The sequence below is a fragment of the Undibacterium sp. Xuan67W genome, assembly GCF_049340165.1.
GTDB lineage: Bacteria > Pseudomonadota > Gammaproteobacteria > Burkholderiales > Burkholderiaceae_D > Undibacterium.
In genome coordinates this window covers 1-57,671 of the sequence record NZ_JBMPPN010000022.1, presented here as the reverse complement: position 1 = coordinate 57,671, position 57,671 = coordinate 1, and the positions used below count along the sequence as shown (strand labels likewise).

Sequence of the window (57,671 nt, the reverse complement as noted above, 5' to 3'; positions counted from 1 at the left end):
AATCTTCAGGTCGAATTGACGGGCAATTTGGTAAGAAAAATCCGTAGCGCCGATTTTCGGAATGGATAATCCCCCCGTCGCAATCACGAGTTGCGCGGCAGAAAATATTCCCTGCTCAGTAAGGACCTGATATCCAGCGTCTGTACGCTGAACTTCTTTAACCTGGCAAGGCATGCGCCACTGGACTTTACCCAGATCGCATTCCGACTTCAGCATACGAATGATGTCCTCGGCACTGTCGTCACAAAATAGCTGACCTTTATGCTTTTCGTGATACGCGATCCGGTATTTTTTGACCAGATTTAAAAAATCCTGAGCGGTATAACGCGATAAAGCACTTTTACAAAAATGCGGATTTTCAGACAAGTAATTTGCCGGACCAGCTTGTAAATTAGTGAAATTACAGCGGCCGCCGCCAGAGATACGGATTTTTTCCGCTAATTTAGCAGCATGATCAATAAGCAGAACGCTTTTGCCGCGCTGACCTGCAACGCTGGCGCACATCATGCCGGCAGCACCCGCGCCAATGACGATTGCATCGTAGTGTTGACTCATTTCCTGACTTTCGTATTTTTTCGCCTCTGAGACCCCATCGGATTGTCTCCAGAGAGGATTGAGGCGTGATTGTAGCCGATGTAATCTATGCCATTTAAGGACTGTCAACAATTAAACGGGTAAAAAAATATTCCTCGATTTAATGATGAGTCACCGAAACAAGTTACAAAAAAATACGCCACTAGTTGGATTGTGGCAGGACGAAGCCTACGCACCCATTGGTGCGGCCACTGATGGCAAACTATTTAATTGATATTGTGCATCAGCACAGCGCACTACATCGCCTATCACAATGACGCTTGGACTCCCTAGCGACGATGCAGACAAATCTCTGGCGAGATGCTGCAAAGTCGTGATCAGTTGATTCTGATGATTCCGGGTCGCCGATTGAATGACGGCAACTGGCGTGGTGACAGACAAACCACCGGCGATCAATTCACCCTGAATCTGCTGGCAATGCGCGACGCCCATATAAATCACCAGAGTTAGTCCGGTTTTAGCTAAGGCAGCCCAGTCAGGGCGATGAGCCGGTGTTTTGCCGTGCCCAGTAACAAAAATTGCTCCCTGCGCCCAGTCTCTGTGCGTCAATGGTATGCCCAGACTGGCTGGTGCCGCCAGCCCGCTACTGATGCCATTGATCACTTCGACGGCGATTCCATGCTGCATCAGATGCTGACGCTCTTCGCCGCCGCGGCCGAAGATAAAAGGATCTCCACCTTTCAAACGGACAACACATTGACCTGCCCGCGCCTCGGCCAGCATCAGTTTTTCAATAAAAGCCTGAGGTGTTGACTGACAACCGCCGCGCTTGCCGACTTGCACAATCCGTGCGGAGGGCGAGGCATGCTGCAATACATCAGGATTGACGAGATCATCAATCATGACGACATCCGCTTGCGCAATCGCTTTAACCGCTTTAATCGTCAGCAAGTCAGGATCACCAGGGCCGGCGCCGACCAAGAATACTTTGCCATTGTTACGCATAAATTATGTCCAGAAGATCGTTCAGATACACCTGCTATGCAAGTCACGTTCCATGAAAGCCATCCCATGGTTCGCGGGATTGAACATAAACCGCACTATGTTAGTGCAATCAAGTAGGTAAATGCCCTCCCATTTGGCAGCGATCTCTCAACTTGTATTCCCCAAAATCATTTATAAAATTTCTGAATATCAATAGTCTGTTTTAATTTTGCAACGAAAAGATGTCACATTTCTCAAATTTGCATGTCATATAAACTAATTCTTGACTTGGTTGTTGCAAGAAGAGATAACAGAGCTATTGAAAGCGCAAACGATTGCGCAATCATTGAGCACCGAAGCTTTGAGCTTTGTCGTCGTGCATCAAACGCTGCACGCACTGTTTTTGGTCAGGTCAGCGGGGATACGAGGCCGTTCCAAGAAATACCCGCTCTACTGACTATATGTCGTTTCAATTAACCGAGAGGATGAATCAGATGCAACAACCAACTACCAAGCTCAGCTTGCTGGCACTTGCGGTAGCAACTGCCTTCCCTATGCATGCTGCCTTCGCCCAGACGAAGTCTGGCGATACCAAAGATTCCACCCAATTAGAGACCGTGATCGTCACGGCCAACCGCCGCTCAGAAAACATCAAGGAAGTCCCGATGTCGATCTCTGCAATCAAGGGTGAGGCTCTGGACACGTATAACGCCAGCGGTCAGGATATCCGCGCACTTGCTTCACGCGTACCTAGTCTGAACATTGAATCCGATTTTGGCCGCGTCTTTCCGCGCTTCTATATCCGCGGTCTGGGCAATACCGATTTTGATCTGAATGCGTCTCAGCCAGTCGGTCTGATCTACGATGACGTCGTGCAGGAAAACCCGATTCTGAAAGGTTTCCCGATTTTTGACGTAGATCAGGTGGAAGTTCTGCGGGGTCCTCAAGGCACATTATTTGGCCGTAACTCGCCTGCAGGTGTCATCAAATTTGAATCAACTAAACCAACCAACGTCTTTGAAGGTTATGCAAACCTTGGTTTGGGCAATGACAAAGCAGTCAATTTTGAAGGCGCAGTCAACGTACCGTTAAATAGCGATTGGGCAATGCGTTTATCCGGTCAATCGCAATCACGTGATGACCGCGTCACCAACCCGCGCAGCACTGGGACCAAGGAACTCGAAGGCTACCACGACAAAGCAGCGCGTATCCAACTGGCTTATAAGAACGGCGGCTTCAGCGCATTGTTCAATGCCCATGGTCGCGATTTGTCGGGCAACGCTACTCTGTTCCGTGCCAATATCATTCAAAAAGGTACCAACGAACTGGTACCTGGCTTCAACTACAGCAGCTATCCGACTGACGGTATCAATACTCAAACGCTGAGTTCATCGGGTGTCAGCGCGCGTCTGCGCTGGGATTTTGATGGCATGACACTGTATTCCATCACTGCTTACGATAAAGCAAAGCTGTACAGCCGCGCTGACGTCGATGGTGGTTATGGTGCATCTTTTGCGCAACCTATGGGCCCTGGTTTTATTCCATTCCCATCAGAGACTGCTGACGGCGTACCAGATCTGAAACAGGTGACACAAGAAATTCGTCTGCAATCGAATACAAAAGATGCTCTGCAATGGATCGCCGGTATTTATTACTTCAAAGAAGATCTGCAAGTCGATAGTTTCGACTTCAACTCATTGGGCGGCAACGTACAAGATGGCTACGCAGTACAGCACCAGCATGCGAAATCATGGGCAACATTCGGCTCTCTGAATTATGCCGTGAGCGACCAACTAAAATTGCGTGGTGGTATCCGCTATACCAGTGATAAGAAAGACTTTGATGCAAGCCGTCCATGGACACCGGGCTCCGCACCTAGTGCTAAACCGACGGTCTATACTGCAAGCCCAAGCTCTACGAACATTAGCTGGGATTTAGGTGCCAACTATGCCGCGGATTCAACAACCAATTTCTTCGGTCGTATAGCAACTGGTTACCGCGCACCAAGTGTGCAGGGTCGTGTTTTATTTGGTGACAGCATCTCTGTTGCAAACTCTGAAAAAGCGCTGTCTTTTGAAGCCGGTATCAAAAAGGACATCCTAGACAATACTGCACGCGTCACTGCAACCGTATTCCAGTACACCGTCAAAGATCTGCAATTGACTGCAGGTAGTGGCGCAGTCAATCAAAACAAACTGGTCAACGCAGACAAAGCAACTGGTCAGGGTTTTGAAGTTGATCTGCAAGCAAATCTGAACCGCAACTGGAAATCAACGGTCGGCGTCAGCTATAACGACACCGAAATCAAAGATTCCAAATTGTTTGTCTCTCCTTGCGGCAACGGCTGTACTGTCACGAATCCGGCAGGACCAGTTGCAGGTACAGTATTAATCGGTGGAAATCCATTGCCACGCGCACCGAAGTGGGTAGGCAACTTCACGCTCAAATATAGCACCCCGATTGCTGACGGCGATCTGTATGTATTCACTGACTGGGCATACAAAGACACCTACAACATGTTCTTGTATGAAGCCAAAGAATACAAAGCCAAATCCCTTCTGGAAGGCGGCTTGCGTGTTGGCTACAAATGGGCGGATGGCAAGTATGAACTGGCTGCTTATGGTCGCAACATCACCAACAAGCAACAAGTCATCGCAGCGATCGATTTCAACAATCTGACAGGCATTCTGAACGAGCCACGTAGCTATGGTGTCCAGTTCAAAGCGAATTTCTGATTGAAGCAAACTCATTGATTAGTCACTGTAATTCATGACAAAAAAAGCGCCGGTTCATCCGGCGCTTTTTTCATATATTTTTCGTCAAATCTGACTTCAATATCCCTCTACTGCACTGCATCAATGGACATCCAACCTTAAGCCCTCACAGGTCGCTCTTTGAGTAATTTAGCGGCCAACACACAATGTTCGACCTGATCTGCAATATTTGCAGGCACTACCACATCGCCCGCCAGCACAGACTCAATCCAGCGAGCCGTAGTCGCCGCATCACAAGTCTCAGGTACATCCGGCAAATCGCCGGACAGACTCTGATGCGTCTGTACCAGGGTCGTACATTGTCCCTCATGAAACCAGTCAATCTGTTGCGCACGTCCGGTACTCGCCACCGTCTCCCCCTCCGTACCTCGCATCAGAAAAGCATCGCCACGTTCATGCGGTGCAATCTCAGAAAAATACTGATGCAACATAATCTGATATTCAGGATGCGTATAGGAAGTCAGCCTCAAAGCCGGACTGGTAAACGGCTGCAGGATTTTCACCAGCGTATGGGTCGAATTGCGAACCCCCAGGATTCTGCGCATCGCCAGAATACGTGTCATTGCAGGAGACAGGACATCTATCGACATGAAAGCTGGTTCATGCTGCGTCATCTGTGCTTCCGCCTGCGCGGCAGAACCCGCAAATGGTTTACCAAGCGCCTCAAAAATTTCTGCTGTTGTCACCCGCCCGGCATCTTTCAGCACACCATGTACCAGCACTGGCACACCTCTGCGCGCTAACAGCAAAGCAAGCAAAGGGGTCAGGTTCGCCTTCTTACGGGCGCCGTTATAGCTAGGGATCACCAATGGAGCATATGGTCCATCTGATGGCGCATGTAAGGCCAGAATCTGCGTCTGTGCCGCTGCCATAAAGCCCGCAATTTCCTGTACCGATTCGCCCTTAATGCGCATCGCCAGCAGGATCCCGCCCATCTCCAGATCAGAGACCCGCGCCTCCAGCATGGCACCATACAATATCTGAGCATCCTCTTGCGACATGCTACGGGCACCTTCTTTTCCACGTCCGATTTCTTTGATAAAGCGGGCTGCGGGAAATGACTCAACTAAAGCGTTTTTGTCTGTCGTCATCATTCTGAAGTAGTAAAAAATGCGCTGATAAACTAATCATCAACAAATTATGTGGGAAGATACTTACAAGGTCGTCAGCCGGTTTGCGGCCAAGTAATCTGCGCGACACACGCGCTCCAGTTCGCCGTTTTGAAGCAAGGTATCCGCCTCTAACATGACACGCTGAAAGAAGTCATCCTCCCGCGTATGCTCAGTGCCATATATTCCATCCCAGGCATTACGACCGTCGACCTTAGCCCGATACAAACTCTGATCGGCAAGCTCAAGCACCTGCAACCAGGTAAGCAAGTGCGGATTGTGCGGCAAAAAGGGGTAGCAGGCAAAACCAACCGAACAAGTCTGCACCAGCGTGACATTATCTGAAATGACAAATGAGGTACGGGCGACTGCAGTACATAAACGCTCAGCCAAGCCTTCAGCCTCTGACCGGTTAACAGCTCTGGCAACAATCAAAAACTCCTCGCCTCCCCATCGCACCAGATAATCCGAGTCCCGGAATACTTCTTCCAGTCTTGCACGCATTTCAATCAATACAAGATCACCAGCGGCATGACCGTGCGTATCGTTCACGACCTTAAAGTGGTCAAGATCCACCAGAAACAAAATCAGATCCGCCTGGGCAGGTGCTGGCAATTCAGGTTTTTTCAGATACTCGTCATACTGCCGTAACACCCACGCGACGTCGGCATCCATGTGCTGTAACAAATACCGTCTATTACCCAAGCCTGTCAGAGGATCGGTCAAACTAATTTCTTTGAGCTCTCTGTAGGTGCGTTCCAGTTCAATATTTTTCCGCACTACCTCAGACTGCGTTTCGCTCAAGGTATGTAAAATCAGTTTCAGTTGTTTGTAGGCTTCTGCATTATCCAGCGCGATTGCGACATAGGAGCAGATAGTGCGGAAAATCATACACTCCCGGTTGCCATAAGCATGCTCGCGTTCAGACTGAATTGTCATCACACCCAATACTCGCTCATCAATCATCAGGGGCGCAAACAATGCAGACCTCATTTGCCGGGTACCAGGAATATGCGTCTGGTCCACCGAATCGAGGCTCAGATTCATCAATACTTCAGTTTTTTCCCGCACGGCTCTCGCCGCATTCGAGGTCGGTGATGCCAGATCAATCGACCAGTCAGGTAGTGCAAGACCATCCTCCCGACCAAATTCCCGATCTAGGCGGTCACCACTAAAATTGATACGGTAGATCGACAAATTCCTATCGCCAAAAATCCCGCCGATATGATGATGTACCGTTTTAAATACCGCAGAGCTATACAGGCTGCCAGTAATTTCACGGCCGATATCGCTGAGTTGCCTCAAGACGTCTGCGGATAAAGCAAGTTCCACATTAGCTTCGCTCAAGCCCTTATTGGCGAGTTCTAATGCGGTTTGCTTCTCTCTTAGCTCCAGCGTTCTTTGCCTGACTTCGTTCTCCAGTTCCGACTGACGTATTCGAAGATAAGCGGTTCTTCTGCGAACAATCGCCACTACCACCGCGAGACAAGCTAAGGCAAGCAAAGTACGGAACCAATAAGTCTGATACCAAGCAGGTAAAACACGTATTGGTAACTCCAGCGCATTTTCGGTCCAGACGCCGTTGCGATTTGATCCTCTCAACAATAAGCGGTAATTCCCAGGAGGTAAATTTGTGTACGAGGCGAGTCGCCTTGAATAATCGGTAGTGATCCAGTCTTTATCAAATCCCTCGAGCCGATACTGATAACGATTATTTTCGGGTGCAGAATAATCGAGTGCAGAAAATTCAACTGCCAGTGAATTGGTATCCGAAGGCACGAGAACCCGGACATCTGATGCATCGCTATCGCCGTCACCGGAATGCAGCATATCCAGAGCAACCACTTTCCCGCCAATACGAACCTCAGTAACAACCACCGGCGGACGATACGTCCACTCCTCCATTTTGTCTGGACGAACGACCGTTAAGCCTCCGACACCGCCAAACAATAACTCACCTTCGGCTGTTACCGCGCCTGAGTGCGACCAATAGCCTGCAATACCGACGCCGTCGGCGCGATGCAGAGTACGGATACGAAAATCGGCGGGATCAATGACCGCCAGTCCCTCTGATGTACTTGCCCAAATTTTTCCCTCACGATCCAGCAGCAAATGGGCAATCGTATCGCTAGGCAAACCCTGTTCTTTCCCGAGGCGACGAAATACCGGCTGTCCCTCACTGGTGTATCGTTCGACGACATTAATGCCGCCGCCGATCGTGCTGACCCACACCCGTCCCTGTCGATCCGTCAGCATCGACAAGATAACAGCGGCGGACAACGCATTAGATGTCGCTGGCGCAGCGGCAATTCGAATCACTGATCTGAGATCCGCATTGAAAAAATTAAGCCCGTTTAAGGTCCCGATCCATGCTGTGCCATTTTTTCCGCGCTCAATTACATTGACGCGCTGGTCTGTGAGTTGCTGGTAGCCTTCAGGGCGAAAACTTTGATTTTTTTGCTGCAGCTCGCTTAGCCATAAACCATCTTCGCGACTGCCTATCCACAAGCGTCTTTCATCGAACATCAACGCATCAACTGACGCTGCAGGATCTCTGGGGGCAAGCAGCAGACGCTCGACCTGTCTGCCACCGAGGTCTGCTTTATACGCGCCACGAGCCGTTCCGATATACACATCACCTGCTGGCGAGTTGCTCATTGTGTAGACACGGTCATTCGGCAGGGCTTTTTCAGGATTTTTTGGATCTGGCCGTAAGGAACCGACCCGCATACCAGACGGATCAAGAATATCAATACCGTTATCGCGCAAGCCAACCCAGACTCGCCCATCTTTGGCGGGCAAAACTGCCAGGACATCTGTGTCAGAAATGCTATCCCGCCGATTGGCGGCACCAAAAATTGTGACGATAGAGCTCTGTGTAGGATTAAATAAATTGATACCGCGTGTCGTCCCTGCCCAAACCAGACCTGAGCGATCCTTTAACAACGCCCAGACAGCGTTGTCACTCAAACTGGTGACCAATGTGGCGTCATGACGTAAGCGTCGGGTCTGCATCGAGCGCGTATCGATTCTCACGATTCCTTGTCCGTACGTACCAAGCCAGATAATCCCCGGATTCACTTCGAGGATGGCGTGCACCCCCTCACTTAGCAAGGCAGAGTCCGACGGTGCGCTCTCCGTGACAGTCAGGGCTGTACCGGTATGCGGGTCGATAACAAAGGCGCCATTCTTGCGCGTACCAACCCATATTCGTCCGTCACTTGCTTCAAATAATTGCCAGACTGCCGGTAAAACTCCGTTCGAAGTCGTCAGTGGTACCGGTGCAAATGCTCCGCGAGCCCCCATGCGCACCAATCCCTTGCTACTACCGATCCAGAGTTCACCCTTGCTATCACGCAATACCGCTGCAATTTTATCGTCAGGCAGACTCTGGGCGTTCTGCTCATCATGAGTCACTACGGTAACGGCATCAGAATCACCGTCAACATGATTCAATCCTCCTGCCGTCCCGACCCAGACACCACCCGCTCCATCATCGGTGATCGACTGTACCAAGACATGGCTCAATCCCTGGGGTCCTACTGGGAAGTGCACAAAACGGTCTTGATCTTTATCATAACGTGCCAGTCCGCCCGCATTCATTCCTACCCACAAGCGTCCCCTGCTGTCTTTATGCAGCGTCTGGATAAAACCGTCAAGCAAGGCTCCCGCCCGTTTTGGATCTGGTAGATACGAGCGAAAACGATATCCATCCCAACGCGCCAAACCACTTTGCGTACCAACCCAAAGAAAACCATCACCATCTTCCGCTAGAGCAGTCGCAATCGAATAGGGCAATCCCTGCTCTTTGCCCAAGCGTTGAAAAATCGTATCTGCTAGTTGCGACCATCGCTCTGGTGGCTGCGTTGCGCTTACTGGCACAGCGCTTGTTTGCGGTTTGCTGACTATCTGGCCGGCACGCGACACCGAGGACTGACCAGACGTTATTGACGAAGCCAGCGTTGTGAGTGGCAATTGCAAAAAAGCCATTACCAGCATTATCCGATATTGGTTCTTGCTTACGTGCCGTAACAAGCGTTTTAGCAGCAAAAATACGAGGGATATCTGCAGCGAGCAGGAACGAAAAATTGCGGGCAGCTCTAGATAGACGCTGTCCGCATTTGTTTTATTGGCTACATATTGATGCGAATTCATATCCCAGAGGGTCTTTAGCTGACACCCACTATGTTGTCTGGGATATAGGATGCCACAATTTTTAGTGCATCCTATATCCCATAACAAGGTTTTAATCCTTGAAGCAACACAATTCCTAAATTAGATTGGTCATCTCGAAAAACACCCAGCACATCGTCACGATCTTTATACCGCGACCGGCTCACTCCGGATCACAATCATCTTCTTCAGCTCTGGCACACAAGAACCACAATTCGTGCCACATTTAAGACGCGCTTGCAGTCCTGCAAGCAGCTCATCCGGGCTGCCAGTCATTCCGCTCAGCGCGCTATTGATTTCAGCATCAGCGACGTTCAGGCAACTGCATACGACCTTGCCTCTTGCCGTAAACCCTTGTGGCGCACTGGTGCTCGGCATCAGTAACAAGCGACCGAGCTTGGCGACCGGTTCTTCATCGACCAGATAGGCTTTCAGCCAGCTTTCTGCCGACACGTCACCGGCTAAGGAGACCGCCGCCAGCGTGCCATCCTTGACCATGATGTGTCTTGCATTACCACGCTTACTATCGTCGTAGCGCAACACCTCAACACCTGTGATACCGAATAACTGCTCGATCTGTTGCGTCAACTCCGGCGCTGCGGCGTAGTCGTCTGCAGCACGAAACAAGATGCCTGTTTTGTCACGGCCAAACGGGGTACAACTGGCATAAGCAAACTCACGCATGTAAGGACGTAATGCTTTTTGCAAGACCAAGGCTTGCTCCTTATCGATCCAGGCAAATACCAAGAAACGCCACGGCAATTCTGCCTTAAGAATTTTGACCGCTGCAGCCTTCAGCTCGGGCTGCTTCGAGCTAGGATCGATTGCCGGTGATGTCAGCGCATTCACGCCGTAACCAGCGTTCTCGCCCTGACCACGGCCGGATACATATTCCTCACCCCAGTGCATGGCGACAAATACCTGCCCGGCACGCATCTCGTCGCTCTCTTGCACAGCAAAAATCTGCGACCCGCGCCGGCTCGTCACGTGCACCAGATCGCCCTGCTGCAGAAAGCGTCTTTCCATATCTTGCTTAGACATCGCAATCCCAGGCTCAGCTGCGTGTGAAAACAATTGTGCAACCGTGCCGGTGCGGCTCATACCGTGCCATTGATCACGCAAACGTCCAGTATTGAGCTGGAACGGATGGCGTGCGTCGATCGTGTCCTTGACCGGCTGATACACAGTGTTGACGAAACGGGCACGTCCGGTCGCAGTCGGGAAAATACCGTCCTCATACAAGCGTTGCTGCCCTTTGCTCGCCCCTTCCGGATAAGGCCATTGCTGCGCGCCGGCCTGCTCCAGAATCGCATAGGACAAACCTGTAATATCAAGGTCGCGCCCACGGGTACTTTCACGATGCTCGTTCCAGACCTGCTCCGGTGTTTCGTACGGAAAAATCGAATGGGCTTTACCTAATAAGTTTTCCAGCTTGCGCGCAAACGCGGTGGCGATTTCCCAATCGTGCCTGGTCTCACCCGGCTTATCCAGCGCCGGGTTGACGCGGGTGATGCGGCGTTCAGAATTGGTCACCGTGCCGGACTTCTCCGACCAAGTCGTCGCTGGAAGCAAGATATCGGCATAGGGCACGGTCGCTGTGGTGCTATAAGCTTCTTGCACGATCACCAGCTCCGCGGTATTGAGTGCTGCCCGTATCAGATTTTGCTCTGGCATGGACTGGGCAGGATTCGTGCAGACGATCCAGATAATTTTGATCTCACCGGCACGCACGGCATCAAACATTTCGACTGCCGTTTTGCCTGGCGCCGCAGGTACATCGTCCACGCCCCACAGCGCGGCGATTTCGGCACGGTGCACTGGATTAGCTAAATCGCGGTGCGCCGACATCAGATTCGCCATGCCACCGACTTCACGACCGCCCATCGCATTGGGCTGTCCGGTCAATGAAAACGGGCCGGCACCAGGTTTGCCAATCTGATGCGTGGCGAGATGCAGATTAATCAATGCGGCATTTTTTGCCGTACCGGATGACGATTGATTCAAGCCCTGGCAATACAGGGACAGCGTGGCTTTGGATTGTCCAAACCAGCTGGCGGCCTGGGCTAAATCGGCCTCTGTAATACCGCAGGTCTGAGCGACGAATTTGGGGGTGTAATCGCGCACAGTTTGCTTGAGTTCAGCGAAGCCTTCCGTGTGTGCCGCGATGTACTCATTGTCGATCAGGTCTTCCCACAAACACAGATACAGCATGCCATTGAATAAGGCGACGTCGGTACCAGGCAAGATCGGTAAAAACAAATCAGCTTCACGGGCCGTATCTGTACGGCGCGGATCGGCAACGATAATTTTGAGTGCAGGATTTTTTTTGCGCGCCTCTTCGATACGACGATACAAAATCGGATGGGCGTATGCCGTATTCGAACCTACGATAAAAATGACTTCTGCCAGATCCAGATCTTCATAGCACGCGGGTGGCGCATCTGCGCCCAACGTCTGTTTGTAGCCAGCGACCGCGCTCGACATACAAAGCCGGGAATTGCTGTCAATGTTATTGGTACCGATCAGACCTTTGGCGAGCTTGTTAAAAACATAGTAATCCTCAGTAAGCAACTGACCAGAAATATACAATGCCACGCTGTCGGGACCATGCGCTGCAATCGTGTTGGCGAACTGTTGCGCCATCTTATCTAAGGCGACATCCCAATTCACCCTGCTGCGCGGCTGCTCACGCGTCGCACGCATCTCCGGATATAAGGCACGCGTTTGCATCTTGATCGCGGGTTGTGCCGACAGATGCAGCGTGCTGCCTTTGCTGCATAAACGGCCAAAGTTCGCGGGGTGATCAGGATCGCCGCGAACCCCAGTTACTTGCTGGCCTTCGGTCTGAATAATGACACCGCAACCTACCCCGCAGTAACAACAGGTGGCTAGTGTTTCGGTCATGTGCTTACCTTTTTGAGAATGCAGAAATACTATACTCCATACCAGTATTATTTAAAGTACCAATAAAAACGTGCAGAAATGGCATAGTTTTAATATAAATAAAGGGGAGTATATTAATTTTCGTACTAACGACAGTATCTTGGCGAATTCAGATTGGTGAGATACCTGTGTAGGCAGGCATCGTTTCTCAATCACGCACTCACGGGATCAAGAGCGAGATTTTTCAGTTCATCGGCATCCAGAAAAACCTGGCCATTGTCGATTTTCAGTGCAAATTTTTGCGTACAACCTTCGTCTGGCGATACCGCGCACCCCGTCGGCAATTCAATGTTCCAGTTATGCAGCGGACATGCCACTTTTTCACCAAAGACGATTCCCTGAGACAGCGGACCGCCCTTGTGCGGACATTTATCGAGCAGGGCAAAAACTTTATTTTCGCTGTTACGAAAAATCGCGACATCGGGTTTGGCGCTGCGGGTCACTACACGCGCACCGAGTACCGGAATATCATCAACGCTACAAATAGATTTCCATTGTTCGGACATGGTGTTTCCTTTTTTATCTCTCACACATGGCTGCGGCTCACACATCCATGCGGCGTTCTGGTGCGCAAGCGCACCTTGTTTATCAGGGCGAGTTCTCTGGGCGAATTTTCCCGACGATTTATCAGGATGCGGACAGCATCTCAAACTGACGCGTATCGACTTGCGCCTTCTCCGGTTCATGCCAAGGATCGCTCTCGCCTTCAAGAGCAAACAGCAAGCGCTGGTATAACTCTTTGCGACGCTCTTCATCCTCGAGTACGATTTTCTTCACATGATCAAGACCAACGCGTTCGAGATAATGCACGGTGCGTTCGAGGTACCAGCCTTCTTCGCGATACAACTGCAAGAAGGCACCGGTGTACTCCATGACCTCCTGATGGGTTTTGAGCTTGACGAAGAATTGTGCGACCTCGGTTTTGATTCCGCCGTTACCGCCGACATAGACTTCCCAACCCGAATCGACACCGATCACACCAACGTCTTTAATACCAGCTTCTGCACAATTGCGCGGACAACCGGACACCGCTAGCTTGACCTTGTGCGGCGAATACATGCGGGCTAGTTCGCGCTCTAACTGCTGGCCCATCAGGGTCGAGTTTTGCGTTCCCATGCGACACCATTCGCTGCCTACACAAGTTTTAACGGTACGCAAACCCTTGGCATACGCCAGACCTGATGGCATACCAAGGTCATGCCAGACTTCGCGCAGATCTTCTTTTTTCACACCGAGCAAATCGATACGCTGACCGCCAGTAACTTTGACTGTCGGGATTTTAAATTTATCGACAACATCGGCGATACGGCGTAATTCAGATGCATTCGTCTCGCCACCCCACATCCGCGGAATCACGGAGTAAGTGCCATCCTTCTGAATATTTGCATGCGAACGTTCATTGATAAAACGTGATTGCGGATCATCCTTTGCTTCACGAGGCCAGGTCGAAATCAGGTAATAATTGATCGCAGGACGGCAGCTTGAACAACCATCCGGTGTGCGCCACTCCATGAATTTCTGGGTCGCTGCGACGGTCAGCAATTTATGTTCTTTAATCGCATCGCGCACTGCCTGATGCGAGTGGTCGGTACAGCTGCACATAGCTTTGACTTTTGCGCTGTCGCTATAATCACTACCGACAGTGAACATCAGAATTTGTTCCACCAAACCGGTACAGGAACCGCACGATGCCGATGCTTTGGTATGTTTGCGCACTTCATCGAGAGTCAGCAACCCTTTTTCTTTAATCGTGCTGACGATCTTGCCTTTGCAGACGCCATTACAACCACAGACTTCTGCGGTATCCGGCATCGCGGCGGCTTTAGTAAAGCCTTCGTGACCGACGTCACCAGTATTGGATTCACCAAACATCAAGGTATCGCGGATCTCGGCAATGTTTTTGCCTTCGCGCAGCAGCTTGAAATACCAGCTTCCGTCAGCGGTGTCACCGTACAAGCAGGCACCGATCAGCTTGTCATCTTTGAGTACGAGCTTCTTGTACACACCACCTATCGGATCGGACAGGATGATCTCTTCGGTGTCTTTGCCACCCATGAATTCACCGGCGGAGAACAGATCAATGCCCGTGACTTTAAGTTTCGTCGATGTGACTGAGCCCTGATAACGTCCAATCCCAAAATTCGCCAGATGATTCGCGCAGACCTTTCCCATTTCAAACAATGGCGCCACCAGGCCGTACACAGTGCCGCGATGATTCACACATTCGCCGACAGAATAAATACGTGGATCGTAGGTCTGCATCGTGTCATTGACGACGATACCGCGGTTGCAATACAAGCCTGCAGATTCTGCAAGTGCGGTGTTCGGACGAATTCCGACCGCCATGACGATTAACTGCGCGGGGATTTCCAAACCGTCAGTGAAACGAATACCCTTTACGTGACCATTGTCATCACTCAGAATAGCTTCCGTATTTTTTTCCAGCAGGAAGGAAAGACCGCGATCTTCCAGCGATTTTTGCAGCATCTTGGCAGCAACCTGATCAAGCTGACGCTCCATCAACCAGCCCGGCAGATGGACCACCGAGACTTTCATGCCGCGCATCATCAGACCATTTGCCGCTTCCAGTCCCAGCAAGCCGCCGCCGATGACCACCGCATGCGTGTGTTTTTCCGCCGCTTCGATCATGGTATTCGTGTCATAAATATCCCGATACGCGATGACACCTTTAGCATCCTTGCCCGGCACCGGTAACATAAATGGCACAGAACCCGTGGCGATCAGGAGGCGATCATATTCTGTCAGCGTGCCATCTTCGGCGATGACCAGACGCTTGACGCGGTCGATCTTGACGATTTTTTTACCCAGATGCAGGGTGATATTATTTTCTTCGTACCAGTCGACATCGTTGAGCATGATGTCTTTAAAATTCTGCTCACCAGACAATACGGGTGATAGCAAGATACGGTTGTAATTAGCATGTGGCTCAGCACCAAATACCGTAATGTCGTACAGGTCGGGGGCAATTTTCAGCAATTCTTCCAGAGTACGCACGCCTGCCATACCATTACCGACCATGACCAACTTTAATTTTTTCATGACATCTCCTTCGGTTACCACTCAATGCAAAGCAAGGAACAGTGCCGGTGTGCATCAAACTTCACTTTGATCGCGACTGACTCAACGCTATTACATCCAGTGCAGTATTAAGGCTATATAGTTAGGCTGCGACAACTTGGTGCCATCAGGCTGCATCTTTCGCAGGATGCGACTGACGGTGATAAAGGAACTCCAGCACTTCACTGCGATAGCTGGCATATTGTGGATTTTGTGAGAGCTCGACGCGATCACGGGGTCGCTCCAGCTCCACATGCACTATTTCACCAATGGTTGCGGCGGGTCCGTTAGTCATCATCACAATACGATCTGACAGTAGTACCGCCTCATCCACATCATGAGTCACCATCACTACGGTAGATTGAGTCTTAGCAACGATCTTCAGTAATTCATCTTGCAAATGAGCGCGGGTCAGTGCATCGAGTGCGCCGAACGGTTCATCCATCAACAAGACTTTTGGCTCTATCGCTAATGCACGGGCGATGCCGACACGTTGTTTCATACCACCGGAAATTTCATTCGGACGTTTTTTTTCTGCGTGCATCAAACCAACTAACGACAAAGCTTGCAAGGTACGTTTTTGCAATTTAGTCTTATTTTCAGCAGCACCAAAAACACGCTCCACTGCGAGGTAAATATTTTCGTAACAAGTCAGCCATGGCAATAGGGAATGGTTTTGAAAAACCACACCGCGCTCTGGAGACGGACCGGATATTTCGCGATGCGCGCATAACAACGTGCCCGACGTCGCCTCGGTAAGACCTGCTATCAGATTCAGCAAAGTTGACTTGCCGCAACCGGAGTGACCAATCAGCGTAATGAATTCACCTTTACGCACTTTGAGATTGATATCGCGCAGAGCATGAAAACTCCCCTTCTTGGTGTTGAACATCATCTCGACCTGATTGATCTCGATATACTTCTGATCGCCTGCCGGATCTTTGGACGATACATCAATAACAGTCTCAGATGGGTTCATGACGATACCTCTTCATAAGTGAAGGCGCGGGCAATTGCGACCAGAATTTGTTCCAGAATCAAACCAACTAAACCGATGACGATAATGGCTATGATGATGTGAGGAACATTTAAATTATTCCATTCGTCCCATACCCAAAATCCAATTCCGACACCACCTGTCAGCATCTCGGCTGCGACGATCACTAACCACGCGGTACCGATCGCCAGACGCACGCCCGTCAACATGTAAGGCAGGACCGAGGGAAATAAAATCTTCGTGACGATTTTCCATTCAGATAAATTCAATACACGTGCCACGTTCATGTAATCTTGCGGTACGCGCTGCACACCGATCGCCGTGTTGATCACCATCGGCCAAATAGAGCAAATAAAGATCGACCAGATCGCGGCGGGATGGGCCGACTTGAATACCAGCAAGCCAATCGGCAACCAGGCTAATGGCGAGACCGGTTTCAGCAAGCTGATAATGGGATTAAACATGCCGGACAAAAAGCGAAACCGACCTATCATGAACCCTAGCGGAATCCCCACTGCAGCAGCTAGTCCAAAACCAACTGCCACCCGTTTCAGCGATGCATAAATATTCCAGCCTATGCCTTGGTCGTTCGGTCCTTTTTGGTAAAAGGGATCAGAAAATACATTGATCGCTTCTTGCAAGGTCACCCAGGGAGAAGGAAAGGATGAATTTTTGAATGCGATAATTTCCCAGATCAGCACTAGCAAGCTGATACCAAATATCGGCGGTAAAACACTCAACAAAAACGGTCGTATAGAACGCTTCAATTTCAGCTCCTTATTTTTTGTCGTAGCTGTTGTTGCTATTACCTCAGGAATAGCAGAGGAAGTAGACCGTTCTCCTGTATTATCAGCTACCGCTTTGACCGGCTCTCTTATGACGCCCCGCACCATGGTATTCATCACGATTCCTTAGGCTTTGATCTTGAAGGATGCTGCGTAGGCCGCCGGATTTTTACCATCCCATACGGTACCGTCCATCAATTTACTGCTGCGCATCGGGTCTTTAGGAACATTGACTTTTGCCATTGCCGCTGCATCTTTGTAGATATCAATACGGTTCACAGATTTAGCGACGGCCAGATAATCTGGATCCACTTTCAGCAAACCCCAGCGTTTGTGCTGAGTCAGGAACCACATACCGTCAGACAGATAGGGGAAATTCACTGCGCCGTCGTTGAAGAATTTCATGTAGTTAGGATCATCCCAGGTCTTACCCAATCCATTTTGGTAGCGGCCGAGAATCCGCTGATTAATGACATCCACCGAGGTATTGACATAGGATTTATCAGCAATCGTTTCAGCCATTTTATTTTTGTTCAACAGCGATGCATCAATCCAGCGACTGGCTTCAAGAATCGCCGCCGTCATGGCCCTGGCTGTATTCGGATATTTCTGTACAAACTCGGCAGTCGTACCCAATACTTTTTCTGGATGATCTTTCCAGATGTCTTGTGTTGTGGCGGCAGTAATACCAATACCGTCGGCAATCGCACGATGATTCCAGGGTTCGCCGACGCAATAGCCATCCATATTGCCGACCCGCATATTCGCGACCATTTGCGGTGGCGGGACGGTGATGACTTTAGCGTCTTTCATTGGATTGATGCCATGCGCTGCCATCCAGTAATACAGCCACATAGCATGTGTACCGGTAGGGAAAGTCTGCGCAAAAGTGTATTCGCGTTTGTCTGTTTGCATGAGCTTGGCGAGACCGGCGCCATCTACCGCGCCTTTTTCTGCCAGCTTTTTGGATAAGGTAATCGCTTGTCCATTATTATTCAGCGTCATCAGGATATTCATATCCTTCTTGGATCCGCTGACACCCATTTGCACGCCGTACAGCAAGCCGTATAAGCAGTGTGCTGCGTCGAGTTCGCCGTTGACTAACTTATCGCGTACGCTCGCCCAGGATGATTCTTTGGTAGGTACGATTTTGATGCCGTACTTTTTGTCGAAACCAAGCACGGAGGCCATCACGACAGACGCGCAATCTGTCAGCGGGATGAAGCCAATGCGAACTTCTTCCTTCTCCGGCTTATCTGAACCTGCTGCCCACACACCACCAGTCGCTAATCCCATTGCACTTGCTCCTGCAAATAGACTGGCGCTTTGCACGATACTGCGACGCTTAAGATTAATTGCATTGTCATCATGATCGCCTTCGTTGTTAGGTGTTATTTCGTGCATCGACATAGTTGAACTCCAGCCAAAAAAATTCGGGACAAAAAAAAGGCGCCTGTCCAGCAAACAAGAAGCTTGCATGGAGAGACACCTTTGTCTGATGCGAATCGACCGCCGTTAGCCTGATCCACAATTACGCCATCGTTGGCGCATACATTGGCCAATGCAAACTGCGTGCCATGTAGTTTTTATGACCGAATAGGTTGAAAAATATCTTTTCAACAAGAAGATGCACAAAATCACCCGCCAGAATCGCACTCGAATTGTGCGCCGCACTAATTTTGCGCGGCATACATCTTGTTCCCTGAGGTACAAGGCATCATTTGGGCCGTACAAATTACCCGAGCAAATCAGCAACATCGAGCATACGCTGTGCAAGATCAACTAATTTCAAGTTCTTTTCCATCGCTTGCTTACGTAGTTTTTGATATGCCTCGTTTTCGGACAAGTGATAGCGCTCCATCAACAGGCCTTTCGCTCTCTCAATCGTTTTGCGCTCGGCCAGCTTGGCTTTGGTATCCGAAAGTTCTGAGCGTAATTTTTGATCTGCATTAAATCGTGCCATGGCGACATCCAGTACAGGCTTAATTCGCTCTGCTTGCAGACCTGCAACGACATAAGCGGAGACTCCAGCTTCCATCGCAGCGGCCATATTGGATTGATTCGCATCTTCCGTAAATAAAACGATAGGTCTTGGGGCATCACGAGTAGCCAGAACCATATGCTCCAGTACATCGCGAGAGTCAGACTCAGCATCGATAATGATCATGTCCGGTTGTAACTGTGCGATACGCTCTATCATGTAGAAGTCGCCTGGAATCGATGCGATGATGTTATATCCGGCCTGGAGCAATCCAATACGCAAAGCACGAGAACGCTCCAGCTGCGCTTGAGCATTCTCTTCCTGCTCGTCTTCATGTGATACCACCGTGTTGACCACGACGATTTTCAAACTTGATGACAAGGCAATTGACTTCTGATTGTTCGGCTTACTCATCCAACTCCACTTGTTATCGCTATAATCCTGCTTTTACGTACTTGCATGTTACATTCACATGCAAGAATCGCTCCACTCTGGCATCTGCCTCTAGAAAACACAATGATAGTTCTTGGTCTTGAATCTTCCTGCGATGAAACCGGTCTTGCTTTATATGACACTGAACAGGGTCTGTTGGCACATGCCTTGCACTCGCAAATCGCCATGCATCAAGAATACGGTGGGGTAGTACCGGAACTGGCCTCACGCGATCACATACGGCGAGCAATTCCTTTATTGGAAGAAGTGCTGGACAAAGCACAATTGCCGCGCACCGCGATTGATGCGATTGCTTATACACAAGGACCAGGCCTGGCAGGCGCTTTACTTGTCGGTGCTTCTGTAGCCTGCGGATTAGGCCTGGCGCTAGATAAGCCCGTGTTGGGCATTCATCATCTCGAAGGTCATTTGCTTTCTCCTTTATTAGCAAGCAAGCCACCGGCATTTCCATTCATCGCCCTATTGGTGTCCGGCGGTCATACGCAACTCATGCGCGTTGATGGCGTTGGTCAGTATCAATTGTTAGGAGAAACTCTTGACGACGCTGCCGGCGAAGCGTTTGATAAGTCCGCTAAACTCTTAGGTCTGTCATATCCGGGAGGGCCTGCGATCTCACGTCTGGCAGAGTTCGGTGATCCGCTTGCTTATAAGTTTCCGCGTCCCATGTTGCATTCCAAGGATCTGAACTTCAGTTTTTCTGGTTTAAAAACGGCCGTGCTTACCGTTGTAAAAACTCATCCGGTAAATATCTGCGAACAGGATAAGGCGAACATTGCGCGTGGCTTTGTCGATGCACTGGTAGATGTGCTGGTCGCAAAATGTGTGACTGCGATGAAAGAACACGGAATGAAACGTTTAGTGATTGCGGGCGGTGTGGGAGCGAACAGTCAACTGCGAGCTGCGTTAAATGCGGCCGCCACTAAACGACGCTTTCAGGTATTCTATCCTGAATTAGAATTTTGTACTGATAACGGCGCAATGATTGCCTTTGCAGGCGCGATGCGACTCAAAAAAAATCCCGCTTTAGCCAAACGGGATTATGGTTTCAACGTGAGACCTCGCTGGCCTTTGCATGAATTGGAAGCTGCTTAGTTTTAGCGTCACGAATCGAATCGAACCGACACTTGCTGGAAGTCATCGACTACTTAACCAATAAGTTGTCTTGTAGTATCGTTATTTTTTGTAGATACCGCAGCCAACAATCACGTCCTCAAACTTTTCTATGTACATTGATTTAGGTTCGATTTGCTTAGTCAGCGGATTCAGAAATTTATAATCCTGCCAGCCGCTGCCTTTTTTCTTCGCCATCTCAAGACGTTCTTTAATAAAGAGTTTACCGTCTTCGTCTTTAAGCTCAATCATGTCTTTACCGACCATGCGCGGATTCAGATGTGCCAGATTTTTACCATTAAAATCATACACGACAACGTATAAATCTTTATCTGAGTACTGTCCATCACGTTTATTGATCTCGGCAATCGTTGCCTGCATACCAGATTTTTTCATCGCCTCAATGGTTTTTTGCACCATTGCTTTTGCCTCGCTGGCGGTGCCGTGCTCTGCCGACAATACGGGCATACACCAGAAAAAAGAAAGCACGCACATTGCAGTAGCTACTTTTTTGAACATGGTCAATCTCCATAGAAATTTTCAGCACGGCAAGAATTTCATCTTAGACGGCAAACAAACATATTCCTAGTACTAAAACCTACTTCTTTTTGCTACCGAGCTTACTCTCTTTGCCCTTCATCAGATTCGTAATATTCTGGCCATGACGGTAAATCAATAAACCACTCATCACAAAAATTGCCAGCAACTTGATATCCGGCCCGAACAAAAGTCCATAGTAAAAGGGCGCAAAAATTGCCGCAATCAACGCTGCCAGAGAAGAATAACGGAATGCAAATGCAATGATCAGCCATGTCGCCAAGGTCGCAAGTCCCAGCCAAGGATTCAATCCCAGCAATACCCCCAAAGCAGTAGCGACGCCCTTACCACCGACGAATTTAAAAAATACCGGCCATAAATGCCCGAGAAACACAGCAATCGCCACAAGACCAACAGTATTTTCATTCAAGTCAAACTGCGGGCCGTAAGTGATCGCCAGCCAAACGGCTAACCAGCCTTTAAATCCATCGCCAAGCAAAGTCAGAACCGCTGCGACTTTGTTCCCACTACGCAGAACATTCGTTGCTCCTGGATTTTTGGACCCGTAAGTACGTGGATCAGCGAGGCCAAAAATTTTACTGACCACTACCGCAAATGAGATCGACCCGATCAGGTAAGCGGCAAGTACGGCAAGCAAAGTAGTCATTCGATTCCTTCTAGTAATTTTAAAAACCGGTGTCAGTATATTTGATCCATCTATATCAGGAGAATTTTTCTAATCTAATCATTTAAAGCGCAATTTACGGGTATCGCTCGCAGTAACGTGACGATCACGTCAGGTGTAATCCCAATTAAGAATCCGCGCCGACCTCCATTAATATAGATTTTTTCAAGCAACAAAATACTCTCCTCAATATAAATCGGAAGATTTTTTTTTGTGCCAAATGGTGATGTGCCACCAACTAAATAACCGGAATGCTTTTGAGCTACTTCAGGCTTACATGGTTCGACAGATTTGCACTTAACTTGCCGAGCCAAATTTTTTGTAGAAACCTTGTGATCGCCATGCATGAGAATGATCAATGGTTTTGCAGATTCGTCTTGCATAACAAGTGTTTTGATAACGACGTGCTCATCGACATACAACTCACGTGCAGATACCTTAGTTCCGCCATGTTCTTCATACGCGTATAGATGTTCTGAAAAAATTACGTTATGCCTACGTAAAAATTGTGTCGCCTGCGTTTCTGACACGTGCGCTTTTTTGGTCATATTTCTTTACGGCAGATTACAAAGCGATAAATTATATCCCTAGAGAATCGTTATCTAAGGTCGATCTTTCATTAAGAATAACCAAATTTCTTACGAATAAAATACTCAATTTTCTTCAAGAACATTTAAATCCCCATCTAGTTAATTTTCGATATGTGTTTTATTCATATCAAACATAAGTTTTGCGTCTTTTTTATATATAAAGTTATTTTTATTGGTAAAGAATTATTTTTAATATCAAAAAATCTATTTTCAAGGAACATAAATTTTCAAATTCGTATGAACTACGCAACAATCTGTAACATGCGCGTAACAAATGAAAAGATAATGTTCAATCCATTTACAAATTTGTGGGCGCATTTGAGAGATTATTTTTCATGTTTTTTATGAAATAAATCCACCCTTTAGTAAATTGAATAAATCAATAATTTGTTCAGCAAATTTTAGATTTAACCGCTATTCAATGATTGTTAATCGAAATTAACTAGTTCATATTCAGGGAGTAATAATGATTTTCAAAGAAAAAATCGGAGTGCAATCCGTGCGACTGGCACTAAGTGCCCTAGCGGGATCTATGTTGATTTCTGGCTATGCTCAGGCACAAGTCACTTCAGAATCTGTACAAAAAATTGAGATTACGGGATCCAATATTAAACGTGCGGAAAAAGAAGGCACATCTCCAATTCAGACTATTACGGCCAAACAAATCAGGGAAAGTGGCGCTGCTACCGTTCTTGAACTGATGAGAACGGTACCTGCAATTGGTACTGGCGGCTACAGCGATACACCAGATCAAAATGGTTTTTCTAAAGGTGTAGCAACTGCATCGTTACGCGGATTGGGATCAACTTCAACGCTGATCTTGTTGAACGGTCGCCGCATGGCACCGTCCGCGTATGTGAATCCGAACAACGGTCAATCAACTTTATATGATCTGAACTCAATCCCTATTTCCGCGCTGGAACGTGTTGAGATTTTCAAGGATGGTGCTTCTGCCGTGTATGGCTCTGACGCGATCGGTGGTGTTATCAACTTCATTACGAAGAAAGATTACCAAGGCGGCGAGCTCTCCACAACAATCGGTGCAAATGACAAAGGCAAGTTTGGCAAACAAAATGTCAACGGCACGATTGGATTTGGTAGTTTCGCTAAAGACGGCTATAACGTTTTTGCAGCGGTAGATTACACAAAACGCCAGGCGACAAAACTGCGTGATGCAAACTCTGACGTTGAAGCAGGTTTGTACGACACGATTAACCATCGTATGAATGGTTATTACAATGCTACGGGCAATCTCTTTAGCACGGTATCGAATCAAGGTTTTTTCTACAAAGAGTCGTCTCCTGGATCAGCAACGGCTGTAACTGGTGCGTCTGTAATTAATAAAACAAACTGCCCGACCTCTCAGCAGATTGTGGGTGGTGTGGCAAACGGCATTCCAAGTGGCACTTTGTTTAATCGTACGTTCTGTACTTATGACATCGCGGATCATACTAATGCGGGCACACCAGGCTCCGACGTAAGCTTGCTGTCACGCGGCAATTTGCGTATTAACGACAACATTACTGCTTTTGCTGAAGTTGCCTATACAAAATCTGAACGTCAATATGTCGCCAACTCTCGGGCAATTGACTATACAAACGGCCAGGTAACGAGCTACTCCGCGAGTGGTGCACAATCTTCTTTCTTCGCATTTTTGCCAGCTGGCCATCCTGACAATCCGTTTCCTGGAATTCGATCCCTGATCCGCTATCGTTTTGAAAACTTACGTGGCGGTAGTGAAACGACGAACACGAACTACCGTGGGCTCGCTGGCCTGAAGGGCGAAACAAAGGGCTTTGATTGGGAAACAGCGGTTCTGTGGAATCGCTCGAACAGCGATAACACTACATTCGGTCAGCTGTATCTGCCAACACTGCGTAAACTGCAAACTCAAAATGTAAGTTTGGCTGCATTATCTGCAGATCCTACCTTGAGTGTTGATGTCACGACTAAAGGTAAGTCTGAAGTTTTCCAATGGGATGCAAAAGCAAGTACTGAATTTGGTCAGCTAGGTGGCGGTGCAATCGGCGTTGCAGGTGGTTTTGAAGTTCGTCAAGAAAAATTAGTAGTAACTCCTGATGCTCGCACTGCTGCGGGTGACGTCTATGGCCTAGCAAATCAGTTGATTGACGGTAGTAGAACCGTGAGCTCTGGCTTCATGGAATTACGCACGCCATTCACAAAGTCCTTTGAAATGGATTTCGCTGGTCGTTTCGATAAATACCCTGACTTGAAAACAAATTTTGTACCAAAAGTCGGTGCAAAATGGTCGGCAAGTGATGCTGTAGCATTCCGTGGCACATACGCAAAAGGCTTCCGCGCTCCTTCTTTGTCACAAACGACTCCGGGTGGCGCCCAATTTTTCCTGAACAATCTGGTTGATCCAATTCGTTGCCCTTCAGGTAATGGACCTGCGACAGGTGCGGACACGACAGACTGTAATAAATCAATTTCAGGCGTAGGCGCAGCGAATCCAGCATTGAAGCCAGAAAAATCAAACAGCTACTCGATTGGTATGGTTTTATCTCCAACCAAAAACTTCGACGCAACCTTTGACTTCTACCATATTCGTAAAGAGGGTACTGTTCTGCTGCAAAGCGCACAATACCTGATCGACCACGAATCTCAAAATGCGTCTAACGTTATTCGCGACCAAAATCAACTGACATGGTTACGTGATGCAAACGGCAACTTGATCCCTAATTCTGGCCCATTGCAAAAAGTAACAGAACCATGGATCAATCAAGGTAGCATCGAAGTGTCTGGTTTAGACGTTAACTTGGCATTGCGCTCAACACTTGCCTCCGGAAATTTAACGACTAACCTCAATTTGGGGTATGTCCATTCATTCAAGATTGAGGAAAAGCTCGGTGATTTCACAATCAATACCGCAGGTACTTCTCCTGGCTTGGCTGACTGGGCAATTTCATCTGGTACGGACCAGCCACGTATTCGTGCTACTTTGTCTTCCTCATGGACAAGCGGTGACAATACTATATTTGGTTCAATCAACTACCGTGGTCCTGTGTCCTTGCAGCGCAGATCTGAAGGTGAAACAATTTACTCAACACCATACTGCCAATATCGTGGCACTACTGCACCAGCTGGAACATATCAGACAACGGCATTGCCAGGTTACATAGAGAACTTCCCAGATTGTTCCGTATCTAGCTGGACAACGGTCAATCTCGGTTACAGCTACACGGGCTTTAAAAATCTGACATTGTCTGCAAACATTTCAAATCTGTTTGATTCAAAACCACCTTATGATCCACGCTACGCAACATTGGGCTACAACAGCACATTGGATAGCAACACAGGCCGTTATTTCAATGTTGGTTTGAAATACGTCTTTAAATAATCAAAGGTTTCGTGTTTTTCTCGTCTCATTGAGGAAATGCGATCAAGCAACAATTAAAATGCCCCGAAAAATCGGGGCATTTTTTTGTCGTAAATATCTAAAAGCTTACGAATTGCTGCTCAACTTCCTCTTGGGTGATGCAAAGCATGCAGTTTCTTCAAACGCTCTTTTGCAACGTGGGTGTATATCTGTGTCGTTGAAATATCTGAGTGTCCAAGCAAAAGCTGTACGACACGCAAGTCGGCGCCGTGGTTCAGCAAATGTGTTGCAAACGCATGGCGCAAGGTGTGGGGTGACAATGGTGCATGAATGCCTGCCATCTCTGCATATTTTTTAATCAGAATCCAAAACATTTGCCTCGTCATCGCACCACCACGGGCGGTCACGAATAGAGCATCATCAATCTGGCCGTTCAAAATTTGTGATCGTGCATCTCGTAAATATCGTTCCATCCACATCCTGGCGACTTCGCCGAAGGGTACCAGGCGGGTTTTGCTACCTTTGCCGGTGATCCGCAGAACACCGTCATTGAGACTGACCTCAAGTGAACGCAAGGTTACCAGTTCAGTGACCCGTAAACCGCATGCATATAAAACCTCCAGCATCGTGCGGTCACGCAGGCCGTGTGGCGTGCTGTCGTCGGGTGCTTGCAATAAGGCTTCGACTTGTGCTTCACTCAGCGTGTGAGGTAAGCGACTCGCCTGCTTTGCCGATCGTAGTTTGGTACAGGGATTTGCCGTCATCAGATTCTGACGAAATGCCAGACGGTAAAATCGTTTGAGGACGGTCATTCTGCGATTTGCAGAGGTCGCTTTTGAGATGGCGTGTTTTTGCGCGATATAGCTTGCGACATCCACCTCATCGGCTTGATACAAATGTTTTTGTCGCTGTAAATATAACCATTCTGCAAAAAATCGCAGATCGCGTCGATACGCTTCTAATGAATTTTTTGCTAAGCCATCTTCTAGCCAAAGCGTGTCACAAAACTGGTCAATCTGCTCCTGAATAGGTGAAGGTAACAGTACCGGGATTGCGGAGGCTCCCTGAGCATCTGAGCTTGCTACTTTGACGTCCACAAAGACTCCTGGGTATAACCGGCCACGCCCTCATGGGTAAGCAACCAGCGCTTTACACCGAGGTGAAACCCAGTCTCATCGTCATGATGCGCAAAACCACCGAGGCCACCAGCAGCGGTCACTCTATGGCATGGGATCACTAAGGGAAACCAGTTCGCGCCACATGCCTGCCCTACCGCACGTGGTGCCGATTTTATATGCTTAGCGATCTGTCCATAGGTCAGGACTTCGCCACGCGGAATCGAAGAAATCGCTTGCCAGACCTTGGTCTGAAATACGCTACCCACCTGTTTGAGAGGCAAGTCAAAGCGATAATCAGGCTCTGACAAATAACGTTCGATTTGCTTGGAGGCCTTTTCTGCAATTTTATCAACCGGTGCTTTGTCAGGGAAACGGGGCGGCAGATACACCAGCTCAGTCACTAACTGCGATTCTGTACGGATACCGATGGCACCGAAAGGTGCATGAACGATAGCGGAAAAGATGCCGGTTTCTCTGTCTTGCATAGTGGCCTGCGAGGAAATAAGGAAATGACGGAATGACGAAATGGAGAATAATTGAATATAGCAAAACCATAAAGAAAAAAGGCGCATCAAGCGATGCGCCTTTAAAACTTCTTTCGCGTTTCGGGCTGTTTAGCGCTATCTCACTCTCTTAGCACTCAGCTTGTATTAAAACGCGCGTCTCCTCAGTGTCCTACGGTATCGATACCGTTTTTATGCACTACCGCCTTATAAACCTGTATAGCTATTTTCAGCATAATTTCGCTTCGTTTAATTCTATTTTAGAAGCTTACTGCTAAATCTCAATCTGCCAAGAATATAGCATGCAATTTTGTGCGTTTCAAATTGATTACGCACAAAAAAAGGGCGCTGTTGCATATAAGTACAAATACGTGGTTTTACTGAAAATTGTTCTGGACAAGACAAATTTCTTTATTACTAAAATCAACAAAGCCGTATTTACTTAGTGTAACTACGGCTTTATCCGACTTTTATTTGTAGACTAACTGGGGTAACCAAGTGGAAATTTGTGGCACGTAAGTAATTAACAACAAGAAGCCTATCATCGTCAATAACCACGGCATCACAGCGACGGTCAATTCAGTAATCCCCATTTTGGTGATTCCTGAGGCGACATAGAGATTCAGCCCCACTGGTGGATGGCACATACCGACCTCCATATTGACCACCATAATGATGCCAAAATGCACAGGATCGATGCCGAGCTTCATCGCAACCGGAAACAAAATAGGTGCCATGATCAGCACAATCGATGACGGCTCCATCACATTACCTGCCAGCAGCAACAGAATATTCACCACCAGCAAGAAGCTGATCATGCCAAAACCTTTATCCATGATCCATCCCGCCATCGCTTGCGGAATGTTTTCACTGGTCATCAGGAAAGAGAATAAAACGGCATTAGTAATGATGTAGAGCAGCATTGCCGACATCGCCGCAGAATCCAGCAAGACCTTAGGAACCTTGGCAAGGCTCATGTCCTTGTACACAAACACCGCAACAATAAAGGCATAGACGGCAGAGACCGCGGCAGCTTCGGTAGGTGTAAACATCCCGGTATAAATGCCGCCCATCACAATCACGATCAGCAGCAGACCCCAAGCGCTTTTGCGGAAATGTACCAGTCGCTCAGCCCAGCTCGCTTTTGGCATGCGCGGATAATTATGCTTGCGTGCCAGGAACCAGGTCGTCAAACCAAGGAAAATCGCCAGTAACAACCCTGGGACCACACCCGCCATAAATAACTGACCGACTGACGTATTGGTCGATACGGAGTACATGACCATCACAATTGAGGGCGGAATCAAAATGCCCAAAGCACCTGAGGTCGTAATCACACCAGCGCCGAAGCCTTTAGGGTAACCCTGCTTCACCATCGCCGGCATGATAATCGAGCCAATCGCGACCACTGTCGCGGGAGATGAACCGGATACCGCAGCAAACAAGGCGCAGGCCATAACACCAGCCAATGCCAGGCCGCCGTGCCAGTGACCTACCATCGAAGCGGCAAAATTAATCATACGCCGCGCCACCCCGCCATGTGTGAGGAAATTACCCGCCAGAATAAAGAACGGAATCGCCATGATCTCGAACTTCTCAATTCCTGTGAACAACTTCAGGGCAACCGATTCAATTGGCACCGTCGTCATTGTGAACAAGAAGGTCAATACCGTCAGACCGAGAGAAATCGAAATTGGCATTCCTGTCAGCATTAACGCTAACAACAAGACAAATATGATGGCGGCGTTCATGCTTTCACCTCTTCTTCCAAACCTTCGACATGCGAATGATCATGCTTAGGCAATTCACCTGTTTTGATAAAAGCCCATGCGACTTGCATAAAGCGGAAAGACATTAGCGACGAACCCAGGGGAATCGCCATGTACACCATCCACATCGGCACTTCCAGATCTGCTGAAGTCTGATCGGTATGCGCTAATTCCCAGACGAATTTACTACCAAGCACGGCAACAATGCCGGTAAATAGTGCGCCGGACAACAAACCCAGTACGACGAATTTATTACGCCAGGGCGTGTTCATCTTATTGATGAGGACATCGACACCGACGTGAATGCCAGTACGCACACCATAGGCTGCACCGAATTTTGCCATCCACACAAACATATAGATGGTTAATTCTTGTGCCCAGCTGAGATTAATTTTAATCAGAAAGTCTTGTATGACAGGGATGGGGAAGCCAGCCGCATAGCGATGTACGACTGCGACGAAAGTCACCAGCGTGGCGGCTCCCATCAGGAAGGCAATCAGCCATTCTTCCAGATGATCTAGGAATTTCATAGTCCCTCTTAAGAGTGATTAAGGGTGATTAAGGGTGAGTTGGAACGAATCTGATAACACGCATCAGGCGCGCCCCATCAGCTTAGTAGATCAGCTCAATACATCAGCCGGATGTCAGTCGCATTCAATCACATATTAGCGACATGTCATCCGTGTATAGCAAGGGGAGCAAAGTCCCCTCACTGACTGAGTGCTTATTTTTCGCCAGAAGAGGCAGATAACTTACGGATCGATGCGATCAGATCTTTACCGATACGACCTTCCATATCGGTCTGTACTGGCAACAAGGCTTTGCGCCATTCATTCTTTTCAGCCGGGGTCAGTTCATAGATCGTGGTTTTACCGGCTTTACGAATCGAATCCAAGGCACGGCCGTTTTCTTGGTCAGCAATCGCATTGGCATAAGTCGTTGCATTTTTCATCGCGGAATCCAGCTCGGTGCGGATGTCGGCTGGCAGGCTGTCCCAGAATTTTTTATTCACAACGACGGCATAACCAAGGTAGCCGTGGTTCGATACGGTTACATGCTTCTGCACCTCGTGCATTTTTTGCGTGTACATGTTAGATGGTGGATTTTCCGTTCCATCAACGACACCTGTTTGCAGAGCCTGATACACCTCAGAGAACGCCAGTACTTGTGGATTCGCACCAAGAGCACGCATCTGCGCATCCAGCACTTTGGACGATTGAATACGCATTTTCAAGCCTTTGAAATCGGCTGGTGTGCGTAATGGCTTGTTTGCGGACATCACTTTAAAGCCATTGTCCCAGAACGCCAAACCTGTAATGCCTTTAGATTCAAGCTTTTGTAACAGGCCTTTACCGATAGGACCTTCTGTCACCTGATGCAGCGTGTCTTTGAACGGGAAGATGTAAGGCAAATCAAATACTTCAAATTCTTTCACGCCGAGGGGGCCAAATTTTGCCAGTGATGGCGCGAGCATCTGTACCGCACCTAATTGCAGGGCTTCGAGTTCTTCCTTATCCTTGTACAAGGTACTATTTGGATACAGCTCAACTTTGACACGGCCTTTGGTATTTTTCTCAGCGAGTTCTTTAAAACGCTCTGCCGCTTTGCCTTTTGGTGTGTCGCTTGCGACAACATGGCTGAATTTGATAACGATAGGTGCCTGCGCGAAGGCAGCGCCGCTCACGACGGATGCAACCAGCATAGAACACAATAGGGATGTGAGTTTCATTGATGTCTCCGGAAAATTTTAGGAATCTTACTTTTGTGACGCGATTATTCTTTGCACCGCCAATTCCTACAACTGTGGATAACCACAATTGGATTGCAATACAACAGGTGTGCGGCAGGCACGCAGAAAATACGCACACATGCGCAACTCATACGCAACACACACTCAATGCACACAGAACAGATGACTGAGGCTGTTTGACAGCGTTACACTAGCAAGATAATGAAAATCTCCGCAAAATCCCGCTCATGGCCGAATCAGAAATGGCGCTGGTTGCTGCCAATCCTGCTGGTCAGCCTATTTGTTACCACGTTGATCTGGCTGCCGTGGCAAGCGCAACGGATGGAGGCAAATGAGCGTCAGGAGCAACTAATCGCCGACACCTTGTGGGTGGAGCAAGCCATCCAATTCCAATTGGGACGCGATGAAGAAATGCTGCGCCAGATCGGCACCGAAATCAACGCAGGAAAAATATCTCCGCAACAAGTACGCGAACGCTTTAAAACCCTGTTGAAAAGTAATCGAGAGATTCAGCGCATCGTCTGGTTCGACCATCACGATGTCGTTGTCACATCGACTGCAGACACATCCGTCAATCTCAGTCAAAACCGTAGCGTCCCAGATCAAGCGGAATTCAGCGGAATAGAGGTTGACCGTAAGCTACGCTGTCTGCCGCCGACAGTCGATGAGGTGAATTTAAAAACATATCTGATGAGCTGCCAGATCCCCCTGATCAGCGCAAATCACCGTATCGGCAGCATCGTCGTCACCTACTATCTTTCGGGCATACTCGAAGAAATGGTGCCCTGGTGGTTCGCACAGGAAAACGAAATTTCGATTATCGATCTCGATGAAAAAATCTATGCGAAGCGATCCGCTGGCGGCCCCGGTAAAAATGTCTACACCCATAACCGCGCTCTGGATTTGCCAAATATTTCCCTAATCCTGCGCACAAATAGCAATAAAAGCGAACCCAAACTACTCTCTAATCTCCTGGTGCTGTCAGTCATCCTGCTGTCAATCGGATTGATCTGGAGCCTGCTAGCACTGTGGCGCGATATCAACCGCCGTCTGGCTGCCGAGGGCGCATTGCGCCAGCAAGTCTCATTCCGAACGGCGATGGAAAATTCCCTGATCACCGGCCTGCGCGCACGCGATATGGAAGGCCGTCTCACCTATGTGAATCCGGCTTTTTGCAAGATGGTCGAGCATCCGGCAGAAAATATCGTCGGCAGACTGCCGCCCATGCCCTATTGGGCACCCGAAGCCTTTGAAGAATATCGCCAGCGCTTTACGCAATTACTCGCCGGCACTGTTCCATCCGAAGGTTTTGAAACGATTTATCAGCGTGCCAGCGGCGAACGTTTTCCGGTATTGATTTATGAATCGCCGCTGGTGAATGATCAAGGTGTACAGACCGGCTGGATGAGCTCGATCCTGGATATATCGGAATTAAAACGCGCCCAGGAACTGACCCGTCACCAGCAAGAAATGCTGCACGCCAGCGCCCGCCTTGCGACCATGGGCGAGATGGCATCAATACTCGCGCACGAACTGAATCAGCCACTGGCAGCGATCTCCAGCTACACCACCGGCGCGATTAATCTGCTGCAATCAGATCAGACGAATCCCGACGATAAACAATTATTACTGAGCGCTCTGGGCAAAGCCAATACTCAGGCACAGCGTGCCGGACAGATCATTCGCAGCGTGCATGAGTTCGTTAAAAAACGGGAAGCGAGCCGCGAGCCAGTTGACATGGCTACCTTGATCCAAAGCGTCATGCCGCTGGTTGAGTTACAGGCACAAACCTCGTACGTCAACATTCAGTATGTGATTGCCGAGCATCTGCCGCTGGTGCAAGCAGACCGCGTGCTGCTGGAGCAAGTGATCCTGAACCTAACCCGTAATGCGATCGAATCCATGCAGCAGAATCCACCGGAACACTGTCTCTTGCGCATCGTAATCAGGCAAGAATCTGGCTGCATAACGGACCAGGCTGGCGCGCCGCAGACAGTCAGCAATTGCATCGTCGTTGAGGTAATTGATCGCGGTCACGGCATTTCAGCAGAGGTTGCCGCACGATTGTTCTCACCATTTTTCTCGACCAAATCGAGTGGAATGGGCATGGGACTGAACATCTGCCGCACCGCAATTGAGTTCCACGGCGGACAGCTCAGTCATCAGGAAAATCCGGCTGGTGGTACTATCTTCAGGTTTTCGCTGCCGGTTTAATTTGCATTCCCCATTCCCGTATATAAAAAAATAAAAGAGAGCCGTCACGCTCCCGCCAAAAATTTCTTCGGAGACTAAGTTTATGCTGCACATTGTGGATGATGAAGATGCTGTCAGAGACGCCCTGTCCTGGCTGGCACGCTCGCGAAATATTGCGGCAACCAGCTACGATTCCGCCGAAAAATTCTTGTCTGCACTCGATCATCCCCTGCAGTTCGATCCTCAGGGTGACTGCCTGTTACTCGATGTGAGGATGCCGGGTATCAGCGGCACTGCCTTATTCGATATGCTGACAAACCGCCAGATCATACGGCGTTTGCCTGTCATTTTTTTGACGGGTCATGGCGATGTTCCGATGGCAGTCGACACCTTGAAACGCGGCGCCTTTGATTTTTTTGAAAAACCGTTTAACGACAACAAGCTCATGGACAGGGTGCAAGAAGCACTGGCCCAGTCGCGCGAAGCAGGTGCGTCGGCAGTGATTCATGAGCGGCTAGCGACCTTGTCGGCACGCGAGCGCGAAGTGCTCGATCTGATCCTGCTGGGCAAAATGAACAAAGTCATCGCCGATCAATTAGGCATCAGCATGCGCACGGTCGAAGTACACAGAGCGCATATTTTTGACAAAATGCAGGTAAAAACTGCGGTCGAATTAGCCGGATTATTGAAGTAGCGCCAGCAGACAAGCTAGCTGCCGCTCATTGGCCCAATTTAGCCGATTTACCCATCTGCCTCAGCGCCATTCGCAATAGTGCGCATATGTACGCATATTCTTTTATTTTTTAGGGGAGTATAGTCAAATTTAGTGCTGATTGCGCTGATTATACGGCGCGCTTAAAATATACTCCCACCCAGCAAGACAATTTACCTATGTCCGTCGCCACACTCCTCATCCCTGATTTTGCGCTTATCGTGCTGGGCTTTTTGCTTGCTCGCTTTGCGAACTGGGGCGGACATTTTTGGGCGGGTGTTGAAAAAATCGTCTATTACCTGATGTTCCCAGCGCTGCTGTTCTACACCACGTCGCGGACGCCGTTTAACTTCACGACCACAGGACATTTTCTGCAAATCGCGTTTATCGCGACAGCTTGTGGCATGGGCTTGGGTTATCTCGCCAAATTTTTCTTCACCAGCGCACCGAGAGTGTTTGAGTCTGGGGTGCAAACTGCGTTTCGCTTTAACTCGTACATCGCACTGGCTCTGGCCTCGCGCCTCGCGGGTGATCAGGGCACGGCATTGATGGCTTTGCTGATCGGCTTTCTGGTCCCTTTGTGCAATATGGCGGCGGTATATGCGCTGGCGCACAATAGCGGCAAACTTCTCATCGAAATCGCTAAAAATCCGCTGGTCGTGGGCACCGCATCCGGCGTCATCGTCAACCTTTGCCAGATCCCGGTTCATGAAGCGATTAATGCGACGTTATCGCGTCTGGGAAATGCCTCGATCGCACTCGGTCTGCTCGCAGTTGGGGCGGGTATTCGTTTGTCTGCCTTACACGAAGCCAAAGCAATGGCGAGTTATTTTCTGACGATTAAATTATTGGTACTTCCACTGATCGCGCTCTTACTTGGTCACTGGATGCAATTACCTTTGCTGCAATTACAAATCGTCGTGATTTTTTGTGCCCTGCCGACGGCATCTAGCGCCTTTGTCCTCGCGGCACGTATGGGCGGCAATGCGCCGTTTGTCGCTTTCCTGATCTCTGCCAGTACCGTACTGTCGGCGATCACGCTACCGTTCTGGTTATCACTGGTGCATTAAGCTGATGTGCGGCTAGGTACCTTGCCGGATTCATTGCCAGATCAGTTGCAAAATCAGTGACTACAACTCGACACCATGCTGCTGTAAAGCCCAGGTCACATGCTCGCGCACCAGATCCGATGGATGTTGCAACTGTGCCTGCAACGCCTGAACAATAACTGCATCGCCACGCATGCTATTCGCCGCATTCCCCAACCCCACCGCGAGGTTGCGCAGCCAGCGCTCATGCCCGATACGCCGTATCGGACTACCTTCCAGATAGCGCATAAACTGCGCTTCGCTCCAGGCGAACAAACTCACCATGTTGGCATGATCAAGTCCATTCCGCACATCAAAATCATCCACACTCGCTTGCTGAGCAAATTTATTCCAAGGGCAAAATAACTGACAGTCATCACAGCCGTAGACACGGTTACCGATCAAGGGTCGCAGCTCAACGGGGATACTGCCATGCAGTTCTATGGTGAGGTAAGAAATACAGCGCCGGGCGTCAAGCTCATACGGCGCAATAATCGCACGGGTCGGACAAACGTCGATACACGACTGGCATTGTCCGCAGTGCTCGCTGACAGGTGCATCAACTGGCAAAGGAATATCGACCAGAATCTCGCCCAGAAAAAACATCGATCCGGCGTCACGGTTCAGGAGCAGAGTATGTTTGCCACGCCAGCCTATGCCTGCTTTGGCGGCCAATACAACCTCCATCACCGGTGCCGAATCGGTAAACACCCGATAACCCAGCGTGCCAATTCGGACTTCAATTTTGTCGGCGAGTTGCTGCAAGCGGTTCCGCAATACCTTGTGATAATCGCGACCACGTGCATACACTGAGATCACCGCCGTATCCGCCGCCTCCATCTGTGCGCGCGCATTGCTACGCCAATCGGCTTCCCCGCTTTTAGGCAAATAATTCATACGGGCAGAAATCACCCGCACCGTGCCAGGCACAAGTTCCGCCGGACGTGCCCGCTTCATTCCATGGGCAGCCATGTACGCCATCTCGCCATGATGTCCGGCATCAAGCCAGGCCTGCAAACCCGGCTCAGCATGACTAAGATCGATATCAGCAATACCCAGCTCGGCAAAACCGAGTTCTTTACCCCAGGTCTTGATTTCCAGCGCCAGCGCTGCCAAATTGATCTGGTCCTGGGATCGTTGGTCTGCGGCTAGCTTGTCTGCCGTCAGGTGTACTGCTTCGTGCGCTTCTTCGTGCATTAAAGACTTCCGACGCGGTATGATGTGCAATGAAATTTCATCTGGAATGTATTACGGCAAATGTCACATTATAAAACGACACTGGCGGATGAAGCCGCCACGCAAGCGCTGGGCAAGCGCCTCGCTTTGCACCTGCGCCCCGGTTTCAGCATTTATCTGCATGGCGATCTCGGTGCAGGTAAAACCGCCCTGACCCGCGCGGTGCTGCATGCCGCCGGTCATCAGGGCCATGTCAAAAGCCCCACCTATAATCTGGTCGAAATTTATCAGATCCAGCTGCAAGGGCAAGACGTCAAGATCATGCATTTTGATCTGTATCGCATGACTAGCCCAGAAGAATTTTTGGAGGCGGGCTTTCGCGAAGAATTTAATGAGCATACCGTCTGCATTATCGAATGGCCAGAAAAAGCCGACGGCATCTTGCCTCCCGCCGATCTCAATATCTTTTTACGCATCGCTGGTCATGGCCGTGAGGTAGAATTGCAAGCCTTGTCTGACAAAGGTAATGAATGTTTAGCAAAACTGAATTTCGCTCCCAATCTGTAAGCACGTCGCCAGTCGCAAAAAAACGCCGCACTATCCTCAAGGCGGGGAGCACGCTACTCATTTCCATCATGGCACCCGATGTCGCTCTGGCAGCGATGGCAGCCCAGATACTGGCCGTACGCGTCTGGCCTGCCGAGGACTACACCCGCGTCACCCTAGAAAATAACAGCGATCTTAAAACCAGCCACTTCACGGTCAAAAATCCGGAACGTCTGGTAGTCGACATTGAGGGTATCGAACTCAATCCTACACTCAAAGAACTGGTCGCCAAGATCCAGTCGAATGACCCTTATATCAAGCAGGTACGCGTAGGACAAAATCGCCCGAATGTCGTGCGGCTGGTATTCGACCTGAAAGAAGAAGTTAATCCGCAAGTGTTCACCCTGCAGCCCGTCGGCAATTATCAGCACCGTCTGGTGTTCGATCTCTATCCTGCCAATCCTCCCGATCCTATTGCAGCCATGATAGAAAAAGGCGACTGGCATAAAGATCTGCCCAAAGATTTGACACCACCAAGAATCGATAACAAGCCCGAGCTAAAGCCAGAACTCAAAACCGATTCTAAAGCGGACAGAGCAGATAAGACAGATAAGCCCGACAACAAGCCTGAGCATAAAGCCGACCCGGCAACAGAGTCAGATAAATACGCCGTCAAAACACCGGTTCTGACACGTATGATTACCATCGCTATTGACCCCGGTCACGGTGGCGAAGATCCTGGTGCCATTGGTCGCGGTGGCAGCCGTGAAAAAGATGTCGTCCTCTCGATTGCCAAACGTCTCAAAGCCAAGATAGAACAAATCCCGAATATGCGCGTGATGCTGACGCGTGACGGCGATTATTTTGTACCGCTGAACGTCCGCGTTCAAAAAGCCCGCGCCGTGCAAGCCGACCTGTTTATGTCAGTGCATGCCGATGCCTTCGTCAACTCAAGTGCCCGTGGCTCGTCGGTCTTTGTTTTGTCTGAAAAAGGAGCGAGTTCAAGTGCAGCGCGCTGGCTGGCGGACAAAGAAAACGCCGCCGATCTGATTGGTGGCGTCAACATCAAAACCCATGACAAACAACTCGCCAGCGTCTTGCTCGATCTGTCCACCACAGCACAAATCAACGATAGCCTGAAACTTGGCAAGGTTGTACTCAGTGAAATCAGCAGCATCAACCGCCTGCATAAAGGCGCGGTCGAGCAAGCCGGTTTTGCCGTGCTCAAAGCACCGGATATCCCAAGTATCCTGATCGAAAGCGCCTTCATCTCGAACCCGGAAGAAGAAGCCAAACTAACGGATGACACCTATCAGGATCAGATGGCCGATGCTGTAGTCAAAGGGATTAAAAAGTATTTTTCCAGGAATCCGCCGCTGGCGAAGAATCGGCTGACCTGAACGCTGACGCGTTTTCCGGCATCAATTTGGAAGAGGCTAAATCTGGAGGAGTTGATCTAAGGTTTCAGGTCGGCATTCTGGATCTGAACTTCGACATCCGAATCACAACCAATACCCAAGGCAATCCAGCGGCGAAACAGACGTTGCAAAAGACGCTGCAAAAAATTCTGTGCTAAACGCTCGGCAACTGAGCGGACGAAAGACGGCAAAAAAGACGGCAAGTAAGTCATCCAACGCAAATACATAGCAGGCGACAACAACAGGCCGCAACGATATCGCTGATGATCGTCACTCCACTGCAAGGCACGGCATGCATCGTGTCGCTGCCTCAGCCAGATCCGGGCGACAGGACAAGGCTCTGCCGCACAACACACGCCACAACCGTTGCAAGCTTGTCCCGGCGCCGGTTTTGCCGGTGCAGCGGGATGTAGCCAGATGGTTTGCAGCTGCGGCTTCATGACTTATTTTTTCAACATTCTCCGGCCGACTTTCCACAGCGCACCGAGCACAATTGGGAATACGGCTGCACCGACACCGACCAGTACAATCGCATTCAGATGCTCGCGGACAAAAGGAATATTACCGAAAAAATAGCCTGCTAATACAACAGAGAACACCCAGAACAAAGCACCGAGTATGTTGTAGACCTGAAAAGTCTTATGCGTCATATCCGACAAGCCGGCAACGAATGGGGCAAAGGTACGTACCAGCGGCACAAACCTCGCCAAAACTACCGTCTTACCGCCATGTTTTTCATAAAATTCGTGGGTTTTTTTGATCGCATTACGGTCTATCCATCTATGGTCACGTTCCAGAACTTTGTGACCGATCATGCTGCCTATCCAATAATTCAGCGAATTGCCACTAATAGATGCAACGATCAGCAACGTCATGAGTAACCAGAGGTCCATATCACCACGGGCGCAGAAAGTGCCTGCAATAAACAGCAGTGAATCGCCAGGCAAAAACGGCAAAATCACAAATGCGGTTTCAGAAAAAATAATCGCGAATAAGACGACATAGACCAATGTCCCGTATTGCTGAATAACCAATCCCAATGATTTATCGACATGTAAAAGCATGTCCAGTAACTGCATGAAATCCATAATTCTCCTCGGTAGCGGCGCAATCATACACTAGGGTCTGCTAACAATCGAATCGGGAGTGCGAATGATTCTGAAGAAGCACGGTGCGAGACAGAAGTGACGCTCGGAACGCCACGTGCTCTCATTTTCTCTATCAGGCCATTCCCGTAGGGTTCATGTCAGGACACACGATGGACTGCGTTGCCCCTTTTGCTGAGGCACCAGCCTCAGCGGCGATGCGCGCCTTGCCATCCTGCGCCCTGACATGAACGCATCTCCCGACCCGATCGTTAGCAGACCCTAACGCCCATCCAATTTTGATGACGAGCACAGGTATAATCTTGGGATGAACGAGACATCCACTCCCTACCGCCCTATCCAAGCCCTGCCTGATCAACTGATCTCCCAAATCGCCGCAGGCGAGGTGGTCGAGCGGCCATCTGCCGTAGTGAAGGAGTTACTGGAAAATGCGCTGGATGCAGGATCTAGCAGTATCCAGATCCGGCTTGAAGAAGGTGGCGTCAAACGCATTGCCATCAGCGACAACGGGCGTGGTATCCCGGCAGATCAATTACCTCTGGCCGTCGCACGTCATGCGACATCCAAGATCGCGTCGCTCACAGAGTTGGAGAATGTCGCCACACTGGGTTTTCGCGGGGAAGCGCTGGCATCGATTGCCTCTGTTGCCTTATTGACGCTGACTACCCGCACAGCAGAAGCGCCACATGCGTGGCAGATTGAGAATGGCAAAATCTCTCCCGCCTCCGGCGCGCAAGGGACAACGGTGGATGTCCAGGACCTGTACTACAACACACCGGCGCGCCGCAAATTTTTAAAATCCGAACAAACCGAGTTCGGTCATTGCGCCGAGGTCGTGCGCCGCATTGCGTTGGCGCGTCCCGATGTAACATTTTCGTTATCGCACAACGGCAGAGCGGTCGATCACTGGAATGTCAGCGCGATTGATAAGCGCAGCGCCCATATTCTGGGTGAGGCCTTTGCCAATGCCCGTCTGCCACTGGACGAGAGCGCAGGGCCATTGCGCCTGCACGGATTCGTCGGCTTGCCAACCGCATCGAAAGGTCGCGCCGACGCCCAATTTTTCTATGTCAATGGCCGCTTTGTCCGGGATAAACTGCTGACCCATGCGGTCCGCGCCGCCTATCAGGATGTGTTGCATGGTGACCGTTATCCCTCCTATGTACTGGCGCTCGACCTTGATCCCGCGCTGGTCGATGTCAATGTCCACCCGTCAAAAATTGAAGTCCGTTTTCGTGATAGCCGTGCGGTACATCAGTTTGTATTTCATGCCGTGAACCGCGCTCTGGCACAAACGTCGGCCACGGCATTTGGTACCGTCCCGGGACCTGCGACTGCGATGGCGCCGCAACTCAATGGCGCAATCAATACAACCAATGCAACCAACGCAGCGAACACAACATCAAACGGCAGAATACCCTGGCTAAGCGGCGAGCAAGCTACATTCGGTGCGCAATTTTCACCACAACCACTGGGTGGGAGTGGCTATGACTACGCGCCACAACACACCTCGCAGACCGGAGTTGCCCAGAGCTTGCAAAATTATGGTGCTTTGTTCGCCCGTGACCAGAGTAATGAGAATCGAACCGGCAATTCAACGCCGATAGGTGGAGCTGAATTACCGGCAGACGAGCATCCGCTCGGCTTTGCATTGGCGCAGTTGCATGGCGTATATGTCTTAGCACAAAACAGCAAAGGCCTGGTGCTGGTTGACATGCATGCAGCGCATGAACGCATCTTGTATGAGCAATTAAAAAATGCGCTCGACGCCAATAGCATGCCGGTTCAGCCTATGCTGATCCCGGTGACGTTTTATGCCGATGGCGTAGAAGTCGGCACGGCTGAAGAGCATCAGGCCACCTTGCAGGCGTTGGGTTTCGATATTGCCGCAATCTCCCCGACCACGCTGGCAGTGCGTTCAGTACCAGCCTTACTCAAAAATGCTGATGCCCAGTCACTGGCTCGTGATGTGCTGCGTGAGGTCAGAGAATTCGGCGGTTCGCGAGTGCTGATTGACCGCCGCAATGAGTTATTAGGCACGCTGGCCTGCCACACCGCCGTGCGCGCCAATCGCAGCCTGACTGTCATCGAAATGAACGCCCTGCTCCGCCAGATGGAACAGACCGAGCGCGCCGACCAGTGCAATCACGGCCGTCCAACCTGGGTACAACTGGGATTGAACGATCTCGATAAAATGTTTTTGCGCGGTCAATAAGACGCACCTATAGGACAAACGCAAACCGTAAAGCCGCACACCACGGAGACGCGGAGACACAGGAAAAACAGGAGTAAAACGGTTGCATAGGATATCGACATCAAGGGAATTTCAAAAACGAATCCCTAAGCAGAATGCGCCTCCTGGCACGAAATGCCTCTGCAAGCCGCATTCAGACTGCGGATTCATTTGTGAAGATAAGCAACTTGCCCTTTTGCCTAAGCCCTACAAGTAAGTCCTGATCTATTTATATCAACACCGATGTTATCAACTTTAACCAAACAGGCAGTATGAGCACACGTCACAAGGTCATCGCCATCATGGGCCCGACCGCCTCGGGCAAAACGGCTGCCGCGCTCGAAATCGCCCGCCATATTCCAGCCGAGATCATCTCCGTCGATTCCGCACTGGTATATCGCGAGATGGACATCGGCACCGCCAAACCCAGCGCAGCAGAACTCGCATCGGCACCGCATCACCTGATCGACGTTATCGATCCGGCCGATGCCTATTCCGTTGCCCAGTTTCTCATCGACACCAAACGACTCGTGGACGAGATCGCTGCACGAGGCAAGCTCCCCTTACTGGTCGGCGGCACGATGATGTATTTCAAAGCCCTGATCAACGGCCTCGACGACCTGCCCGCAGCCGATCAGGCACTGCGCGCCGAACTCGACGCCGAAGCCGCGCGCGACGGCACGCCCGCACTGCATGCGCGGCTGGCCAAGCTGGACCCGGTAACCGCCGCACGATTAAAGCCAAACGACTCGCAACGTATCCAGCGCGCACTGGAGATCATTGCACTGACAGGCCAGCCGATGTCCGAACTGCTGGCACAACAACCAAAAGCCGAAATGCCGTTCGAGATGCTCTCGCTGTCACTGGAACCATCAGACCGCGCCGTCCTGCACCAGCGTATTGCCAGACGCTTTGACATCATGCTGGAACAAGGTTTTCTGGACGAAGTACGCCAACTGCGCGCACGCGGCGACCTGCATCCCGACCTGCCATCGATGCGCTGTGTAGGCTATCGTCAGGCATGGGAATATCTCGACGGCACCTGCGACCTGAACGACATGCGCGAACGCGGCATCATCGCCACCCGCCAGCTAGCCAAGCGCCAGCTCACCTGGCTACGCTCCATCCCCGAGCGCACCGTCATTGATTGCCTCGGTCAAAACCCAACAGAAACCCTGCTCCAGCACGCCATTTCTTATCGAAATTCCTAACAAAAAAGGCAAGCATCAAACATTGATAATGAAAATCGCCATTTGATATTGACACCAATAAGTCAAAATGGCATAATTTCGGGCTTCTTGGTGATATAGCTCAGTTGGTTAGAGCACAGCACTCATAATGCTGGGGTCGGTGGTTCAAGTCCACCTATCACCACCAGATATACGTCCAAAGAGATTCTTTGACGTCCTAAAACCCGCGAATAGCTCAGTGCTAGCGCGGGTTTTTTGTTTGTTGCGGTATTTTGGCGTCCATTTACATCCAGCATTTTTGCATCCATACTTGAGCACATAATCGTTTAACTCCAAAATGCTTGGATGCAAAATGCCAAAACTCGCCAAACCGCTCACTGATACTCAGGTAAAGAACGCTAAGCCAAAGAACAAAATATACACGCTAGCAGATGGTGGCGGTATGTATCTTGAGGTTGCACCAACAGGGTCGAGAATTTGGCGTATGAGCTATCGTCAACCTGATGGCAAGAATACTCGCCTAACGTTCGGCGCCTATCCAGAAGTATCGCTCTTGGATGCACGTAAAAAACGTATGGATGCAAAAGAGCTAAAAGCTAAAGGCGTAGATCCAGCACAAAGCAGACGAGTCGAGAAAGCAGTCAAGGCGATTGCAGCAGCGAATACGTTTCAAGCCGTTGCATACGAATGGCATGCGAATAGATCGGAAGCTTGGCAACCCCGCACTGCAAGTAATGTTCTGCACCGACTAGAAAAAGACGTTTTTCCTTTGATTGGAAAATATCCGATCTCAGATATCAAAGCTCCGATCATGCTGGATGTTTTACGTCAAATTGAAAAACGTGGCGCATTGGATATGGCAAAACGACAAGGCCAAGTATGTAGTCAAATTTTTCGCTTTGCGATTGCATCCGGCAAGGCCGATATCGACCCAGTACCCAGTCTGCGAGGCGCCCTCAAAGCTACATCAAAAGGACACCATGCAGCCATCACACCAGATGAGCTACCAGAATTCATCCGAGCTTTTGAGAAAATTGAGGGGCGCATGTTTGTGCCGACTAAAGTAATGTTCAGATTGATGATGCTGACATTTGTACGTACTAGTGAACTGACCGAAACGCCATGGACAGAAATCGACTTAGAAAATGAATCATGGGTGATTGATTGGCATAGAATGAAGATGGGAAAAAGGAAGATCAATCCTCGCAAAGTTAATCATCACGTTTTCTTGCCACGGCAAGGATGGGAACTATTACGCGAGTTGCACAGCATCACTGGCAATAATACATATCTATTTCCAAATCAACGTGATCACGAGAAACCGGCAACCAGTTTCGGTATATTAGCTGCGCTAAAACGAATGGGGTACAGCGGCAAGATGACGGGCCACGGATTCAGATCATTGGCAATGGGGATAATCAAAGAACGTCTTGGCTATCGTCACGAAGTTGTGGACCGCCAGTTATCCCATGCCTCCGGTGATGCTTACGGAGAAGCATACGATCGTGCTTTATTCCTAGATGAACGCAAGGTCATGATGCAGGAATATGCAGATTATTTATATACCATTGCAAGCGGTAATGTGATCACAGGAAAGTTTAATAGAGCGGCTTAGTGTATGCATAAACAATTAAACATTTTGTCTACCGAGATTGTAATGACTTCAGCGTAGTTTCGATTGCGGCTAATGACGCAATAGTTTTTTTCGTTCGATGTCAAATCGTAATCAAGAGCAAGGCTCCAGAAGGGAGCCAGAGTCTTGAACTTCAACGTGACTATCTGGCGTGATAAAAACATTTTTTTGTAATGGTTAGTTAATGTAAAAAGAATTTTATGGATACTCAAGCAAATAACGTGCAACTTGTAACTGAAGCTAATATAGAGCAAGTCACTAGCGTTATAGATGAAATGCTTTCCGCGAAAAGAGAAATGCCATCAAACTCCAAGTTTGAATACCGTATTTTGAGGTTGGTTACCGCATTGCAGCAGCACGGAATAATCCTCTTTTTCATTCAGATAGTACTAGCTGTTATTTATTACTACTGGCAAAGCTATGCTGGCTTGGTAACCATGACACTATTTGGCGTTTTCAGTATGCTATGTGGTTTTTCTTTAATATTGTTAGGTATTGTTGCACCAATCCCATTTTTATTGCGAGTAAGAAAAAAACCTTACGGTCACTTTATGCTGCTAGTCAAAAATGCACTCGACTTTGATCTGACATATGCTTATCGATTATCGTTATGCAACATTAACGCTTTAGAGTATGTGCTTGTTCAATTTAGCCTTGAACGAAATGCACTTGAAAAAAGAGGCGCGATATTGTCTGGCAACATTGAAAAAATTGGACTATTTCCCGCTATTGCTGGAACTGCAATTCTGTATATTACTTTCGCAAAAATGAGTTTTGGAAATGGATGGCTACAAATTTTTCCACCCATCATATTGGCCTTCCATCTTCTAAATTTATGGATTGGTTCATTATTACAAAAACAAGACCGGGCAATCGCGATTCTTGGATACGTCATAAAAATGGAGCAATGAAACCCTCAACAATCTTCTGATTGCATTGACCACTGGTCCGCCGTAGGCCTTTTGCTGTAATAATAAGAGAGGTATGAAATACCTCTCTCTAATGAAGCGAATGGAACCAATAAATAGAGCAGAATAGCCGAGCCCTTATGACGGGTTACAATAATTTTCACTAGCTCAAAATTAACCTGGTACGGCTTGTCAGGTCAGAGGCAATTTTCCCCAAAAATTTTCATTTAGGGAACGAGTTAGCGGTTCCTGGGATACCTTCCTGAATTAGGTGCATGAAATGGTTTAACCCGACACAAATAGAGGCGGCCTCATCATCATTGGTTTTAGTTGGATTCCAAGACATAAGAACCTTTAATAAAGTAGGTGTATTTTGACTAAATGGTGTCGAGACGCGCACATATGCATGCCCCATAAATAGAACAACAGGGGATACCCGATCTTTGAGAATATCTGTCCAATCCGAGGGACAGCGATTGGCGTTGGCAGAGTCCCAAAGCTCGCCTATTTGATTACTGAGTTCCGTCTTTGCTTCCGTCACATTTGTAAAAGTTTTCCCCCAAAGAGCCTGGTGATCTATGGATCCTTGCGCATTGACAACTACGAGTCCACGGTCAGCGGGGCAAGACAGTGTATTGATCTGCCTCCCGGCCTCGCCGATCCGTTCAAAGATCGTCTGTCCATTTCTGGTGCTAATTGTCTTGATCGCGAGTGCCCAGCGTTTTTTTTCACCCGCCTCTCGAATGAAATCGAAGAGAACGTCTGGGTTGTCGCCGCGAGAATTACTCGGATGATCAAGCTCTACATTATGACCCACGTTAACGGCAAGACTACCTAAGTAAAGCTCTGCTAACTTGCGGTGGACGTCGTCAGTAGGTTGGCCCGGTGTCGTTTGTATTGTCGACGCCAGCGGGTGTGCTGAGCCAAAAAGAGTAAGATGCGGAACGAAAGTAGCAAACTCTGGATGAGTCTCAATTGAAAGTAATTTAGCTGCAAGATCAAACATTCCAGCAGCTTCTGCTAGCAGGTTGGAACGCTCCGCAATCGATGAAGGGCTTTTACTCCGTAAAAGCACTTCATATGGAGCTAAAAGCTCATTCTCGATTACTGAATGGACCGGCGGATTGATGTTATATCTGTGTAAGAGGTCGCGGAATCTATCGACTATTTTCTCAGCCTGGTCAAAGGAGGTTAATTGGTTCATCAAATTGTTGATCAATCTTCACAAAGGATTCTGAAACGTGGCACGGATTGAATCTGAGCGATAGCGATCCAATGGTGAAACTCTAACCCATCTATTAGGCTGTGTCAGCCCAAGTCTGAGTAATTACAAAAATTCAAAGAAACAAAAAAATAAAAGCGTACGAATAAAAACAAAAATGTCGAGGGAGCCACAACTCCCTCGATACTCCCTGCCCTATTTGCTACCTCAAGCATACTCACTGTTTGCCTTCAATATGAATACCAACACAAATAACCCCGTAACCTAAGGCGCAGGATTAAACGTACTCGCCCCCGTCATCAAAGTCACGCTACTAATCAAACAGCTTTTAGAATCGGCTGAAATAACAGGTATTGCCATCGTATCGGTTTTACCCAATTCAAACGGCGTACACCAGTTTCCAGTTTGTGGATTAGCGAGTGTAATCGTGATATTGCTGAAATTGACTGGGGCTTTGAGACCAGTACTCTTGCCATGTTCTTCGACATAGAACTCCGCTACGTTTTGCGGTTGACCTTTCATGTCCATAGCAAAATTCACCATAGCACCGGTCGTGGCGTTCAGAATAGTCTGTGTCCAAACACCATTCGTTACTGCCATGGTTAATTTCAGCTTGTCACCTACAGCCACTGACATGACATTACCGCCATGGCAGCCATCCGCATTACTAAAGTAATAGCCTTCAATCCACCACGTGCCGTAATTCACTTGCTCTGGTGTCGTTGGTGCACAACCTACTCCACCCCATGCGAGTACCGGCTGTAATACACCGTTTCCGACACTCCCATTGATGGTGGTGACTCCTTGTGATTGAAGGCCTGGCCAAACTGCCAGTACACCGACTGCGTCAGGCTTAGCCGGTACGATGACTTCAGACGTGAACGATACAATCTGATTGGTCGTCGGAATATTGATCACCATGCTGCCATCGTATTGACGAAATACGGGATTCGCTACATTTACCGTGACGCTGGTATTTGCAGAAACACCGCCATCTGTCGTCACCGTTAAGACAATCGGATAAGCACCGTCTTTCGCATAGGCATGTGTGATGGTTGGTGTAGCAGACGTACTGGTCAATCCATCACCCCAAATCACTGCATACGACACGATCTTACCGACACTGGTAGTGCTGACTGAGGCATCCAGAGTCACAACCGTCTGAGGGCCGTTAGTCGCTGATGTAGAGCGAAACTGCGACACGATACTCACTACTGGTGTGCTTGGTGAAGCTGGAGTTGTTGCGGAAGAACTGGTAGTAGAACTACTCCCACCAGTACCACCGCCACAAGCTGTGAGTAACAAAGTCAGTGAAGTGAAGACTGCATAAGTAGCGTTATTAATAACGCGAGATACATAAAGTCGTTTCATGGGATGGTATGAATAAATTGAAAGGAACAGGTAATTGAGAATGGCGGCAGATTCCTTCCTACTGCCGGCACTCCATCGCCGTCCGCTGAATCACCAATAGCAATTTCTCCGGCGGATTTCCCTGTACATTCAGCAAACTCGCTTGTTTCATCTCATCATCCGTAAAATTCTGCTCCAGTTTGTCGACCGCACAACCACATACGCTCTCGTTGTTCATCGTCAACATACAGGCGCTATATTCCGCTTTAAATGCCTCAGAACGGCTAGGCGTTGTGACCCATTTATACAAGGTATAAGGACTTTTAATTACCCCAACAGGCCAGATCAACGCGCTTGGTAGATTACGTCCGGCGTTATACATAGCACCCCGACCAGGGATGCTGTTCACACCAAATAGGGTGGCAACCGTTGTCCAGACCAGGACGACAACAAAATAGAATGATGCAAATTGTTTCATAGTGAGCTTTCAAAAAAGTAAGGTAGGGAATTAAGGTTAGAAAGTAAGATTAAAAATGGAGGTTAAGAATTAAGGGTAAGAATGAAGTTGTTACATCAGCTTAAAAATAGAGTGGAAGAAGGAGGAAGAGATCCAGTACCAAGTCATCGTGTGGGTTGATCGCAATCGCTCTAAGCTTGCATTACCCGTATCAGTGACATGATGAATGCGGCAACCGGTGTCACTGTCGCAGACGGTGTCGCAGGACGAATGCGAGAACAAAGAAAGCGTTGCCGGTTACTGAGAACCACCCCGTGATAGATACTTTCGATGTAATCCCCCACTACGGTGAGAGGAGCCAGCTGTGTCCAGGAGATGAAGATCGATACACCCCGGCATTTGGAGTACATGCCTAAGCTGGTCAATACAAAAGCATTATTCCCGTTACGGGTGTTGACATCCAAATTCATGACCGCCAGTAATCTTTCATGGGCTTGCAAAGAAAATGAGAAATGCACGGTTCGGAGCACGATTAGCGGGATGGTAGATCCAAAGAAGAAATTCGCATTCTTGCCGGAATCCAGCTCAAGATAAGCCTGACAAAGCTGATGGACTACTGAAGATGGCAGTCTTGGATGCGGTTGACAGCCGAGACTGGGGGCTTGCTGGTTACGGCAACGAAGATATTCATTGAGTACTGACATCAGATAGCTAAGTTGGTTTTCCTCTGGCAAGAGGCATTCTGCCCATGGCATCCCATTGACGACAATGACCAGCTCCGAGGAGGAAACCTGTTCAATCTGGTCGTAGGAAATGCGTTTGGCCGGTTCTAGCTTCTCTTTGATCCGCATTTCATCATTGGTGAGTAAAGCACCTTCATTTGCACTACCAAAGAAAGTGTCATCGACCAGAACAACAATCTCGTTGAGCACCAGTCCTTGGCCGTAAGCGCGCCAGGCCGACTGTAATTTCTTCATCGGAATATTGGGTGCAAAGAAGAGATGGCTGGTGTCGATATCCATGATGCCGCAGGTCGTGACGTAGTCTTGAAAGCCGTAGTCACTGCCTATCCCGTCTAAGTCATTCGGGGTATTGGCATCCCCGGCATGCTCACGAGCAGTATCGTCACGGTGAGTACTACCAGAGGCCTGCGATTGAGATTGAGAACGGGATTGAGACCGAGATTGCGTGTCATCCGACTGGGTATGACTGTGCGAACCCGAAGTCTGCTCTTGCGATGCACTACGCTGCTGGTCGTAGCGCTGACGACGCGTTACATCCGATAAGGTGGCATAGGCCTCATTGACGTCTTGCATACAAACGGTGGCCCACCGCAGTGTTTCTTGATCGGACCCCGCATATTTGTCTGGATGGTATTGCGTCCGGCGTCCCCGATAGGCCAGATCAATCTCTTCTTTGAATGCGGTTACTCGAATACCCAAGATACTGTAAAAATCTTTTACCGCCATAAGCGACTGCCTTCCGTGCGAGAAAGTGAGAGAAATTGAGGAGAGTGACGCGCTTTTAGAAGAATACGAGCCTCAATTACAGTTACGCTGATCCTGAAAATCGAAATCAGCCAACTTGGCCCAACCGATGACTTTGCCTGCACTTTTTTCTGGCGCGTCCTGGCTATAGTCGGGGACTGTGACTAATTGAATCAGGCCATTCGACTCCGCTTTAATCGAAAACGCTGTGAGTGTTTTAAGCAGTTGTCCGTCAGTCGCATTCGGTGCGCTTAAGACATACACAGGGTTCTTGAAATCGAGCTGGTTTTTTTTAATCGATTTAGTTTTAGGGAAGACGCATTGCCCGACATGTCCGGCGGCGTTGGCATTGGCTGTGCCTAGAGTACTAAGGGTGCTAATTACTGAGATGAGGATAAGATTTTTCATGATGGGATTCCTGGTGGTTATTGAGTAAATGAGTTAAGGCGTGTCACTCAACATTGGATGAAACACAAAGCAGAACTCGTCTTTATTTAAATCAAGATAATTTTATCTTAAATAGAAGTATTTTAAACCAATTAGGATAAATACAGCCTGACTGGTTGAAGTGTTGGGGTGTGTGCTATCGCAAAATAGAAAGATGCCTACACCTGAAGAAAAAGCCTCGTTTTCAAAGCGATTAGAAATTGCGTTGCGACGCAGTCCAGAGCCCGTAAAAGGAGCGACTGAACTTGCCTTACGATTTAATTTACGCTACCAGGGAGAAGCCATTTCTCCACAGACGGCGCACAAATGGTTAGGTGGTCGTGCAATTCCTGCGAATGATAAGTTGGCGACGATCGCCGCGTGGCTCAATGTAGATGAACATTGGTTGCACTACGGAGCATCGCCTGGTGCCAAGAAAAGTACCGATGTTGCATCTGTAGATAATTTCAAGCCAAGTGCTGAGACTATTGCCTTGGCTCAAAAAATCTCTCTGCTTCCACCGCAGCAGCGATACTTGATTGAGGATTTAATTCTTCAGTTGCGGCAGGAATGAGCAGCAAATGGACTCCTGTTCAATATGATCGGTATCTAAAGTGCGTCGTTTATATCGATAGGTTGGTTGCGCTTAATCCGCTCACTTTTCGATCCAATTTCTGAAGCAGACTAGGCTTTTTCTTCAATGGCTGCGTTGATTGGGTAGCAACGTCAATTGCAGCAACAGTGGTCGGTGCATCTGAAATATCGACACTGCCCTCTTCGTCCCCAACCGGAAAGAACTCTAAAACCATTTCCAGAATTTCCTCCGCATTCTCTTCAAATGCCCCATTACCAAATCCCGCTCGTGCAGCCAAGTCCAATGCCGTTTGGTCATAACCACTCTCTTTACGTTGTTGATCAAGTTGTTTAGCGTCGGTAATCGTCTGTTCGATGGTCTTACTGTCTCTCACGGTTAAATCCACATAGAAAATCGCAGACCGATGGCTCATCGTCGTGCTTTTACCTCGGAGTTTTAATTCCAGTGGCAGACAAGCTAGCAAGTTACCGGAGACCGCCTGGTAGTAATGCAGTCTCGCCGCTAAGGTGCGGATACTGTTATAGCCTGTGGTTCTGAAGATAAAGCTCCCCAAGGTATCTTCGTCGCCGATGCTGACATTCAATCTGCCATAGGGTTTGCATAAACCGCCTTGTGCTAGCTCACATTCATCTGGTGAGGGACAAGGCAAACTTTGCATACCAGTCTCGGTATAGCGACGGCAAGACTCCCCATTTCCCACACACAGAGGACGTCCTGTTTGACGATCAAACAAACAGTAGTTCGCTCGTAAGTTCAGATCAGGATCATTGAATAACAATTTGACTGGAATGGATCGTAGTTTGCCATTCGCTGAGTGGTTGCGTAGTTCGGTATCCAACGGATGGACTACCCACCCGTCCCGATTTTGCACCTGTGAGGTAATCGTGAACTGATCATCCTTTTCTGGGAGACGTTTGCCATTCTTTTCTACTACCTTACCAATGCTGATACGGCCTAGTACCGGTGGTGTAATGCTGAGTCCTTTAATCATGGTGGTGTCCTTTGTTGTTGAGGTTAGTACCGTTGTTGTTTTTTGAGGTGTTCTCAGTAATTAGAAAGCGACGACTCCCTGGCTTGTTTCGTGGATAGCGTTCTAATAGATCCGGCTGATCCTCCAATAGCTTCTCCAGATCAATCTTCTGACTTTCTTTACTCCGTTTAAAACTCACACTGCCCGTCTCAAAGACGGCTCTGCTGGCGTTCCCCATGCGCTGCTGGATACGTTGTTTGAGTAAGGCTTCGAGTTCTTCACGTTGTGCGATGTCAGCACGTAGATTCACCAGATCAGCGAAGGTAGCGGACATCTCGGTATCGTGGGTGAAGTTGATGCTGTGTCCTTGATCGTAGGGATACAGCGCACGTAAGGCGATATCTGCCGACTCGGAACCATCTGCCGGTGGTGGGATATCGGTTTCGACGTAATGCCAGAATTGACGCTCAAGCTGGATTAGGCGTTCAATCAGCGCATCGTCTCTATTAATCCGGTAAATACGAATCTCTTGTCCACAAATCAGGACACAGACATCGGCGGCTGCTTTACCCGTAACAGCCAGTTGATGCTGGACTTGGCAGACGATGTAATCAGGTACACCATCGCGCCATAAGCTGGCACCAAACTCTCCTGCGGTTTTGCATTCCAGTAATTGGACATCGTTGACACCAATGACTTCTCTGTCAATATTGGCGAGCATCCAACGCTTATCAGGATCGGGATGCTGGAGTACCGCATTGATCTTGCGTACCCGGTTACCGGTGCGGCGTGTGTAATGCGCAGCAACGATGGGCTCTAATAGACTGCCCCAGTACATGGGACTAGTTTCATCATTCGGATCGATCTTGGGGAGATTGCCATCTCGTCCGGTTTTAATCATCCAGAGTTCAAGCTGGGATTGGTAGGGATTTAAACCGACGGCAGCACCTGCATCACTGCTGCCGATACCACCTTTGCGGACATCTAACCAGGCATCCCGGCTCAGGTTCTTTGTGGTGACGAGTTTCAGGGCTGGGCGAGTTGCTTTTGTGAGTTTGGTGTTGCTTACATTGTTGATGTTATCGAAGGGAGTCATTTAATCGTCCTGACATAAAAAAGCCTGGCTGAGTGCATGATCCATTCGAGAATAATTCAAGATGGGTTCACACATTCAGCCAGGCAAGGGAGTGACGTTATCAGTTTAGTGTGCCCATAACGCCAAAAGACACGGGTTGATTTACTGCATGGATTGCATTTACTTAGGTGGTGTGCACCATGGGCTTACTTCTTTCGCTACTAGTCTTACGCCACCAGTAACAACGCCTGTTCCAGTGCTTTGGCTTTAAGACTGGCACCTTGACCGAACCAAGCGGATTCAAGACGATGGTCTTTGCTCCTGGCACGACGTTCATGGTCGACATATTCCGTGACGCTGTTCAAGAGGCCAAAGGCGGTGGTTTTACTGGAGGCGAGTTCAGCACCTTTACCTTGCCCGTCATACAGGCTTTGTACTTTCTTGATGGCGCGCTTATGGCTGAAGCCGGTGGTGGGATTGGTCTGCTTCGTCTGATTCATCTGATTGGTCTGATTTATCTGATTAGGTTGATCATTAAACACACGGAGAAAGTAGTTCATGGCTTCATGGTCTTTGACCCGTCGGGCGGAGAGGACTTTCATGTGATACATGAAGCTGTCCCAGGAGGAGACAGAGATACCTAGTTGTCTCTTGACCGCACTGGGATCGAACATAGTGCTATGAGGTACCTTGATGGCCCCTTTGCTGTTCGCTAGTGCAATCGATAAGGTGTTATTGCAGACCACCCGAATGCTAGTGAATTGGGCAGTCGTGGCTAAGGTACCGTCACAGGCGGTGGCGAGTAAGAGATAGCCATTCATGCTGTCATTACCTTTGAGAGTGGTGCTTTGTCCGGTTTTAGCGAGTGCCCAGATCTTTCTGCCATGTTTCAATACACCAGCGGATTCAAGTTCAAACCCTGAGATATCGGTGAGGTCGCGGTAGAACTCCAGGATTTCTTTGGGTTGGACGACCTGATAGCGATTGGAGACGACTGATAAGGGGGCTTGGGTATCCGAGCGGTACAGCACCTTTTGTTCAGGGAAAGACATGATGGCGCCGAGTGGTCCGGCAGAGTCGCTCATGTAACGCACCGGAGTTTCTACAATCGTAAAATCTAAGCCGGCTTGTTGTGCCCAGACGTCGATGGGTTGTCTGGCGGTGAGCTGATTGCCTAGGCCATGCCAGGGAATAGCACCTTGGTAGGCCATGGTGTCGATGAGGTGAGACATGGGGTGTTTCCTTTGCGTTAGTAAGAATAAGACGTGACTAGGCCGCTGTTGTGTTACAGCTGACGGTGCTTGTACGGTGTTGTTGAGGCGTTGTTGGTGTTGGTGACATTACTGCGGAGGTAATACCGAGGGGATTCAGGCTAGACGGTGATCATGTCCTGAATGTCCGGAGTAGCCCGGATCTGGTCCTTGACCATAACCACCCTCTTGAGAGTCATCGAATTCATCATCGATCGCAAACCCATAATGTAGATGTTGCTGAAATGGATGCTGGCTTACTGGATGGTGATTCGTTGAAGAGGCTGAGTGTGGAGAGTGAGAGTGAGAAGGTGGTGGTGAAGGTGGTGAAGATGAATAAGCAGAAGATCGACCAAACGGATTAAACATTGGAAAGAACGATTTGTCTGTGTCCTCTGCTGGAGGATCGCTTGCATCGTAGAGAGCGGTGTGATCGACTGTTGGACTAAAGTCATAGTCACACTCCAGACAATGGTAATTATCTAAAATCGTCTCATCGACCATTTCACCGAATTTGGCACCGGCGGTACAGCCTGCAGTGCCGCCGACCAGGCCACCGATGATGGCGCCGGCAATACCACCGATGACGGAACCGATTGGACCCGCGATGATGCCAGCAGTGAGGCCAGCGGTCACGCCAGTAGCAGCACCTAGCTCGGCACCGCTGACAACCCCTGCTGCGCCAAATACGACACCGGCAACAGTGCCAATCGTTCCTCCTATCTTTTTAGCGTAGTTCTTGGTGTCGATCCGGTCTGACTGACATTTAGGACAGCCTGTGATCATGGATCACTCCTTCTCCATTGAGTGCGAGGGTAATGGTGCTGTAATCCGCACCCCACTTGTTATTGCCAATGCGATGATCAATACCAAACCCTCTCAACAATCCATGTCGACAATCATGATTTTTTACGGCATAAAAGCTGGTACCTTGGGCGATGTGATGGCGGGCTTCGTCATAGACCGGAACATCCTTTATTTGTGGTTGTGTAGTGAGTTCTGCTTGCACTTCTGCCCGTGCCTCTCGTTTAGCATCGCGTTTTATCTTATCGATGTATTTGATCAGGCTGATGGTGGTGAGGACGCCGGTGGCAAATACGAGGGCAAAGGCGGCAAGGCTGTCTAAGGGGGAGTTGTGTTGTCCCATGGGGATTCCTTACAGGGTGATTGATGTATGTGGTGGTGTATTCAAGAGGAGGAATGCAGGGTTTGATTTACAGACACTGAAGGAGATGGAACAGGAGGGAGGATTGGGCTGGGGGTGCAGATGGCGAGGAGTGAGAGTGATCTTGATCGTTGTTAGGACCATCGTATCGATGGAGTAAATATGCTGTTGTGCCGGTGATGACGCTGGTTGCGATGATGAGGATCAATAATGTTGCTTGGGTCATTGGTTTCCTTTGGAGATATGAGGCGTCCGCAATGGCTTGGACATGCGGTTTCCATTACGGGGCGCAAGTGGGTTGGATTTGAGTCATAAGGTTGCCTTATTCTCAGGTGGGTCATATGTGGCTGAGATTATTTGGAGTCAGCAGGCAGCTGGGGAAGGCGGGGAATTTACTAGCGAGTTAACCGCATAAATAGCAGAAGAAGTCTTCTGCTATTTTTAATAGCGCTAAAATAATTTGATTAAACGTTTTTATCACTAGCTTAAACGTTAATCATGCTGACCTAGGAATCTAAGCAATTAGCAAGTAACTTCAGATTACACATAAGGAAATCTAGTGCGATTGACTATCCAGCGTTCGGGCATCACAGGACGAGCAACGAGTTAAGAAAGCCCGGCATCTTTCGTTTCTGGCAGTAGAGTCGGTTCTACCTGGCTTGAGGGAGGCATCAATACCAGGAGCGCTGCCGGTTAAATGTCCGTTTATTTTATTGTTATAAAAATGCCACTATTCTCCGATGATTGAATTAAGCTCTCGAAATCTTTTACCATATCGAAAGCTTTTTTTAAGGCTGCTTCAGCATTTAAATTTTTACCTACAACGATTTTTCGCAAAGTACGATTTTCTAATTTCCCGAGCCTAGTAAATTTCTCTGCAACATATGCGCGAAATTTTTCGATTTGCTCAGATTCTAAGGCTAAATTATCCTGATCCTAAATAAGACGAACCCAAAATTTCGATGAGTCATCGTCGCTCTGCGAATTATCGCGAAAAACGGTAATGAATAAGGGCCAGTAGCCATCGGGATTATGATCCCTGAGATCCTGCAATTTGCCAGTCACGAAGTCAACAGAGGTTCTGACGCTTTATAATATTAAGTCGTTGCCCTCAAATCGCTTGCTTCAATTGAAACGAATGTAGTCGATCCCGCAGCCCTGAATAAGATACTTACAAAGTTCTCTATTTTGGTGAACAAAAAGCAGTAATTCCCCCTCTACTCCAACCAGGCTTGTTTTGCTCCATTGCGTGGGATTCTGCCGTCTATATTCCAATATGAATTGGACGACCGTCTCATGCTGGAAAGCTAAGCTTGCGGAAAAATCAGAAATTTCTTTCTCCCTACTGTTTTGCCAACCAGTTTGTTTTTCGCAATAGACCATTAATAATTGCGCGGCCAGATTGTTGCGATCCAAATGAAGCCGGACGCGGTTTCGCTCCGAATTCAAGAAGCTTCTCCTTCGCTGGCTTGAAGTGCTTGGAACAACCAACGTCAATTACGACATCAGCATCAAACAAGACTTTTTGCCAATATTTGGCACAGAATCCTTCGCTCAGTTAAAGAGGAGCACCAAGCTAAGAGCGGTTTTAACCTACCATGCGACCTTTATTGAGCTAACCTCCAGGATGCAAGGTGCGTTACAGTTATTCATCTTAGACACCCCAAAACAACACGATATACAAAATGACGACCTCAATCACTTTTTCCATGCTGTAAAAGAACTGGCTCGGGTTCGAGGTATCCAAGTCGTTTTTTCCTCTACGGAATATCGCTATGTCGGCGATAAGCTTGACGCTGAATGGGTACTAACCTTCCCTGGGAAGTCACATGAAATGTTCTATGGAGTAGCATCTAGCTAAATTGCGGACAGGGCAATTACAGAGATATTTTCATCGAGTGATGCGCTTTGATACTCGTGGAGACTGGCCAATCGGACGAACCTAACCCATTCGCAGAACTAATCTGAGCTAAATTTGGTCTGACATGGACTGTCCGGTTAAGTTCGCGCTAGTACAAATGATCGGTTAGACAAAATTGTTTAGTGCCATTGGGATTTTAAATGATGTAAGTTTCAGCAAGAACTTTGGCTCGTTCGGCCAATATGTCTCTCAGCTACCACGATTTTGTTCCTTGGACTTCCCCTAATTTCGTAGACAACTCTTAACTTCCAAATTGTTGTTGCTCGAAAGCTAGGGGACTCATCTGATTCAAATGACTATGTCGCCGTTTGCGATTGTAGAACACTTCGATGTAATC

At 48.9% G+C, this 57,671-nt stretch carries 49 protein-coding genes and 1 tRNA gene (1 of these 50 running past the window's edge); 15 read left to right on the top strand and 35 right to left on the bottom strand.

Annotated elements, in window-relative coordinates:
* Nucleotides 1–555: the 5' end (the start) of an NAD(P)/FAD-dependent oxidoreductase gene (locus ACO0LE_RS16995; protein ID WP_422961527.1), read on the bottom strand. Its footprint begins 648 nt before the window's first position; only the first 555 of its 1,203 coding nucleotides appear in the window; the start codon lies at nucleotides 553–555; the stop codon falls past the left edge of the window.
* Between the two features lie 207 nt (nucleotides 556–762).
* Nucleotides 763–1,539, bottom strand: coding sequence for a uroporphyrinogen-III C-methyltransferase (cobA, locus tag ACO0LE_RS16990; protein WP_422961526.1), 777 nt, complete (start codon nucleotides 1,537–1,539; stop codon nucleotides 763–765).
* Nucleotides 1,540–2,012: 473 nt separating this feature from the next.
* Between cobA and ACO0LE_RS16985 the strand changes: the two genes are divergently transcribed.
* Nucleotides 2,013–4,253 carry a TonB-dependent receptor gene (locus ACO0LE_RS16985; protein ID WP_422961525.1) on the top strand — a complete coding sequence of 747 codons (2,241 nt, stop codon included), beginning with the start codon at nucleotides 2,013–2,015 and terminating at the stop codon, nucleotides 4,251–4,253.
* A 137-nt stretch (nucleotides 4,254–4,390) separates the two neighbouring features.
* Here ACO0LE_RS16985 and ybiB read toward each other — a convergent pair whose 3' ends face one another.
* From ybiB to ACO0LE_RS16940, 9 genes are all read right to left on the bottom strand, one after another.
* Entirely contained in the window at nucleotides 4,391–5,383 is a 993-nt protein-coding gene (gene ybiB / locus ACO0LE_RS16980) for a DNA-binding protein YbiB (protein ID WP_422961524.1), read from the bottom strand.
* A 63-nt stretch (nucleotides 5,384–5,446) separates the two neighbouring features.
* On the bottom strand, nucleotides 5,447–9,391 hold the full coding sequence (locus ACO0LE_RS16975; protein ID WP_422961523.1) for a two-component regulator propeller domain-containing protein: 3,945 nt from the start codon (nucleotides 9,389–9,391) through the stop codon (nucleotides 5,447–5,449).
* Nucleotides 9,392–9,721: 330 nt separating this feature from the next.
* Complete coding sequence (locus tag ACO0LE_RS16970; RefSeq protein WP_422961522.1) at nucleotides 9,722–12,478, bottom strand: molybdopterin-dependent oxidoreductase; 2,757 nt, start codon at nucleotides 12,476–12,478, stop codon at nucleotides 9,722–9,724.
* A 191-nt stretch (nucleotides 12,479–12,669) separates the two neighbouring features.
* Nucleotides 12,670–13,023: a nitrite reductase small subunit NirD gene (nirD, locus tag ACO0LE_RS16965; RefSeq protein WP_422961521.1), complete on the bottom strand. Its 354-nt coding sequence runs from the start codon at nucleotides 13,021–13,023 to the stop codon at nucleotides 12,670–12,672.
* 121 nt (nucleotides 13,024–13,144) lie between these two features.
* Nucleotides 13,145–15,577: a nitrite reductase large subunit NirB gene (gene nirB, locus ACO0LE_RS16960; RefSeq protein WP_422961520.1), complete on the bottom strand. Its 2,433-nt coding sequence runs from the start codon at nucleotides 15,575–15,577 to the stop codon at nucleotides 13,145–13,147.
* A 145-nt stretch (nucleotides 15,578–15,722) separates the two neighbouring features.
* A complete protein-coding gene (locus ACO0LE_RS16955; RefSeq protein WP_422961543.1) occupies nucleotides 15,723–16,490 on the bottom strand; it encodes an ABC transporter ATP-binding protein in 768 nt (255 codons plus the stop codon).
* Between the two features lie 80 nt (nucleotides 16,491–16,570).
* On the bottom strand, nucleotides 16,571–17,485 hold the full coding sequence (gene ntrB / locus ACO0LE_RS16950; RefSeq protein WP_422961542.1) for a nitrate ABC transporter permease: 915 nt from the start codon (nucleotides 17,483–17,485) through the stop codon (nucleotides 16,571–16,573).
* A gap of 18 nt (nucleotides 17,486–17,503) precedes the next feature.
* A complete protein-coding gene (locus ACO0LE_RS16945) occupies nucleotides 17,504–18,781 on the bottom strand; it encodes a CmpA/NrtA family ABC transporter substrate-binding protein (RefSeq protein ID WP_422961541.1) in 1,278 nt (425 codons plus the stop codon).
* A gap of 331 nt (nucleotides 18,782–19,112) precedes the next feature.
* Nucleotides 19,113–19,772, bottom strand: a complete 660-nt coding sequence (locus ACO0LE_RS16940; protein WP_422961519.1) for an ANTAR domain-containing response regulator — start codon at nucleotides 19,770–19,772, stop codon at nucleotides 19,113–19,115.
* A 102-nt stretch (nucleotides 19,773–19,874) separates the two neighbouring features.
* On the opposite strand from ACO0LE_RS16940, the gene tsaD reads away from it, so the two are divergent.
* A complete protein-coding gene (gene tsaD, locus ACO0LE_RS16935) occupies nucleotides 19,875–20,903 on the top strand; it encodes a tRNA (adenosine(37)-N6)-threonylcarbamoyltransferase complex transferase subunit TsaD (RefSeq protein ID WP_422961518.1) in 1,029 nt (342 codons plus the stop codon).
* Nucleotides 20,904–20,984: 81 nt separating this feature from the next.
* On the opposite strand, the gene ACO0LE_RS16930 is transcribed toward tsaD, so the two are convergent.
* The 3 genes from ACO0LE_RS16930 to ybaK form a co-directional block, all read right to left on the bottom strand.
* Nucleotides 20,985–21,440, bottom strand: a complete 456-nt coding sequence (locus ACO0LE_RS16930; protein WP_422961517.1) for a cache domain-containing protein — start codon at nucleotides 21,438–21,440, stop codon at nucleotides 20,985–20,987.
* Nucleotides 21,441–21,519: 79 nt separating this feature from the next.
* Nucleotides 21,520–22,125, bottom strand: coding sequence for a glycerol-3-phosphate 1-O-acyltransferase PlsY (plsY, locus tag ACO0LE_RS16925; protein ID WP_422961516.1), 606 nt, complete (start codon nucleotides 22,123–22,125; stop codon nucleotides 21,520–21,522).
* A 74-nt stretch (nucleotides 22,126–22,199) separates the two neighbouring features.
* Complete coding sequence (gene ybaK / locus ACO0LE_RS16920; protein ID WP_422961515.1) at nucleotides 22,200–22,691, bottom strand: Cys-tRNA(Pro) deacylase; 492 nt, start codon at nucleotides 22,689–22,691, stop codon at nucleotides 22,200–22,202.
* Nucleotides 22,692–23,199: 508 nt separating this feature from the next.
* Between ybaK and ACO0LE_RS16915 the strand changes: the two genes are divergently transcribed.
* Nucleotides 23,200–26,094: a TonB-dependent receptor plug domain-containing protein gene (locus ACO0LE_RS16915; protein WP_422961514.1), complete on the top strand. Its 2,895-nt coding sequence runs from the start codon at nucleotides 23,200–23,202 to the stop codon at nucleotides 26,092–26,094.
* A 119-nt stretch (nucleotides 26,095–26,213) separates the two neighbouring features.
* Here ACO0LE_RS16915 and xerD read toward each other — a convergent pair whose 3' ends face one another.
* The 5 genes from xerD to ACO0LE_RS16890 form a co-directional block, all read right to left on the bottom strand.
* The gene (gene xerD / locus ACO0LE_RS16910) at nucleotides 26,214–27,125 is read right to left on the bottom strand and encodes a site-specific tyrosine recombinase XerD (RefSeq protein WP_422961540.1); all 912 of its coding nucleotides are present in this window, start codon (nucleotides 27,123–27,125) and stop codon (nucleotides 26,214–26,216) included.
* 29 nt (nucleotides 27,126–27,154) lie between these two features.
* Nucleotides 27,155–27,676, bottom strand: a complete 522-nt coding sequence (locus ACO0LE_RS16905; protein WP_422961513.1) for a methylated-DNA--[protein]-cysteine S-methyltransferase — start codon at nucleotides 27,674–27,676, stop codon at nucleotides 27,155–27,157.
* A 488-nt stretch (nucleotides 27,677–28,164) separates the two neighbouring features.
* On the bottom strand, nucleotides 28,165–29,445 hold the full coding sequence (locus ACO0LE_RS16900) for a TRAP transporter large permease (protein WP_422961512.1): 1,281 nt from the start codon (nucleotides 29,443–29,445) through the stop codon (nucleotides 28,165–28,167).
* Nucleotides 29,442–29,993: a TRAP transporter small permease gene (locus ACO0LE_RS16895; RefSeq protein WP_422961511.1), complete on the bottom strand. Its 552-nt coding sequence runs from the start codon at nucleotides 29,991–29,993 to the stop codon at nucleotides 29,442–29,444. Before ACO0LE_RS16895 ends, ACO0LE_RS16900 begins: the two co-directional genes overlap by 4 nt.
* Before the next feature lie 194 nt (nucleotides 29,994–30,187).
* Nucleotides 30,188–31,192 (bottom strand): TRAP transporter substrate-binding protein, encoded by a 1,005-nt coding sequence (locus tag ACO0LE_RS16890; protein ID WP_422961510.1) that lies wholly within the window; start codon nucleotides 31,190–31,192, stop codon nucleotides 30,188–30,190.
* A gap of 222 nt (nucleotides 31,193–31,414) precedes the next feature.
* Here ACO0LE_RS16890 and ACO0LE_RS16885 point away from each other — a divergent pair, with 222 nt between their 5' ends.
* The 3 genes from ACO0LE_RS16885 to ACO0LE_RS16875 all read left to right on the top strand — a co-directional run bounded on the left by ACO0LE_RS16885 (nucleotide 31,415) and on the right by ACO0LE_RS16875 (nucleotide 35,188).
* Nucleotides 31,415–33,427 carry a two-component system sensor histidine kinase NtrB gene (locus ACO0LE_RS16885; protein ID WP_422961509.1) on the top strand — a complete coding sequence of 671 codons (2,013 nt, stop codon included), beginning with the start codon at nucleotides 31,415–31,417 and terminating at the stop codon, nucleotides 33,425–33,427.
* An 82-nt stretch (nucleotides 33,428–33,509) separates the two neighbouring features.
* Nucleotides 33,510–34,100 carry a response regulator transcription factor gene (locus ACO0LE_RS16880; protein ID WP_422961508.1) on the top strand — a complete coding sequence of 197 codons (591 nt, stop codon included), beginning with the start codon at nucleotides 33,510–33,512 and terminating at the stop codon, nucleotides 34,098–34,100.
* Between the two features lie 197 nt (nucleotides 34,101–34,297).
* Nucleotides 34,298–35,188: an AEC family transporter gene (locus tag ACO0LE_RS16875; protein ID WP_422961507.1), complete on the top strand. Its 891-nt coding sequence runs from the start codon at nucleotides 34,298–34,300 to the stop codon at nucleotides 35,186–35,188.
* Nucleotides 35,189–35,248: 60 nt separating this feature from the next.
* Here the strand turns inward: ACO0LE_RS16875 and queG are convergent, their stop codons facing one another.
* Complete coding sequence (gene queG / locus ACO0LE_RS16870; RefSeq protein ID WP_422961506.1) at nucleotides 35,249–36,403, bottom strand: tRNA epoxyqueuosine(34) reductase QueG; 1,155 nt, start codon at nucleotides 36,401–36,403, stop codon at nucleotides 35,249–35,251.
* Between the two features lie 60 nt (nucleotides 36,404–36,463).
* Between queG and tsaE the strand changes: the two genes are divergently transcribed.
* Complete coding sequence (gene tsaE / locus ACO0LE_RS16865) at nucleotides 36,464–36,949, top strand: tRNA (adenosine(37)-N6)-threonylcarbamoyltransferase complex ATPase subunit type 1 TsaE (protein WP_422961505.1); 486 nt, start codon at nucleotides 36,464–36,466, stop codon at nucleotides 36,947–36,949.
* Complete coding sequence (locus ACO0LE_RS16860) at nucleotides 36,913–38,328, top strand: N-acetylmuramoyl-L-alanine amidase (RefSeq protein WP_422961504.1); 1,416 nt, start codon at nucleotides 36,913–36,915, stop codon at nucleotides 38,326–38,328. Before tsaE ends, ACO0LE_RS16860 begins: the two co-directional genes overlap by 37 nt.
* Before the next feature lie 56 nt (nucleotides 38,329–38,384).
* On the opposite strand, the gene ACO0LE_RS16855 is transcribed toward ACO0LE_RS16860, so the two are convergent.
* The 3 genes from ACO0LE_RS16855 to ACO0LE_RS16845 form a co-directional block, all read right to left on the bottom strand.
* On the bottom strand, nucleotides 38,385–38,786 hold the full coding sequence (locus tag ACO0LE_RS16855; RefSeq protein ID WP_422961503.1) for a hypothetical protein: 402 nt from the start codon (nucleotides 38,784–38,786) through the stop codon (nucleotides 38,385–38,387).
* A 3-nt stretch (nucleotides 38,787–38,789) separates the two neighbouring features.
* Nucleotides 38,790–39,434, bottom strand: coding sequence for a VTT domain-containing protein (locus tag ACO0LE_RS16850; RefSeq protein WP_422961502.1), 645 nt, complete (start codon nucleotides 39,432–39,434; stop codon nucleotides 38,790–38,792).
* Between the two features lie 133 nt (nucleotides 39,435–39,567).
* Nucleotides 39,568–39,744, bottom strand: coding sequence for a hypothetical protein (locus ACO0LE_RS16845; protein ID WP_422961501.1), 177 nt, complete (start codon nucleotides 39,742–39,744; stop codon nucleotides 39,568–39,570).
* Between the two features lie 15 nt (nucleotides 39,745–39,759).
* On the opposite strand from ACO0LE_RS16845, the gene mutL reads away from it, so the two are divergent.
* The 5 genes from mutL to ACO0LE_RS16820 all read left to right on the top strand — a co-directional run bounded on the left by mutL (nucleotide 39,760) and on the right by ACO0LE_RS16820 (nucleotide 45,419).
* Nucleotides 39,760–41,667 carry a DNA mismatch repair endonuclease MutL gene (mutL, locus tag ACO0LE_RS16840; RefSeq protein WP_422961500.1) on the top strand — a complete coding sequence of 636 codons (1,908 nt, stop codon included), beginning with the start codon at nucleotides 39,760–39,762 and terminating at the stop codon, nucleotides 41,665–41,667.
* A 290-nt stretch (nucleotides 41,668–41,957) separates the two neighbouring features.
* The gene (gene miaA / locus ACO0LE_RS16835) at nucleotides 41,958–42,896 is read left to right on the top strand and encodes a tRNA (adenosine(37)-N6)-dimethylallyltransferase MiaA (protein ID WP_422961499.1); all 939 of its coding nucleotides are present in this window, start codon (nucleotides 41,958–41,960) and stop codon (nucleotides 42,894–42,896) included.
* Nucleotides 42,897–42,985: 89 nt separating this feature from the next.
* A tRNA-Met gene (locus ACO0LE_RS16830) sits at nucleotides 42,986–43,062 on the top strand.
* A 165-nt stretch (nucleotides 43,063–43,227) separates the two neighbouring features.
* A complete protein-coding gene (locus tag ACO0LE_RS16825) occupies nucleotides 43,228–44,490 on the top strand; it encodes a tyrosine-type recombinase/integrase (RefSeq protein WP_422961498.1) in 1,263 nt (420 codons plus the stop codon).
* A 218-nt stretch (nucleotides 44,491–44,708) separates the two neighbouring features.
* On the top strand, nucleotides 44,709–45,419 hold the full coding sequence (locus ACO0LE_RS16820; RefSeq protein WP_422961497.1) for a hypothetical protein: 711 nt from the start codon (nucleotides 44,709–44,711) through the stop codon (nucleotides 45,417–45,419).
* 220 nt (nucleotides 45,420–45,639) lie between these two features.
* On the opposite strand, the gene ACO0LE_RS16815 is transcribed toward ACO0LE_RS16820, so the two are convergent.
* The 5 genes from ACO0LE_RS16815 to ACO0LE_RS16795 form a co-directional block, all read right to left on the bottom strand.
* Nucleotides 45,640–46,620 (bottom strand): hypothetical protein, encoded by a 981-nt coding sequence (locus ACO0LE_RS16815; protein ID WP_422961496.1) that lies wholly within the window; start codon nucleotides 46,618–46,620, stop codon nucleotides 45,640–45,642.
* A 282-nt stretch (nucleotides 46,621–46,902) separates the two neighbouring features.
* Entirely contained in the window at nucleotides 46,903–48,009 is a 1,107-nt protein-coding gene (locus ACO0LE_RS16810; RefSeq protein ID WP_422961494.1) for a PKD domain-containing protein, read from the bottom strand.
* Nucleotides 48,010–48,067: 58 nt separating this feature from the next.
* A complete protein-coding gene (locus ACO0LE_RS16805) occupies nucleotides 48,068–48,466 on the bottom strand; it encodes a hypothetical protein (RefSeq protein WP_422961493.1) in 399 nt (132 codons plus the stop codon).
* Between the two features lie 170 nt (nucleotides 48,467–48,636).
* The gene (locus tag ACO0LE_RS16800; RefSeq protein ID WP_422961492.1) at nucleotides 48,637–49,914 is read right to left on the bottom strand and encodes a J domain-containing protein; all 1,278 of its coding nucleotides are present in this window, start codon (nucleotides 49,912–49,914) and stop codon (nucleotides 48,637–48,639) included.
* Nucleotides 49,915–49,986: 72 nt separating this feature from the next.
* Complete coding sequence (locus tag ACO0LE_RS16795; protein ID WP_422961491.1) at nucleotides 49,987–50,340, bottom strand: hypothetical protein; 354 nt, start codon at nucleotides 50,338–50,340, stop codon at nucleotides 49,987–49,989.
* 193 nt (nucleotides 50,341–50,533) lie between these two features.
* Here ACO0LE_RS16795 and ACO0LE_RS16790 point away from each other — a divergent pair, with 193 nt between their 5' ends.
* Nucleotides 50,534–50,932 carry a transcriptional regulator gene (locus ACO0LE_RS16790; protein WP_422961490.1) on the top strand — a complete coding sequence of 133 codons (399 nt, stop codon included), beginning with the start codon at nucleotides 50,534–50,536 and terminating at the stop codon, nucleotides 50,930–50,932.
* Between the two features lie 49 nt (nucleotides 50,933–50,981).
* Here the strand turns inward: ACO0LE_RS16790 and ACO0LE_RS16785 are convergent, their stop codons facing one another.
* The 6 genes from ACO0LE_RS16785 to ACO0LE_RS16760 form a co-directional block, all read right to left on the bottom strand.
* Entirely contained in the window at nucleotides 50,982–51,944 is a 963-nt protein-coding gene (locus ACO0LE_RS16785; RefSeq protein ID WP_422961489.1) for a hydrolase or metal-binding protein, read from the bottom strand.
* Nucleotides 51,937–53,019, bottom strand: a complete 1,083-nt coding sequence (locus tag ACO0LE_RS16780; RefSeq protein WP_422961488.1) for a YqaJ viral recombinase family protein — start codon at nucleotides 53,017–53,019, stop codon at nucleotides 51,937–51,939. Before ACO0LE_RS16780 ends, ACO0LE_RS16785 begins: the two co-directional genes overlap by 8 nt.
* 206 nt (nucleotides 53,020–53,225) lie before the next feature.
* Complete coding sequence (locus ACO0LE_RS16775; RefSeq protein WP_422961487.1) at nucleotides 53,226–54,230, bottom strand: DUF932 domain-containing protein; 1,005 nt, start codon at nucleotides 54,228–54,230, stop codon at nucleotides 53,226–53,228.
* Nucleotides 54,231–54,365: 135 nt separating this feature from the next.
* Complete coding sequence (locus tag ACO0LE_RS16770; RefSeq protein ID WP_422961486.1) at nucleotides 54,366–55,034, bottom strand: hypothetical protein; 669 nt, start codon at nucleotides 55,032–55,034, stop codon at nucleotides 54,366–54,368.
* Nucleotides 55,015–55,395 (bottom strand): hypothetical protein, encoded by a 381-nt coding sequence (locus ACO0LE_RS16765; protein WP_422961485.1) that lies wholly within the window; start codon nucleotides 55,393–55,395, stop codon nucleotides 55,015–55,017. The genes ACO0LE_RS16770 and ACO0LE_RS16765 overlap by 20 nt, the downstream gene beginning before the upstream one ends.
* Nucleotides 55,396–56,538: 1,143 nt before the next feature.
* A complete protein-coding gene (locus ACO0LE_RS16760; protein ID WP_422961484.1) occupies nucleotides 56,539–56,862 on the bottom strand; it encodes a hypothetical protein in 324 nt (107 codons plus the stop codon).
* A gap of 25 nt (nucleotides 56,863–56,887) precedes the next feature.
* Here ACO0LE_RS16760 and ACO0LE_RS16755 point away from each other — a divergent pair, with 25 nt between their 5' ends.
* Complete coding sequence (locus ACO0LE_RS16755) at nucleotides 56,888–57,274, top strand: hypothetical protein (protein WP_422961483.1); 387 nt, start codon at nucleotides 56,888–56,890, stop codon at nucleotides 57,272–57,274.
* Nucleotides 57,275–57,575: 301 nt separating this feature from the next.
* On the opposite strand, the gene ACO0LE_RS16750 is transcribed toward ACO0LE_RS16755, so the two are convergent.
* Nucleotides 57,576–57,671 (bottom strand): IS3 family transposase (locus ACO0LE_RS16750; protein WP_422958693.1); only part of this gene is annotated, 96 nt, incomplete at its 5' end.

Bases quoted from the DNA above. Each gene is read 5' to 3' on its own strand.
- cobA (WP_422961526.1), bottom strand. From the start codon at position 1,539: ATGCGTAACAATGGCAAAGTATTCTTGGTCGGCGCCGGCCCTGGTGAT.
- ACO0LE_RS16985 (WP_422961525.1), top strand. From the start codon at position 2,013: ATGCAACAACCAACTACCAAGCTCAGCTTGCTGGCACTTGCGGTAGCA.
- ybiB (WP_422961524.1), bottom strand. From the start codon at position 5,383: ATGACGACAGACAAAAACGCTTTAGTTGAGTCATTTCCCGCAGCCCGC.
- ACO0LE_RS16975 (WP_422961523.1), bottom strand. From the start codon at position 9,391: ATGGCTTTTTTGCAATTGCCACTCACAACGCTGGCTTCGTCAATAACG.
- ACO0LE_RS16970 (WP_422961522.1), bottom strand. From the start codon at position 12,478: ATGACCGAAACACTAGCCACCTGTTGTTACTGCGGGGTAGGTTGCGGT.
- nirD (WP_422961521.1), bottom strand. From the start codon at position 13,023: ATGTCCGAACAATGGAAATCTATTTGTAGCGTTGATGATATTCCGGTA.
- nirB (WP_422961520.1), bottom strand. From the start codon at position 15,577: ATGAAAAAATTAAAGTTGGTCATGGTCGGTAATGGTATGGCAGGCGTG.
- ACO0LE_RS16955 (WP_422961543.1), bottom strand. From the start codon at position 16,490: ATGATGTTCAACACCAAGAAGGGGAGTTTTCATGCTCTGCGCGATATC.
- ntrB (WP_422961542.1), bottom strand. From the start codon at position 17,485: ATGGTGCGGGGCGTCATAAGAGAGCCGGTCAAAGCGGTAGCTGATAAT.
- ACO0LE_RS16945 (WP_422961541.1), bottom strand. From the start codon at position 18,781: ATGCACGAAATAACACCTAACAACGAAGGCGATCATGATGACAATGCA.
- ACO0LE_RS16940 (WP_422961519.1), bottom strand. From the start codon at position 19,772: ATGAGTAAGCCGAACAATCAGAAGTCAATTGCCTTGTCATCAAGTTTG.
- tsaD (WP_422961518.1), top strand. From the start codon at position 19,875: ATGATAGTTCTTGGTCTTGAATCTTCCTGCGATGAAACCGGTCTTGCT.
- ACO0LE_RS16930 (WP_422961517.1), bottom strand. From the start codon at position 21,440: ATGTTCAAAAAAGTAGCTACTGCAATGTGCGTGCTTTCTTTTTTCTGG.
- plsY (WP_422961516.1), bottom strand. From the start codon at position 22,125: ATGACTACTTTGCTTGCCGTACTTGCCGCTTACCTGATCGGGTCGATC.
- ybaK (WP_422961515.1), bottom strand. From the start codon at position 22,691: ATGACCAAAAAAGCGCACGTGTCAGAAACGCAGGCGACACAATTTTTA.
- ACO0LE_RS16915 (WP_422961514.1), top strand. From the start codon at position 23,200: ATGATTTTCAAAGAAAAAATCGGAGTGCAATCCGTGCGACTGGCACTA.
- ACO0LE_RS16905 (WP_422961513.1), bottom strand. From the start codon at position 27,676: ATGCAAGACAGAGAAACCGGCATCTTTTCCGCTATCGTTCATGCACCT.
- ACO0LE_RS16900 (WP_422961512.1), bottom strand. From the start codon at position 29,445: ATGAACGCCGCCATCATATTTGTCTTGTTGTTAGCGTTAATGCTGACA.
- ACO0LE_RS16895 (WP_422961511.1), bottom strand. From the start codon at position 29,993: ATGAAATTCCTAGATCATCTGGAAGAATGGCTGATTGCCTTCCTGATG.
- ACO0LE_RS16890 (WP_422961510.1), bottom strand. From the start codon at position 31,192: ATGAAACTCACATCCCTATTGTGTTCTATGCTGGTTGCATCCGTCGTG.
- ACO0LE_RS16885 (WP_422961509.1), top strand. From the start codon at position 31,415: ATGAAAATCTCCGCAAAATCCCGCTCATGGCCGAATCAGAAATGGCGC.
- ACO0LE_RS16880 (WP_422961508.1), top strand. From the start codon at position 33,510: ATGCTGCACATTGTGGATGATGAAGATGCTGTCAGAGACGCCCTGTCC.
- ACO0LE_RS16875 (WP_422961507.1), top strand. From the start codon at position 34,298: ATGTCCGTCGCCACACTCCTCATCCCTGATTTTGCGCTTATCGTGCTG.
- queG (WP_422961506.1), bottom strand. From the start codon at position 36,403: ATGCACGAAGAAGCGCACGAAGCAGTACACCTGACGGCAGACAAGCTA.
- tsaE (WP_422961505.1), top strand. From the start codon at position 36,464: ATGTCACATTATAAAACGACACTGGCGGATGAAGCCGCCACGCAAGCG.
- ACO0LE_RS16860 (WP_422961504.1), top strand. From the start codon at position 36,913: ATGTTTAGCAAAACTGAATTTCGCTCCCAATCTGTAAGCACGTCGCCA.
- ACO0LE_RS16855 (WP_422961503.1), bottom strand. From the start codon at position 38,786: ATGAAGCCGCAGCTGCAAACCATCTGGCTACATCCCGCTGCACCGGCA.
- ACO0LE_RS16850 (WP_422961502.1), bottom strand. From the start codon at position 39,434: ATGGATTTCATGCAGTTACTGGACATGCTTTTACATGTCGATAAATCA.
- mutL (WP_422961500.1), top strand. From the start codon at position 39,760: ATGAACGAGACATCCACTCCCTACCGCCCTATCCAAGCCCTGCCTGAT.
- miaA (WP_422961499.1), top strand. From the start codon at position 41,958: ATGAGCACACGTCACAAGGTCATCGCCATCATGGGCCCGACCGCCTCG.
- ACO0LE_RS16825 (WP_422961498.1), top strand. From the start codon at position 43,228: ATGCCAAAACTCGCCAAACCGCTCACTGATACTCAGGTAAAGAACGCT.
- ACO0LE_RS16820 (WP_422961497.1), top strand. From the start codon at position 44,709: ATGGATACTCAAGCAAATAACGTGCAACTTGTAACTGAAGCTAATATA.
- ACO0LE_RS16815 (WP_422961496.1), bottom strand. From the start codon at position 46,620: ATGAACCAATTAACCTCCTTTGACCAGGCTGAGAAAATAGTCGATAGA.
- ACO0LE_RS16810 (WP_422961494.1), bottom strand. From the start codon at position 48,009: ATGAAACGACTTTATGTATCTCGCGTTATTAATAACGCTACTTATGCA.
- ACO0LE_RS16805 (WP_422961493.1), bottom strand. From the start codon at position 48,466: ATGAAACAATTTGCATCATTCTATTTTGTTGTCGTCCTGGTCTGGACA.
- ACO0LE_RS16800 (WP_422961492.1), bottom strand. From the start codon at position 49,914: ATGGCGGTAAAAGATTTTTACAGTATCTTGGGTATTCGAGTAACCGCA.
- ACO0LE_RS16795 (WP_422961491.1), bottom strand. From the start codon at position 50,340: ATGAAAAATCTTATCCTCATCTCAGTAATTAGCACCCTTAGTACTCTA.
- ACO0LE_RS16790 (WP_422961490.1), top strand. From the start codon at position 50,534: ATGCCTACACCTGAAGAAAAAGCCTCGTTTTCAAAGCGATTAGAAATT.
- ACO0LE_RS16785 (WP_422961489.1), bottom strand. From the start codon at position 51,944: ATGATTAAAGGACTCAGCATTACACCACCGGTACTAGGCCGTATCAGC.
- ACO0LE_RS16780 (WP_422961488.1), bottom strand. From the start codon at position 53,019: ATGACTCCCTTCGATAACATCAACAATGTAAGCAACACCAAACTCACA.
- ACO0LE_RS16775 (WP_422961487.1), bottom strand. From the start codon at position 54,230: ATGTCTCACCTCATCGACACCATGGCCTACCAAGGTGCTATTCCCTGG.
- ACO0LE_RS16770 (WP_422961486.1), bottom strand. From the start codon at position 55,034: ATGATCACAGGCTGTCCTAAATGTCAGTCAGACCGGATCGACACCAAG.
- ACO0LE_RS16765 (WP_422961485.1), bottom strand. From the start codon at position 55,395: ATGGGACAACACAACTCCCCCTTAGACAGCCTTGCCGCCTTTGCCCTC.